This window comes from Pseudomonas sp. URIL14HWK12:I6 (assembly GCF_000514195.1).
Classification (GTDB): Bacteria; Pseudomonadota; Gammaproteobacteria; order Pseudomonadales; family Pseudomonadaceae; genus Aquipseudomonas; species Aquipseudomonas putida_A.
In genome coordinates this window covers 57,672-113,676 of sequence record NZ_AZVL01000004.1, presented here as the reverse complement: position 1 = coordinate 113,676, position 56,005 = coordinate 57,672, and the positions used below count along the sequence as shown (strand labels likewise).

Annotated in this window: 58 protein-coding genes and 2 pseudogenes (2 of these 60 only partly in view); 28 read left to right on the top strand and 32 right to left on the bottom strand. The window is 58.8% G+C overall.

Annotated elements, in window-relative coordinates:
• Nucleotides 1-92, top strand: the final stretch of a protein-coding gene (locus H043_RS0108640; RefSeq protein WP_027611518.1) for a BrnT family toxin. 193 nt of this gene lie to the left of the window's left edge; the window shows 92 of its 285 coding nt (coding positions 194-285); its start codon lies off the left edge, out of view; its stop codon occupies nucleotides 90-92.
• Nucleotides 93-95: 3 nt separating this feature from the next.
• Complete coding sequence (locus H043_RS0108635; RefSeq protein WP_027611517.1) at nucleotides 96-428, top strand: BrnA antitoxin family protein; 333 nt, start codon at nucleotides 96-98, stop codon at nucleotides 426-428.
• Between the two features lie 2 nt (nucleotides 429-430).
• Here the strand turns inward: H043_RS0108635 and H043_RS0108630 are convergent, their stop codons facing one another.
• Nucleotides 431-1,258, bottom strand: a complete 828-nt coding sequence (locus tag H043_RS0108630) for an arylamine N-acetyltransferase (RefSeq protein ID WP_027611516.1) — start codon at nucleotides 1,256-1,258, stop codon at nucleotides 431-433.
• Between the two features lie 100 nt (nucleotides 1,259-1,358).
• Nucleotides 1,359-2,153, bottom strand: a complete 795-nt coding sequence (locus H043_RS0108625; RefSeq protein ID WP_027611515.1) for an exodeoxyribonuclease III — start codon at nucleotides 2,151-2,153, stop codon at nucleotides 1,359-1,361.
• 127 nt (nucleotides 2,154-2,280) lie between these two features.
• On the opposite strand from H043_RS0108625, the gene H043_RS0108620 reads away from it, so the two are divergent.
• Nucleotides 2,281-2,865, top strand: a complete 585-nt coding sequence (locus H043_RS0108620; RefSeq protein WP_027611514.1) for a GNAT family N-acetyltransferase — start codon at nucleotides 2,281-2,283, stop codon at nucleotides 2,863-2,865.
• Nucleotides 2,866-2,955: 90 nt separating this feature from the next.
• Entirely contained in the window at nucleotides 2,956-3,255 is a 300-nt protein-coding gene (locus H043_RS0108615) for a hypothetical protein (RefSeq protein ID WP_027611513.1), read from the top strand.
• A gap of 92 nt (nucleotides 3,256-3,347) precedes the next feature.
• On the opposite strand, the gene H043_RS0108610 is transcribed toward H043_RS0108615, so the two are convergent.
• From H043_RS0108610 to H043_RS0108600, 4 genes and pseudogenes are all read right to left on the bottom strand, one after another.
• Nucleotides 3,348-4,916: a sensor domain-containing diguanylate cyclase gene (locus tag H043_RS0108610; RefSeq protein WP_027611512.1), complete on the bottom strand. Its 1,569-nt coding sequence runs from the start codon at nucleotides 4,914-4,916 to the stop codon at nucleotides 3,348-3,350.
• 236 nt (nucleotides 4,917-5,152) lie between these two features.
• On the bottom strand, nucleotides 5,153-5,677 hold the full coding sequence (locus H043_RS0108605) for a hypothetical protein (RefSeq protein ID WP_049827826.1): 525 nt from the start codon (nucleotides 5,675-5,677) through the stop codon (nucleotides 5,153-5,155).
• Between the two features lie 148 nt (nucleotides 5,678-5,825).
• Nucleotides 5,826-5,935 (bottom strand): annotated as a pseudogene (locus tag H043_RS30410) (PAAR domain-containing protein); the annotation flags it as partial.
• A gap of 134 nt (nucleotides 5,936-6,069) precedes the next feature.
• A complete protein-coding gene (locus H043_RS0108600) occupies nucleotides 6,070-6,735 on the bottom strand; it encodes a ribonuclease T2 (protein WP_027611510.1) in 666 nt (221 codons plus the stop codon).
• A gap of 165 nt (nucleotides 6,736-6,900) precedes the next feature.
• Here H043_RS0108600 and H043_RS0108595 point away from each other — a divergent pair, with 165 nt between their 5' ends.
• From H043_RS0108595 to H043_RS0108570, 6 genes are all read left to right on the top strand, one after another.
• Complete coding sequence (locus H043_RS0108595; protein WP_027611509.1) at nucleotides 6,901-7,371, top strand: hypothetical protein; 471 nt, start codon at nucleotides 6,901-6,903, stop codon at nucleotides 7,369-7,371.
• Nucleotides 7,372-7,473: 102 nt separating this feature from the next.
• A complete protein-coding gene (locus H043_RS0108590; protein ID WP_027611508.1) occupies nucleotides 7,474-9,180 on the top strand; it encodes a copper resistance system multicopper oxidase in 1,707 nt (568 codons plus the stop codon).
• A gap of 11 nt (nucleotides 9,181-9,191) precedes the next feature.
• Nucleotides 9,192-10,058, top strand: coding sequence for a copper resistance protein B (locus H043_RS0108585; protein ID WP_027611507.1), 867 nt, complete (start codon nucleotides 9,192-9,194; stop codon nucleotides 10,056-10,058).
• A gap of 32 nt (nucleotides 10,059-10,090) precedes the next feature.
• Nucleotides 10,091-10,465 (top strand): copper homeostasis periplasmic binding protein CopC, encoded by a 375-nt coding sequence (gene copC, locus H043_RS0108580; RefSeq protein ID WP_027611506.1) that lies wholly within the window; start codon nucleotides 10,091-10,093, stop codon nucleotides 10,463-10,465.
• A gap of 3 nt (nucleotides 10,466-10,468) precedes the next feature.
• A complete protein-coding gene (copD, locus tag H043_RS0108575; protein ID WP_027611505.1) occupies nucleotides 10,469-11,338 on the top strand; it encodes a copper homeostasis membrane protein CopD in 870 nt (289 codons plus the stop codon).
• Nucleotides 11,339-11,396: 58 nt separating this feature from the next.
• Nucleotides 11,397-12,182 (top strand): transporter substrate-binding domain-containing protein, encoded by a 786-nt coding sequence (locus tag H043_RS0108570; protein WP_027611504.1) that lies wholly within the window; start codon nucleotides 11,397-11,399, stop codon nucleotides 12,180-12,182.
• A 137-nt stretch (nucleotides 12,183-12,319) separates the two neighbouring features.
• Here the strand turns inward: H043_RS0108570 and H043_RS0108565 are convergent, their stop codons facing one another.
• Both H043_RS0108565 and H043_RS0108560 read right to left on the bottom strand, forming a co-directional pair.
• A complete protein-coding gene (locus tag H043_RS0108565; RefSeq protein ID WP_027611503.1) occupies nucleotides 12,320-12,535 on the bottom strand; it encodes a hypothetical protein in 216 nt (71 codons plus the stop codon).
• A gap of 180 nt (nucleotides 12,536-12,715) precedes the next feature.
• On the bottom strand, nucleotides 12,716-13,216 hold the full coding sequence (locus H043_RS0108560) for an Lrp/AsnC family transcriptional regulator (RefSeq protein ID WP_027611502.1): 501 nt from the start codon (nucleotides 13,214-13,216) through the stop codon (nucleotides 12,716-12,718).
• A gap of 119 nt (nucleotides 13,217-13,335) precedes the next feature.
• Here H043_RS0108560 and H043_RS0108555 point away from each other — a divergent pair, with 119 nt between their 5' ends.
• The 3 genes from H043_RS0108555 to H043_RS0108545 all read left to right on the top strand — a co-directional run bounded on the left by H043_RS0108555 (nucleotide 13,336) and on the right by H043_RS0108545 (nucleotide 17,033).
• Entirely contained in the window at nucleotides 13,336-14,370 is a 1,035-nt protein-coding gene (locus H043_RS0108555) for a histone deacetylase family protein (RefSeq protein WP_027611501.1), read from the top strand.
• A gap of 49 nt (nucleotides 14,371-14,419) precedes the next feature.
• Complete coding sequence (locus tag H043_RS0108550; RefSeq protein WP_027611500.1) at nucleotides 14,420-15,472, top strand: ornithine cyclodeaminase; 1,053 nt, start codon at nucleotides 14,420-14,422, stop codon at nucleotides 15,470-15,472.
• 145 nt (nucleotides 15,473-15,617) lie between these two features.
• On the top strand, nucleotides 15,618-17,033 hold the full coding sequence (locus tag H043_RS0108545) for an amino acid permease (RefSeq protein WP_027611499.1): 1,416 nt from the start codon (nucleotides 15,618-15,620) through the stop codon (nucleotides 17,031-17,033).
• A 59-nt stretch (nucleotides 17,034-17,092) separates the two neighbouring features.
• On the opposite strand, the gene H043_RS0108540 is transcribed toward H043_RS0108545, so the two are convergent.
• The 3 genes from H043_RS0108540 to H043_RS0108530 all read right to left on the bottom strand — a co-directional run bounded on the left by H043_RS0108540 (nucleotide 17,093) and on the right by H043_RS0108530 (nucleotide 20,753).
• Nucleotides 17,093-17,800 carry an EAL domain-containing protein gene (locus tag H043_RS0108540; RefSeq protein ID WP_256214148.1) on the bottom strand — a complete coding sequence of 236 codons (708 nt, stop codon included), beginning with the start codon at nucleotides 17,798-17,800 and terminating at the stop codon, nucleotides 17,093-17,095.
• Between the two features lie 208 nt (nucleotides 17,801-18,008).
• Nucleotides 18,009-19,943, bottom strand: a complete 1,935-nt coding sequence (locus tag H043_RS0108535; RefSeq protein WP_027611497.1) for a methyl-accepting chemotaxis protein — start codon at nucleotides 19,941-19,943, stop codon at nucleotides 18,009-18,011.
• 447 nt (nucleotides 19,944-20,390) lie between these two features.
• Nucleotides 20,391-20,753: a DUF6124 family protein gene (locus H043_RS0108530; RefSeq protein ID WP_027611496.1), complete on the bottom strand. Its 363-nt coding sequence runs from the start codon at nucleotides 20,751-20,753 to the stop codon at nucleotides 20,391-20,393.
• 451 nt (nucleotides 20,754-21,204) lie between these two features.
• On the opposite strand from H043_RS0108530, the gene H043_RS0108525 reads away from it, so the two are divergent.
• The 3 genes from H043_RS0108525 to H043_RS0108515 are packed head-to-tail and all read left to right on the top strand — an operon-like array spanning nucleotide 21,205 to nucleotide 22,884.
• On the top strand, nucleotides 21,205-21,750 hold the full coding sequence (locus H043_RS0108525) for a PAAR domain-containing protein (protein WP_027611495.1): 546 nt from the start codon (nucleotides 21,205-21,207) through the stop codon (nucleotides 21,748-21,750).
• Between the two features lie 10 nt (nucleotides 21,751-21,760).
• Complete coding sequence (locus H043_RS0108520; RefSeq protein ID WP_027611494.1) at nucleotides 21,761-22,543, top strand: hypothetical protein; 783 nt, start codon at nucleotides 21,761-21,763, stop codon at nucleotides 22,541-22,543.
• Nucleotides 22,528-22,884, top strand: coding sequence for a hypothetical protein (locus H043_RS0108515; protein WP_049827825.1), 357 nt, complete (start codon nucleotides 22,528-22,530; stop codon nucleotides 22,882-22,884). The genes H043_RS0108520 and H043_RS0108515 overlap by 16 nt, the downstream gene beginning before the upstream one ends.
• Before the next feature lie 150 nt (nucleotides 22,885-23,034).
• On the opposite strand, the gene H043_RS0108510 is transcribed toward H043_RS0108515, so the two are convergent.
• Nucleotides 23,035-23,493: a hypothetical protein gene (locus H043_RS0108510; protein WP_027611492.1), complete on the bottom strand. Its 459-nt coding sequence runs from the start codon at nucleotides 23,491-23,493 to the stop codon at nucleotides 23,035-23,037.
• A 187-nt stretch (nucleotides 23,494-23,680) separates the two neighbouring features.
• On the opposite strand from H043_RS0108510, the gene dusA reads away from it, so the two are divergent.
• Nucleotides 23,681-24,676 carry a tRNA dihydrouridine(20/20a) synthase DusA gene (dusA, locus tag H043_RS0108505; RefSeq protein WP_027611491.1) on the top strand — a complete coding sequence of 332 codons (996 nt, stop codon included), beginning with the start codon at nucleotides 23,681-23,683 and terminating at the stop codon, nucleotides 24,674-24,676.
• Nucleotides 24,677-24,728: 52 nt separating this feature from the next.
• Here dusA and H043_RS0108500 read toward each other — a convergent pair whose 3' ends face one another.
• Nucleotides 24,729-25,562: an undecaprenyl-diphosphate phosphatase gene (locus tag H043_RS0108500; protein WP_027611490.1), complete on the bottom strand. Its 834-nt coding sequence runs from the start codon at nucleotides 25,560-25,562 to the stop codon at nucleotides 24,729-24,731.
• Nucleotides 25,563-26,069: 507 nt separating this feature from the next.
• On the opposite strand from H043_RS0108500, the gene H043_RS0108495 reads away from it, so the two are divergent.
• The 3 genes from H043_RS0108495 (at nucleotide 26,070) to H043_RS0108485 (ending at nucleotide 29,518) form a co-directional block, all read left to right on the top strand.
• Nucleotides 26,070-26,810, top strand: coding sequence for a winged helix-turn-helix domain-containing protein (locus tag H043_RS0108495; protein WP_027611489.1), 741 nt, complete (start codon nucleotides 26,070-26,072; stop codon nucleotides 26,808-26,810).
• 278 nt (nucleotides 26,811-27,088) lie between these two features.
• Entirely contained in the window at nucleotides 27,089-27,733 is a 645-nt protein-coding gene (locus H043_RS0108490) for a helix-turn-helix domain-containing protein (RefSeq protein ID WP_027611488.1), read from the top strand.
• A 390-nt stretch (nucleotides 27,734-28,123) separates the two neighbouring features.
• Nucleotides 28,124-29,518: an undecaprenyl-phosphate glucose phosphotransferase gene (locus tag H043_RS0108485; RefSeq protein WP_027611487.1), complete on the top strand. Its 1,395-nt coding sequence runs from the start codon at nucleotides 28,124-28,126 to the stop codon at nucleotides 29,516-29,518.
• Nucleotides 29,519-30,213: 695 nt separating this feature from the next.
• On the opposite strand, the gene H043_RS0108480 is transcribed toward H043_RS0108485, so the two are convergent.
• The 6 genes from H043_RS0108480 to galE form a co-directional block, all read right to left on the bottom strand.
• Nucleotides 30,214-32,292, bottom strand: coding sequence for a YjbH domain-containing protein (locus H043_RS0108480; protein WP_027611486.1), 2,079 nt, complete (start codon nucleotides 32,290-32,292; stop codon nucleotides 30,214-30,216).
• On the bottom strand, nucleotides 32,289-33,050 hold the full coding sequence (locus H043_RS0108475; RefSeq protein ID WP_027611485.1) for a capsule biosynthesis GfcC family protein: 762 nt from the start codon (nucleotides 33,048-33,050) through the stop codon (nucleotides 32,289-32,291). The genes H043_RS0108480 and H043_RS0108475 overlap by 4 nt, the downstream gene beginning before the upstream one ends.
• The gene (locus tag H043_RS0108470) at nucleotides 33,047-33,712 is read right to left on the bottom strand and encodes a YjbF family lipoprotein (protein ID WP_027611484.1); all 666 of its coding nucleotides are present in this window, start codon (nucleotides 33,710-33,712) and stop codon (nucleotides 33,047-33,049) included. The genes H043_RS0108475 and H043_RS0108470 overlap by 4 nt, the downstream gene beginning before the upstream one ends.
• Before the next feature lie 8 nt (nucleotides 33,713-33,720).
• Entirely contained in the window at nucleotides 33,721-34,782 is a 1,062-nt protein-coding gene (locus H043_RS0108465) for a polysaccharide biosynthesis/export family protein (RefSeq protein WP_049827822.1), read from the bottom strand.
• A 144-nt stretch (nucleotides 34,783-34,926) separates the two neighbouring features.
• Complete coding sequence (locus H043_RS0108460; RefSeq protein WP_003226528.1) at nucleotides 34,927-35,163, bottom strand: hypothetical protein; 237 nt, start codon at nucleotides 35,161-35,163, stop codon at nucleotides 34,927-34,929.
• Nucleotides 35,164-35,394: 231 nt separating this feature from the next.
• Entirely contained in the window at nucleotides 35,395-36,411 is a 1,017-nt protein-coding gene (gene galE / locus H043_RS0108455; RefSeq protein WP_027611482.1) for a UDP-glucose 4-epimerase GalE, read from the bottom strand.
• 389 nt (nucleotides 36,412-36,800) lie between these two features.
• On the opposite strand from galE, the gene galU reads away from it, so the two are divergent.
• The gene (gene galU, locus H043_RS0108450) at nucleotides 36,801-37,634 is read left to right on the top strand and encodes a UTP--glucose-1-phosphate uridylyltransferase GalU (RefSeq protein WP_027611481.1); all 834 of its coding nucleotides are present in this window, start codon (nucleotides 36,801-36,803) and stop codon (nucleotides 37,632-37,634) included.
• Nucleotides 37,635-37,672: 38 nt separating this feature from the next.
• Nucleotides 37,673-38,077, top strand: a complete 405-nt coding sequence (locus tag H043_RS0108445) for a mannose-1-phosphate guanylyltransferase (protein ID WP_027611480.1) — start codon at nucleotides 37,673-37,675, stop codon at nucleotides 38,075-38,077.
• Nucleotides 38,078-38,167: 90 nt separating this feature from the next.
• On the opposite strand, the gene H043_RS0108440 is transcribed toward H043_RS0108445, so the two are convergent.
• The 8 genes from H043_RS0108440 to H043_RS0108405 all read right to left on the bottom strand — a co-directional run bounded on the left by H043_RS0108440 (nucleotide 38,168) and on the right by H043_RS0108405 (nucleotide 47,737).
• Nucleotides 38,168-39,295, bottom strand: a complete 1,128-nt coding sequence (locus tag H043_RS0108440; RefSeq protein ID WP_027611479.1) for a GDSL-type esterase/lipase family protein — start codon at nucleotides 39,293-39,295, stop codon at nucleotides 38,168-38,170.
• Between the two features lie 110 nt (nucleotides 39,296-39,405).
• A complete protein-coding gene (locus H043_RS0108435) occupies nucleotides 39,406-40,449 on the bottom strand; it encodes an acyltransferase family protein (protein ID WP_027611478.1) in 1,044 nt (347 codons plus the stop codon).
• Between the two features lie 11 nt (nucleotides 40,450-40,460).
• Nucleotides 40,461-41,564, bottom strand: coding sequence for a hypothetical protein (locus H043_RS0108430; RefSeq protein WP_027611477.1), 1,104 nt, complete (start codon nucleotides 41,562-41,564; stop codon nucleotides 40,461-40,463).
• Complete coding sequence (locus H043_RS0108425) at nucleotides 41,555-42,784, bottom strand: phosphoribosylaminoimidazole carboxylase (protein ID WP_027611476.1); 1,230 nt, start codon at nucleotides 42,782-42,784, stop codon at nucleotides 41,555-41,557. The genes H043_RS0108430 and H043_RS0108425 overlap by 10 nt, the downstream gene beginning before the upstream one ends.
• Nucleotides 42,781-43,893 carry a polysaccharide pyruvyl transferase family protein gene (locus H043_RS0108420; RefSeq protein WP_027611475.1) on the bottom strand — a complete coding sequence of 371 codons (1,113 nt, stop codon included), beginning with the start codon at nucleotides 43,891-43,893 and terminating at the stop codon, nucleotides 42,781-42,783. The genes H043_RS0108425 and H043_RS0108420 overlap by 4 nt, the downstream gene beginning before the upstream one ends.
• 14 nt (nucleotides 43,894-43,907) lie before the next feature.
• A complete protein-coding gene (locus H043_RS0108415; protein WP_027611474.1) occupies nucleotides 43,908-44,990 on the bottom strand; it encodes a glycosyltransferase in 1,083 nt (360 codons plus the stop codon).
• A 39-nt stretch (nucleotides 44,991-45,029) separates the two neighbouring features.
• Complete coding sequence (locus tag H043_RS0108410; protein WP_027611473.1) at nucleotides 45,030-47,258, bottom strand: polysaccharide biosynthesis tyrosine autokinase; 2,229 nt, start codon at nucleotides 47,256-47,258, stop codon at nucleotides 45,030-45,032.
• Nucleotides 47,259-47,296: 38 nt separating this feature from the next.
• Nucleotides 47,297-47,737: a low molecular weight protein-tyrosine-phosphatase gene (locus H043_RS0108405; RefSeq protein ID WP_027611472.1), complete on the bottom strand. Its 441-nt coding sequence runs from the start codon at nucleotides 47,735-47,737 to the stop codon at nucleotides 47,297-47,299.
• Between the two features lie 291 nt (nucleotides 47,738-48,028).
• On the opposite strand from H043_RS0108405, the gene H043_RS0108400 reads away from it, so the two are divergent.
• On the top strand, nucleotides 48,029-48,979 hold the full coding sequence (locus H043_RS0108400) for a hypothetical protein (protein ID WP_027611471.1): 951 nt from the start codon (nucleotides 48,029-48,031) through the stop codon (nucleotides 48,977-48,979).
• A gap of 207 nt (nucleotides 48,980-49,186) precedes the next feature.
• A complete protein-coding gene (gene tal / locus H043_RS0108395) occupies nucleotides 49,187-50,113 on the top strand; it encodes a transaldolase (RefSeq protein WP_027611470.1) in 927 nt (308 codons plus the stop codon).
• A gap of 215 nt (nucleotides 50,114-50,328) precedes the next feature.
• Here the strand turns inward: tal and rssC are convergent, their stop codons facing one another.
• The gene (gene rssC, locus H043_RS0108390) at nucleotides 50,329-50,811 is read right to left on the bottom strand and encodes an anti-sigma factor antagonist RssC (protein WP_003226553.1); all 483 of its coding nucleotides are present in this window, start codon (nucleotides 50,809-50,811) and stop codon (nucleotides 50,329-50,331) included.
• Nucleotides 50,808-51,992, bottom strand: coding sequence for a two-component system response regulator RssB (gene rssB, locus H043_RS0108385; RefSeq protein ID WP_027611469.1), 1,185 nt, complete (start codon nucleotides 51,990-51,992; stop codon nucleotides 50,808-50,810). Before rssB ends, rssC begins: the two co-directional genes overlap by 4 nt.
• A 274-nt stretch (nucleotides 51,993-52,266) precedes the next feature.
• Here rssB and H043_RS0108380 point away from each other — a divergent pair, with 274 nt between their 5' ends.
• Complete coding sequence (locus tag H043_RS0108380; RefSeq protein WP_027611468.1) at nucleotides 52,267-52,566, top strand: PilZ domain-containing protein; 300 nt, start codon at nucleotides 52,267-52,269, stop codon at nucleotides 52,564-52,566.
• A 52-nt stretch (nucleotides 52,567-52,618) separates the two neighbouring features.
• Here the strand turns inward: H043_RS0108380 and H043_RS0108375 are convergent, their stop codons facing one another.
• Complete coding sequence (locus H043_RS0108375) at nucleotides 52,619-53,308, bottom strand: VacJ family lipoprotein (protein ID WP_027611467.1); 690 nt, start codon at nucleotides 53,306-53,308, stop codon at nucleotides 52,619-52,621.
• A gap of 197 nt (nucleotides 53,309-53,505) precedes the next feature.
• Here H043_RS0108375 and H043_RS0108370 point away from each other — a divergent pair, with 197 nt between their 5' ends.
• The 3 genes and pseudogenes from H043_RS0108370 to H043_RS30950 all read left to right on the top strand — a co-directional run.
• Nucleotides 53,506-54,126: a hypothetical protein gene (locus H043_RS0108370; RefSeq protein ID WP_027611466.1), complete on the top strand. Its 621-nt coding sequence runs from the start codon at nucleotides 53,506-53,508 to the stop codon at nucleotides 54,124-54,126.
• Between the two features lie 109 nt (nucleotides 54,127-54,235).
• Nucleotides 54,236-54,499 (top strand): DUF4404 family protein, encoded by a 264-nt coding sequence (locus H043_RS0108365; RefSeq protein ID WP_027611465.1) that lies wholly within the window; start codon nucleotides 54,236-54,238, stop codon nucleotides 54,497-54,499.
• 80 nt (nucleotides 54,500-54,579) lie between these two features.
• Nucleotides 54,580-54,666, top strand: a pseudogene (locus H043_RS30950) (metal ABC transporter ATP-binding protein); the annotation flags it as partial.
• 26 nt (nucleotides 54,667-54,692) lie between these two features.
• On the opposite strand, the gene queF reads toward H043_RS30950, so the two are convergent.
• Entirely contained in the window at nucleotides 54,693-55,523 is an 831-nt protein-coding gene (gene queF, locus H043_RS0108360; RefSeq protein ID WP_027611464.1) for an NADPH-dependent 7-cyano-7-deazaguanine reductase QueF, read from the bottom strand.
• Nucleotides 55,524-55,584: 61 nt separating this feature from the next.
• A protein-coding gene (locus H043_RS0108355; protein ID WP_027611463.1) for a plastocyanin/azurin family copper-binding protein crosses the window boundary here: on the bottom strand, nucleotides 55,585-56,005 show its 3' portion. The gene runs 113 nt beyond the window's last position; 421 of the gene's 534 nt are visible here — the last part of the coding sequence; its start codon lies beyond the right edge, outside the window — the gene reads right to left on this strand; the stop codon is at nucleotides 55,585-55,587.

Below are 56,005 nucleotides of genomic sequence, written 5' to 3'. Positions count from 1 at the left end.
CGTACAGTTATCGCGAAGCCAACGTCGTACGAATCATTTCTGCACGTGTCGCCACACCGAGCGAACGTCGCGCATATTTTCTGGAGGCTTGATCAATGAAAGACGAATACGATTTCTCGCACGGCAAGCGCGGTGCCTTGGCGCCCGCCAAGGGCAAGACCCGCATCACCATCATGCTTGATGACGCGGTCATCGAAGCCGCCCGCAGCGTGGCGGAAAACGAAGGCTTCGGTTATCAGACGGTGATCAACAACACCCTGCGCCATGCCCTGCTGGAGGCTGGCAGCAAAAAGCAGGAAGCCGAGCCGCCCCACTCCGGGCAATTCAAGAAAGGCATCACCGCCGCCGACCTCAAGAGTCTGGAAAAAAAGCTGTCGGCGGCGGTCGGGGAAATCCGCCGGGTACTGGAACCGGAAGCCAAGCCCTGAGATCAGGCTGGTACAAGCATCCGCGCCAGCGACTGACGCACATGCGGCTGGTCAGGCAGACGCAAGCCGAACTCCTGCTCCAGCACCTCGATCAACTCATCGACATCCGCCACCTCGCGCCGCTCGCTGTCGGCGCCCATATGATGAATCGCGAAACTGCCGTTATTCAGGGTCCGGCGCCAGCCATCGCCGGTGCGCGCAACCATCAACCGCTGAGCAAACGGTGATTCGGGATGGGTCGAGACGTACCAGTTGCCGAGGGTGTAATCGATGTCTTCCTGGCGTTGCAGATCAAACAGGTACATCGCGCGCCACTCCCCCGCGACATTGGCGCGCAGCATGTAGCCATCGGCCTGTTTCTCGATGCGATAGGACTCGTGCGGCGTCGCCTGCTCAGCCTCGGTATCGAGCAGCAGCGGCGCGGTCGGCACCATACCGCCAAAGCCGACGTCGGTGATGTAGCGCTCGCCATCGATGATTACCAGGCTCAAGCGATGCGTGCGGGCCGTCCAGGTGCCCTCGGGTTGCGCCAGCACCACGCGCCCGGAGATGCCACGGGCCTCGAAGCCCAACTCCTGCAGCAACGCCAGAAACAGATTGTTCAATTCGTAGCAGTAACCACCCCGGCCACCGTGGAGAACCTTTTGTTCGACCGACGCCAGATCGATCAGCACCGGCGCGCCAGTGATCGTCGACAGGTTCTCGAAGGGAAAGACGCCGGTGTGGCGCAACTGCAACTGCCGCAGGGTTTCCAGGGTCGGTGCCGGTGGAGCGTCGAACCCCAGGTGCTGCAGGTACAACGTCGGATTCGCCAGACGTGACTCGCTCATTGCTCAGTCCTTTTGCATGTGGCCGCGGATCGTTGCGCCGCTGGCCGACATGTATACGGGATCGGGCCCCGACTCCGACAATTGATTTCGCCAATCAGCGCTACCGACGCTTGCGCGAACCGATGCGAATCCAGGTCGGCGCATGGTCGCTGGCGTGCGGTTCGTTGCGCACCCAGGCGTCGACGCCGGCCTCGTGCAGATACGGACTGAGTGCCGGGTTGAGCAGCAGATGATCGATGCGCAGACCGGAGTTGGTTTGCCAATGCTGGCGAAAGTAATCCCAGAATGTGTAGAGGCGATCGTCGGGATACAGATGGCGCAGCGAATCGGTCCAGCCCTGATCAAGCAAGCGTTGATAACACTCGCGGCTCTCGGGTTGCAGCAGCGCATCCTTGAGCCAGGAGCGGGTGTTGTAGATGTCCATGTCGGTGGGCACCACGTTGTAATCGCCGGCCAGCACCACCGGATGGTCGCTGCTTTGCAAATCCTTGGCGTAGCGGATCAAGCGCTCGAACCAGGCCAGTTTGTAGTCGAACTTCGGCCCCGGCTGCGGGTTGCCGTTGGGCAGGTACAGGCAGCCGACCAACACACCGTGCACCGCCGCCTCCAGATAACGGCTGTGCTTGTCCTCGGGATCGCCCGGCAGACCGCGGCGACTCTCCAGCGGCTGCGCATCGCGAGCGAGAATCGCCACGCCGTTCCATGACGCCTGCCCGTGCCAGATCGCGCCATAGCCGGCGGATTCCAGTTCGGCGGCCGGGAATGCACTGTCGACTGACTTGAGCTCTTGCAGGCAAGCGATGTCCGGTTGCTCGCGCTTGAGCCACTGCAGCAGGTTCGGCAAGCGTGCGCGCAGGCCGTTGACGTTGAACGTGGCGATCCGCAGGTTTTTCATCGTTCAGGCTCCGGCGAACAAGGTGTGAAATTTGTGACCCTGTGCTAACGGCGGTGGTTGCATCGGATCAACCGGCTGCGGCGTAATAGGCGCTCGTCACTGCCCCGAACTGCCGAGACTTGATTCCATGCTCACCACCCTGCAAGGCCCGCGCATCCTCCTGCGCCCGCTTCAGTACACCGACGCCGACGCCCTGCTCCAGGCCGCCGCTGACGGCGAACTGTGGAACCTCACCGTCACTGTGGTGCCGTCGGCGAGCACCATCGACAGCTATCTGAAAAAAGCCCTCGACGGCCGTGATGCCGGCACGGTCATGCCGTTTGTGATCGTGTTGAAGGATAGCGGCGAAGTGATCGGCTCGACCCGGTTCTGGAAGATCGACCCGCTCAATCGCAAACTGGAAATCGGCAGCAGCTGGATTTCGGCGCGCTGGCAGAAATCCTTCGTCAACACCGAAGCCAAATACCTGATGTTGCGCCACGCCTTCGAGGTGCTCGACTGCGTGCGGGTGCAGTTCACCACCGACGAGAACAACCAGAAGTCGCGCAACGCGATTCTGCGCCTCGGTGCGCAACAGGAAGGCATCGTGCGCCACGAGCGGATCATGCCCGACGGCCGCAAGCGTAACTCGGTGCGTTTCAGCATCATCGATGACGAGTGGCCGCAGGTGCGGCAGGTGCTGGAGCAGAAACTGGCTGAGGATCGAGGCTGAGGCTCGACAACCGCTCGTCAGCCAATCGGCACCAACAGCTGCGGCCGTCAGACCAAAGTCAGGTAACCGAACCTATTTGGGAGACGTACCATGACAACGCGCAAACTGACTTCCCTGTTGCTCGCCGGGCTGCTGGCCACCGCCTCGGTCGGCGCCTTCGCGGCCAATGACGGCGCCGATGCTTCAGGCACCAAATCCGGCGCCACCAGCGGCACTAACCTGCCACCCAACAGCACCCCCGGCGCTCCGAAAAACGGTGACAGTACCGATGGCGCCGGCAAGGGTACCGGCACCAACAGTGGCACCATGGGTTCTGGATCGGGAGCGGGGGGCGGCACTGGTTCGGCCGGCGGCGGAACTGGCGGTGCCGGTGGTGGCACAGGCAGCTGAACGAACAAGCGTGACCGCTGGTGATCCGGCATGAAGGCATGAATCTGTGGCGCTGGAATCTGATTCCGCGCCACAGATCAAGCGCGGAGGCTTTAGCGATCCGACCGCATCAACTCGGCAACACCCTCCTCCAGCGACAACACCGCCGCGCGATTGCGCCCGGCATTTTTTGCCTGATACAGCGCCGCATCAGCACGCTGGATAAACACTTCAAGGCTGTCATTGCCGCTCGGAATAAATGAGTAGCAACCCAGACTGACCGTCAGGTATCCGGTGGGCGAACCGCTGTGAGTAATGCGTTTATCCATCACGCTGCGGCGAATCTGCCCGGCAATCGCCAGCACGCCGTTGATGTCGGTATCCGGTAGCAACACCGCGAACTCTTCGCCACCGTAACGCACCGCCAGGTCAGACTTGCGTTGAGAGCAATTCTTCAACACCTGGGCCACCTGAGTCAGGCAGTGATCCCCTGCCACGTGCCCGTAGGCATCGTTGTAGCGCTTGAAGAAATCGATATCGAGCATGATCAAGCCGACTGGACTCGACTGCCGTGCACCGCGGGCAAATTCGATCTCCAGCGATTGCTCGAACAGGCGCCGATTCGCCAGCCCCGTCAGGCTGTCGTGGGTCGCGATCTGCTCCAGTGTGCGCTGTGCCTTGCGCAGGTTTTTCTCGATTCGCTCGCCGTCGCGCACCTGATGAATGAACACCCAGCCGAACAGGCCGACGCCAAGAATCACCAGCGCCACAATCACGCTGGACTGAAAGGCCCGCTCATACCAACCCTTGAGAATCGTGTCGCGCGAAGAGGCGGACGCTACCACCAGCGGGTAAGCCGCCAACTGGCGGTAGCCGTACAAGCGCACCACGCCGTCGACCACCGACTTGATCATCGCAGTGCCGGCCGGGGCCTCGGGCAGCAGCTTCTGGTAGATCCTGCCTTGCGCCAGCGACGAACCGATCAGGCCTTCGTCGAACGGTCGCCGCGCCAGCAGCGTGCCGTCCTTGAGTCCGAGAAACATGATGCCGTTGTCATCGAGGCTGAAGCTTTTGAAGAACCGGTCGAAGTACGCCATCTTGATCCCGGCCATCAGCACGCCCTGGAAGTTGCCGGCGCGGTCGTTGATGCGTTTCGAGATCGGGATGATCCACTGGCCATTCTCGCGGCTGCGAATCGCCGGGCCGATGTGCGCCACGGTAGAAGCGTTTTGCTGGTGAAACCTGAAGTACTCGCGGTCGGCCACACCCTTGCCACGGGGCAGGTCCGGGAACGAGGTGATCACCCACTGGCCCTCGCGATCGAAGAGGAACATGCCGTGCAACTGCTCCAGTTGTTGCACCCGACGCGCGAAGGTTTTTTGCAGACGTGGTCGCTGCGCGGCGCCATAACCATCGTCCTCGACCCAATCAGCGAGACTGGTGAGCACCAGGTCGGCGGCCAGAAACGTGTCTTCGGCCTGCTGCGCCATGGCTCGGGTCAGGTTGGTCGACGCGATCTGCGCGTTCGCCAGGTCCTGACGCCGTGTCTGCTCGAGTTGCAGATAGAGCAAGCCGGACAGGCACAGGCACACCGCAACGATGAACAGCGCTGCCGCCTTGCGCAGTGGCAGGCGTTTAAGCGTGCCGGGAGTTTGATGGGGGTCGTGAATGGGGATTGGCAAAAACGTGTCCTGGGCAGGTACGACAGGGGCCGCAGCCCGAAACCCTTACTTTTCATGAGCGTAGCCCAGCGGGGTGCGCACAGCAAACCCGCCCCGCCAACACACGCCTGCCCCGCTGTATCGGCGCGCAAGGGATTTGGATGATCTCCGCACGTCGATTTATTTTCAGTGGTGGTTTTGCGGGTGATCGCCCTCGCGTATCTGCTTAGGGCAATCGCGCAGTGCACCGATGACGGCTATCGGGGTTTGTTGATTTCCCGCAGCAAATCCGCGACCGGCAGGTTCATGGTGTTTGAGTAGTAGGGTTTGTAGCCGTACGCGGTGACGACGACTTTGCAGGGGATTTGTTGTTTGTTCGCGAGGAGTTGATTCAGTTCTGTTACTGAAAGATTTCTCTCAGAACTTCGGTTGCTGGAAGTTTCACTGAGGAATGCGCGAGTAAGGTAGGAAAACTTTCCCTTGTTGTTTTCATTTTTTTCCGATCGTATCAAACCGGATGCGGAGAACTGGATGGCTTTGCCTACTGAGAAATCATGATCATCCGCCAATGCGCAATGAAGCATGCCCGAAATCATCCCAACTCGCTCCCCGCGATCAAAAAGATCCAACACATCAACGTCCGACTGATACCGGATGATGTATAGCAGCGACTTTTCTCTTTCCACAGATTCGAAGTTCAGGTTTGCGGGAGGCTTTGTGTGGTCTTTCACACAACCTGAGCAAATAGCGAGCAAGCAACAAATGAGCACCCTGTACATCATGGAAAATCCTTCATGATTGAGTCAAAAAGCATATCGGCTGCCGATTTGCTCCCCGCGATACGGGCAGTAAACAACCCCAAAGCATTTGCATGATTTGTGTCTACATTGACGTTTAATGAAGGGCCAAAGGAGATAAGCCACTTTTCACCAATCCGTCGAAATTCACATTCGGCGAGCCACTGGCATCGGATTGGTGCCATGTCCCGGGTGTGGGCAGGCGGTTGGGTCGGTGACGCGGGCGGCGGGTTTTCCGCTCATGAACAGCTCCTTGCAGTGTTACGGGTCATCCTTTGGGGGGCGCAAGCATGCGTGAATTTTCCGGGTGCTTCAAACCTCCAGGCAAAAAAAGGCGCCCGATCGAGGCGCCTTTTTCATTCGTGCAACCACTCACATCAACGCGACGGCGGCACCCGAATATCCCCCGCCCGGCACTGGGTCTTCACGCCCTTGCCACACGCGCCGAACTGCAGATCCTTGCCCATGCACACGCGCACTTCCGAGAGTTCCGGGCCGCTGCAGATCACCGCGATGCCATTGGCCGGGATCCCCGGGTTGGCCTTGCGGAACAGGTCGGCGATTTCCTGGGCTTCGAAGTAATACGAGGAGCTGAACGGTTGCAGCTCCTGCGGGATTTTCACCGCGCCAACCGCTTTGTCCGCTTCGTCCAGATAACCCATTGCGCCCAGACCGCTGCAGGTGCCGTGCTTGGACCATTCGTGATCGAGCAGTTTCTTGGTCGGGAACAGTGTCAGGCCCTTGGTGGTTTCCGCCGCCGACAACGTGGTCAGCGGTGGGCAGGACTCCGGCCAGCCGCCGTTGGCGTATTGCGGCCACAAGCCGTGCAGCACGAAGCCGTAGCCCTTGCCGGAGCATTGCACGTCATCTTTGTGGGTGAGGCAGAACGTTGGCGACCAGGACAGCGTCAGCAGGTAGTAATCGAACTGCCCCGCCACCGCTTCCGTTTGTACCTTGCTGGCGTTCGACTGACGCGCCGAACTCAGGCCGATGCTACCGGCCGTCAGCGCGATCAGCGCCAGAATTGTAAACAGCTTTTTCATGTACCCGCTCCTTGGGACGCCTGCGTCCGTGGTTTTTGATGCTGACCAGACTTGGCCAGCGCTGATTTCGCCATGCTTGTGTTGCAAGCGCATGACGCAAGGCAAGGCCGTACGCCGTTGAACGGTCTACGATTAACAGGCAGACATCAAACCAAGGGATCCGAAATGAGTAAAGCAGACGAACTCGCCGCCAAACTCAAGCAAACCCGGCACACCCATGCGGATGCCGCGCTGGAGATCGATTGCTGGCCGGCGCAGGTCTACGATCTGTACCACCGCATCGAGGCCTGGCTGCAGCCAGTCACTGAAGTGGGCCTGAAAATCCGTCGCAACCCGACCCACGTTTGCGAAAGCTCACCCGATGGCGAAAGTCACGATTACGCGATCGACCAACTGGTGATCGAAGCCAACCAGCAAACCCTGACCTTTGATCCCATCGCCCGGTTTACCGAAGACGGCGCCGGCCGCGTGCAGATCACCCTGCCGGATCGCAACACCTATCTGCTGCGCACCGTCGATGAACATCATGAGAGCCATTGGTGGTTGCAAACGGTGGAAACCGGGCAGGAACTGGATGCCATTGCGCTGACCGAGAACAACCTGTTGCAGGTGGTGCAGGAGGGGCTCGGTCTGTAACGCGAGCGGCCAAACTGTCAAAACTGTAATCCCCCTCTCAGCCAACTGAAAGCCAGCGCTGGGTAGCCTCCCCGTCATGAATCAAACGGGGACTTCCAGCGCATGCCTTCCAACACCTCAAGACGCACCTTCGTCAAAGGCCTGGCCGCCAGCGGCCTGCTCGGCGGCCTCGGTCTGTGGCGCGCGCCGGTCTGGGCGTTGCCCCCGCCTGGGCAGATCAACGAACTGAGCGGCAGCGAATTCGAGCTGTTCATCGGCGAAACCCCGGTCAACTTCACCGGCAGCCCGCGCACTGCGCTGACCATCAATGGCAGTCTGCCCGGCCCGCTCTTGCGCTGGCGCGAGGGTGATACGGTGACGTTGCGGGTGCGCAACCGGCTCAAGGACAGCACTTCGATTCATTGGCACGGCATCCTGCTGCCAGCCAACATGGACGGCGTGCCGGGTCTGAGTTTTCACGGCATCGAACCCGGCGGCGTATACGTCTACCAGTTCAAGGTGCGGCAGCACGGCACTTACTGGTATCACAGCCATTCCGGCTTGCAGGAGCAGGCCGGGGTTTACGGGCCGCTGGTGATCGACGCGAAAGAGCCGGAGCCGTTCCAGTACGACCGCGACTACGTGGTGATGCTCAGCGACTGGACCGACGAAGACCCGGCCAGCCTGATGAAGACCCTGAAAAAGCAGTCCGACTACTACAACGACCACAAGCGCACCGTTGGCGATTTCATCGACGACGTCAGCGACAAAGGCTGGGGGGCCAGCGTCGCCGACCGCACGATGTGGGCCGAAATGAAGATGAACCCCACCGACATCGCCGACGTCAGTGGCGCCACCTACACCTTCCTGATCAACGGCCACACGCCCGACAGCAACTGGACCGGACTGTTTCGCCCCGGCGAAAAACTGCGCCTGCGGCTGATCAACGGCTCGGCCATGACTTACTTCGACGTGCGCATTCCGGGGCTGAAAATGACCGTGGTCGCGGCAGACGGTTTGCACGTCAAACCGGTCAGCGTCGACGAGCTGCGCATCGCCGTGGCGGAGACCTACGACGTGATCGTCGAGCCTGACAGCGAGGCCTGCACCCTGTTTGCCCAGGCCATGGATCGCAGCGGTTACGCCCGCGCCACCCTCGCCACCCGCGCCGGTCTGGCAGTACCGGTGCCTGCGCTGGACCCGCGCCCGTTGGTGACCATGGATGACATGGGCATGGCCGGGATGGATCACGGCTCGATGGACATGAGCGCCATGGCGGGCATGGATCACTCGGCGATGGGTCCGATGCAATCGCACCCCGCCAGCGAACAGGACAATCCGCTGGTGGACATGCAAGCCATGAGCACCGCGCCGAAACTCGACGACCCTGGCCTCGGCCTGCGCAACAACGGCCGTCGCGTGCTGACCTACGCCGACCTGCGCAGCACCTTCGAAGACCCGGACGGCCGCGATCCCGGGCGCACGATCGAGCTGCACCTGACCGGGCACATGGAGAAGTTCGCCTGGTCGTTCAACGGCATCAAGTTCTCCGACGCCGAGCCGCTGCGCCTCAAGTACGGCGAGCGCATCCGTCTGGTGCTGGTCAACGACACCATGATGACCCACCCCATCCACCTGCACGGCATGTGGAGCGATCTGGAAGACGAGAACGGCAACTTTCAGGTGCGCAAACACACCATCGACATGCCCCCCGGTACCCGTCGCAGCTATCGGGTGACGGCCGATGCATTGGGCCGCTGGGCCTATCACTGCCATCTGCTTTATCACATGGAAACCGGCATGTTCCGCGAAGTGCGGGTGGAAGAATGAAGGGGCCGATCATGACTCGAATCGCAGCGTTCTCCTTGTTAATCATCGGCAGCTCCGTCATGGCCGCCGACGACATGCAAGGCATGGATCACAGTCAGATGCCCGGCATGGATCACTCGATGCAGAGCATGGACGACGGCATGATGCAGCCCGCCGCGCCGACAGAAAGTCGCACGCCGATCCCGGTGCTGACCGACGCCGACCGCGCCGCCGTGTTTGTCAGCCCCGGCGGCCATCAGGTGCACGACAGCGCGATCAACAGCTACTTCCTCGCCGACAAACTCGAATGGCAAAACGCCGATGACGGCAGCGCTTTGGCCTGGGATTTGTCCGGCTGGATCGGCGGCGACATCGATCGCCTGTGGCTGCGCTCCGAAGGCGAACGCAGCAACGGCAAGGCCGAGGACGCCGAGCTCCAGGCTTTGTGGGGCCATGCGATTTCGCCGTGGTGGGACGTGGTCAGCGGCGTGCGTCAGGACTTCAAACCCGGCGCCCCACAAACCTGGGCCGCGTTCGGTGTGCAGGGCATGGCGCTGTACAACTTCGAAGCCGAGGCTACGGCGTTTCTCGGCGAAGGCGGACAAAGCGCACTGCGGTTGGAGGGCGATTACGACATTCTGCTGACCAATCGGCTGATCCTGCAGCCCACCGCCGAGCTCAACGTCTACGGCAAAAACGACCCGCAACGGGGCCTCGGCTCCGGCCTGTCGAACACTGAAACCGGCCTGCGCCTGCGCTACGAAATCCGCCGCGAATTTGCGCCGTACCTCGGCGTGACGTGGCACCGCACCTACGGCAACACCGCCGATTACGTCCGCGAAGAAGGCGAAAATCGCAGCGAAGCACGGCTCGTGCTTGGTGTGCGGCTGTGGTTCTGAATCCCATTGAAAAACAACCCCAGAGGTCTTGCATGCGCACGTTGAATATCACCCTTGTACTCGCCAGCGGATTGCTCCTGAGCAGCCTCGCTCAGGCTCACCCGAAACTGCTGTCATCAACCCCGGCCGAAGGTGCCGACGGCGCGGCTCCCGACAAGATCGAACTGCACTTTTCCGAGAGCCTGCTGACTCAGTTCTCCGGCGCCAAATTGGTGATGACCGAGATGCCGGGCATGGCTCATTCGCCGATGCCGATGAAGGCCAGAGTCAGCGCCGGCAGCGACCCGAAATCCATGCTCGTCACCCCGCTCACGCCGTTGCCCGCCGGCACCTACAAGGTCGAGTGGCGCGCGGTGTCGTCCGACACGCACCCGATCACCGGCAACGTCACGTTCAAAGTGCAGTGAGCGATGGCTGAACTGATCAACATCATTCTGCGCCTGGCGTTGTATGTGGATTTGCTGCTGTTGTTCGGGGTGGCGTTGTTTGCGCTGTACAGCGTGAACGCGCCGCTGCGGTTCAGGCCGCTGTTGCGTGGATTGGCGTTGATCGGGGCCCTGCTGTCAGTGGCTGGAGTGCTGCTGATGACGAGCGCCATGAGTGGCGAAACCGAACTCGCCGCACTCTGGCCGCACCTGCAGATGATGCTGCTGGAAACGGACGTCGGGTTGGCGTGGGCGCTGCGCATGATTGCACTGATCGTGGTGCTGGCTCAGCCGGGGAAGTGGCTCGCGTCGATGGCCGGCGCGGTCGCCCTCACCTCCCTTGCGTGGAGTGGGCACGGAGCAATGGACGAGGGCTCGCTGCGGGTCTGGCATTTCCTCAGCGACATCCTGCATCTGCTGGCGGCGGGGGCATGGTTGGGCGGTATGCTGGCGCTGGTGCTGCTGGCGCGGGGTGGTGTGGATGAAGCACGGATTCGCCTGCTGGCTGCGGCGGTGAAACGCTTCGAATGGATCGGCGCGGCGATTGTGCTGACGCTGTCAGTGAGCGGCGTGGTGAATTACCTGTTCATCGTCCGCCCGAGGCTGGATGAGGTGCTGCTCGGCACCTATGGGATGTTGCTGGCGATCAAGGTTTTGCTGTTTGCCGTGATGCTGGTTCTGGCGGCGCTGAACCGCTTTCACCTTGGGCCTGCGCTGGAGCGATCGCTACGCGATGGACAGCACGTCATCGCGGCGCATGCACTCAGGCGCAGCGTGCTGCTGGAACTGGGCATGGCCCTGCTGATCGTGGCGTTGGTGGCGTGGCTCGGCACGTTGAGTCCGGACGCGGGATGACACCCGAGAAGGCCTTTCACTACACTGGCTCACCGTCCTCTGCAGAAGCCCGATGTCCATGACCATTCTAAAAAGCACGATGATCCTTTGCGGCGCGCTGACCCTGGCCGCTGGCGTTCAGGCGCAGGAAAGCCCTTCGCACCTCGACAGCATCCAGCAACAAGGCCAACTGCGCGTCTGCACCACCGGCGACTACAAGCCCTACACCTTCAAGCGCACCGACGGCGACTTCGAGGGCATCGACATCGCCATGGCGCGCTCGCTGGCCGACAGCCTAGGAGTCAAGGTCGAGTGGGTGCAAACCACCTGGAAAACCCTGATGCCGGACATGCAGGCCGGCAAGTGCGACATCGGCATGGGCGGGATTTCGGTGACGCTGGAACGGCAGAAAAAAGCCTTCTTCAGCAACACTCTCGACAGCGACGGCAAGATTCCGCTGGTACGCTGCGCCGACCAGTCCAAATACCAGACCGTCGAGCAGATCAACCAGCCCAACGTGCGTCTGGTCGAACCCGCCGGCGGCACCAACGAAGCCTTCGTCCACGCCTTCCTGCCCAAGGCGCAACTGGCCCTGCACGACAACGTGACGATCTTCCAGCAACTGCTCGACAACAAGGCCGACGTGATGATCACCGACGCCTCGGAAGCGCTGTATCAGCAGAAACTCAAACCGGGGTTGTGCGCGGTGAATCCGCACCAGTACATGCAGTATGGCGAGAAGGCGTATTTGCTGCCGCGCGATGACATCAGCTGGAAACTGTACGTTGATCAGTGGCTGCATCTGAGCAAAGTCACTGGCAGTTATCAGAAGATCATTGGTGAGTGGCTGGCGCTGCCGCAGTAATCTTCTAGGCACAAACATTTGTGGCGAGGGAGCTTGCTCCCGCTGGGCTGCGCAGCAGGCCTTCTTTTGAGGGGCCGCCTCGCGCCCCCAGCAGGAGCAAGCTCCCTCGCCACATTGATTCTCAGCCAGGAAATCTATCAATCGTCATGCAACATCCCGGAGCTGTACTGGTTCAAGCTGCTGCCAATGCTGTTGCCGCCAAACTTCAGGGTCGTCGCATGACTGCGCCCCTCCGGCGATTGGCAATCCGAGGAGAAACAACTGGTGGTGGTCAAACCTCCGGCGCCTGAACAGGCACTCAATACCGAGACAGCTGCGGCGATCAACAGCACTTTGACGACATTGGTGCGCATGGTACAGCTCCCCTTGGGATGATCTTGTGCAAGCATCCTAGGCCTAAGCCGCACCCGGCAAGATGAAATTTTGCTGATCGACAGCGCGGGTTCAGAATCCAGGGCTGCGGCAATCGGCTGGTCTGCCGACAACGCCGCAAAAGACTCTGTCACCCCATTGGAAAAACGCCCCCGGCCCGCTCATTCCCTTCCCGGTCTGGGTATCGCAATACGGCTACTGGTCTTGACCTCACGCAACGCCAGGCTGGACTGGATGGACGCAATCCCTACTTGGCGCCTGAGCACCTGCTCGATGAAATCGCTGTAACTGTCCAGATCCTCGGCCAGCACCTGCAACACATAATCGGCATCGCCGGTGATCTTGTGACAGGACAGCACCTGGGGCAGTTGCGCAATCACCGACTCGAAGGCGTCGGGCGCGTGATCGGCGTGGGTGGAAAAACGGATGTGCACGAACGCCATGATGTCCAGCCCGAGCATTCGCCGATCAAGGTTGGCCTGATAGCCCTTGATCACCCCGGCCTCCTCCATTCTTTTGCGCCGCCGCCAGCAAGGCGTAAGGCTCAACGACAGCCGCTCACTGAGTTCAGCGTTGGAAATACTGGCGTCTTCCTGCAACAACTCAAGAATCGCCAGGTCGGTCTCGTCGAGACTGATGCGTTTGGATAATTTTTTCTGCATGACGCCAATCCTGAGTAAGAACGCCCGATTAATCTACCGAATCAAGAAAACAAAGCAAAGAAAGCGCAGGTCAGCCGGAACAGAATATTTGCACTGGCTCACATTAACGGATGCGCAGAATGTTTACAGTTTTCAGTGATTCCCACCGTTTGCACCATGGCACCGAATTGAAGGACGGCGTGCTCAAGCCGTCATTCGAACAACCGAGTCGGGCCGATACCGTGCACAACCGCGTCAAACAGGTCGGCCTGGGGCAAATCGTCGAACCGCGTGCGTTTGACCGCTCGTGCTACGTCAACGCGCACAGTGAGCGCTACGTCAGTTTTCTGGAAAGTGCCTGGACCGAATGGTGCGCAACCGGACGCACGCACGATGCCTTGCCCCTGATCTGGCCGGTACGCGATCTGGCCAACGAGCAAGTGCCGACGTTCATCGACGGCAAGCTCGGCTTCTATGCCATGGATGCCGGTTCGCCCATCACCGCCACGACCTGGCAAGCGGTGAAAACCAGCGCGGATATCGCCCTCACCGGACTCGCACTGATCGATGAAGGCCACGACAGCGCCTTTGCCCTGTGCCGCCCGCCCGGCCATCACGCTGCGCGCGAATACATGGGCGGTTATTGCTACCTCAATAACGCCGCGATTGCCGCGCAACAGGCCATCACCCAAGGCGCCAAGCGTGTCGCGGTGCTCGACGTCGACTTCCACCACGGCAACGGCACCCAGAACATTTTCTACCAGCGCAGCGACGTCATGTTCGTGTCGCTGCATGGTGAACCTGCGGTGTCCTACCCGTACTTTTCAGGTTACAGCCACGAAGTCGGCGCGGGTGTCGGCGAGGGTTACAACCTCAACTACCCGCTGCCGAAAAACACCACGTGGGAGAGCTACCGCAACGCCCTGCTCCACGCCTGCAAAAAACTCCAGCAGTTCTCACCTGAGGTGCTGGTGATTTCCCTCGGTGTCGACACGTTCAAGGACGACCCCATCAGCCACTTCCTGCTGGAAAGCGAGGACTTCATCGGCATCGGAACGCTGATCGCCAGTGTCGGTAGCCCCACCCTGTTCGTGATGGAGGGCGGCTACATGGTCGATGAAATCGGCATCAATGCGGTGAACGTGCTGCATGGTTTCGAGAGTAAACGCAGCTGAACCATCCCCGCTCTGCGGCCTTTGAATGACTGAATCGGAGAACAACAACATGACGCTTTTTATTGATGTCGATGATGCTGCACGCCTGTTCACCCAGGTCGGCATCCGCCGGGCCATCCGCGACATGGCGAGCTACATCGAAGCGGACTACGCACGCTGGGCACAATTTGATAAATCGCCGCGCACGGCCAACCACTCGGCAGACGGCGTGATCGAGCTGATGCCCACCGACGATGGCCAGCAGTACTCGTTCAAATACGTCAACGGCCATCCGGACAATGGTCAGCGCAACTTGCTGACCGTCATGGCTTTCGGGCTGCTGGCCGATGTGCAGAGTGGCTATCCGACCCTGCTCAGCGAACTGACATTGACCACCGCCGTGCGCACCGCTGCCACCTCGGCACTGGTTGCGCAGTCGCTGGCTCGCCCGGGTGCGACCTCGATGGCGATCATCGGCAACGGTGCGCAGAGTGAGTTTCAGGCGCTCGCCTTTCATGAAATGTTGGGCATCAGCGAAATCCGCATCTTCGATATTGATCGCGACGCTTCGCTCAAGTTGAAGCACAACCTGGCGGCGTTTCCGCAGATCGAAGTGATTCTGGCCGACTCGGTAAAGGACGCGGTCAAGGGTGCGCATATCGTCACCACAGTCACCGCCGACAAAGCCTACGCAACGATTCTCACGCCCGAAATGATCGAACCCGGCATGCATATCAATGCGGTCGGCGGCGACTGCCCGGGTAAAACCGAACTGCACGCCGACATCCTGCGCAACGCCCGGGTCATCGTCGAATTCGAGCCGCAAACACGCATCGAAGGCGACATTCAGCAATTGGAGGCCGACTCTCCAGTGGTCGAGTTTTTCCGGATTGTGCAGGGCGAAGTGCCCGGCCGCGAGAGCGATACGCAGGTGACGGTCTTTGATTCGGTGGGCTTTGCTCTGGAAGATTTTTCGTCACTGCGCTACCTCAACGACCTGGCTCAGCAACAGCAAATCGGCCAGCGCATCCACCTGGTGCCGACGCCGGCCAACATCAAAAATCTCTTCCAGTTGCTGGACCCACAACCGGCAACAGCCTCACGTCTGCGCACCGTCAGTTAATCAGCAAGGACCGCCCCCACGCGATTTTGCGAGGGGGCCATTCACTCTCCAGGCATCGCTGTGATTAGCCGCTGCCTCTCTAACAAGAACGCTCGACACCTACTTTCTGCCAAAACTCAAAAACATAAAATCAAGAGGTTTTGCAATGAAATCGAATCCTTCCGGGCTGCTTGAACAGCCCGCGCTGCAGCGCACGCTCAGCAATCGTCACATCCAATTAATGGCCATGGGCGGTGCCATCGGTACGGGCCTGTTCATGGGCTCCGGGAAGATCATCGCCCTCTCCGGGACGTCGATTATCCTCATCTACATGATCATCGGTCTGTTCGTTTTTTTCGTCATGCGCGCCATGGGCGAAATGCTCCTGTCCAACCTGAACTTCAAAACCTTTGCCGACTTTGCCGGCGCCTACCTCGGCCCGCGCGCGGCATTTTTTCTCGGCTGGTCGTATTGGTTGAGCTGGAGCGTGGCGGTGATCGGCGATGCCGTCGTGGTCGGTGGATTCTTCCAGTACTGGTTCCCCGAGGTACCGGCGTGGATACCCGCCGTCGGCATGTTGGCGACGTTGTTTGCGCTGAATGTGCTGACGGTCAGGCTGTTCGGTGAGGTGGAATTCTGGTTCGCGATCATCAAAATCATTGCCGTCGTGACCTTGATCGGCGTCAGCACCGTGCTGATTGCCACTTCCTTCGTGTCCCCGAGTGGCGTCACCGCATCCCTGAGTCACCTGGTGGATAAACAGGCGGCCTTCCCTAACGGCTTGTTCGGCTTCTTCGCCGGATTTCAGATGGCAATTTTCTCCTTCGCCGGCACCGAGTTGATCGGCACCGCCGCCGCTGAAACCCGATCTCCAGAGAGGACTTTACCCAAGGCCATCAACTCGATTCCGCTGCGGATCATCCTGTTCTACGTGCTGGCACTGACCTGCATTATTGCCGTGACCTCGTGGCAGCAGGTGTCTCCGGTCAAGAGCCCCTTTGTCGAACTGTTTCTCGTGGCTGGGTTTCCCGCGGCCGCCGGTATCGTCAACTTCGTGGTCCTGACATCGGCGGCATCATCGGCCAACAGTGGCGTGTTTTCATCGAGCCGCATGCTGTTCGGCCTGGCCAACCAGCAAAACGCTCCGGGCATCTTCCGGCGACTGTCAGGTAACAGCGTGCCGCTGCTGAGTCTGGCGTTCACCACACTGCTGATGCTGATTGGGGTGCTGGTGCTGTTCATCGTGCCGGAAGTGATGACCGCCTTCACCATCGTCTCCACCGTGTCGGCGATTCTGGTGATTTTCACCTGGTCGACCATCCTCGCGTCGTACATTGCCTATCGCAAAAAACGCCCGGACCTGCATGCGAAGTCGGCTTACAAGATGCCCGGCGGCGTACCGATGGCCTGGTTTTCCCTGGCATTTCTAGGCTTTGTGCTGTGTCTGCTGGCATTGCGACCTGACACGCGGATTGCCTTGATGGTCATGCCGGGTTGGTTCGTATGGTTGGCGATTGCTTACCAGTTGACTCGCTCAAGGCAGACGAAATCGGCAGTGGAGTCGGCGAGCCAGTTTGGCTGAATCTGCACGCCTGAGCCGTCACCTCAACGTGATGGCTCAGGCTCAAAGACCAGCCCCCGTCAGATCGGTTGCCACGCCTGCGCAGGAATCTGCGCCATCGCCTCAAACGCCGGTTTGGCGAACCAGAATCCCTGCATCAGATAAATCCCGCAATCAGCGAGAAAATCCCGCTCCTCGGGGTGCTCGATGCCCTCGGCAATCACCTCGACGCCCAACTCGGCACACATGCCCACCACGCCACGCACAATCGCCTGGCGTACGCGGTCGCGATGGATATCGCGAATCAGCGCCATGTCCAGTTTGATCAGATCCGGCTGAAAGTCCGCCAGCAGGTTCAGCCCGGAATACCCCGCACCGAAGTCATCAATGGCGGTCTTGAAGCCGAACTCGCGGTATTCGCGCAAGATGTTCATCAAGTGTTTGTTGCTTTCGACGTGCTCGCCTTCGACCGCTTCGAAGATCAGCCGATCGAGCGGGAACGCATGTGCGCGGGCCGCCTCCAGCGTGCTGCGAATGCACATGTCCGGGCGATACACCGCGTTGGGCAGGAAATTGATCGAGAGAAACCCGGTGAGCCCCAACTGCGCAGCCGTGGAGATCGCACGCACGCGGCACAGTTGATCGAAGCGATAGCGGTTCTGGTCATCGACCTGCTGCAGAACCGAAAGCGCCCCTTCGCCCTGCACGCCCCGGACCAATGCCTCGTGGGCGAAGGTCGATTGATCACGCACATCGACAATCGGCTGGAACGCGAAGGAGAACGCCATATCGGCCTCGCCTTTTTGCCGGCATCCTTGGCACCCCCCGCTGGGCTGGGGGAAAATTGGTGTATTGGTCATGACGCCCCCTGAGAGCGGGTTGCAACCATCCATGGCCCAGAAAAAAATCACTGCACGGACCGGGTGGCGCCGCTTGGCGGCCCCCGCTTATACAGGCTGACCGGTCAATTCCGGCCAAGTTCATTGCGAAATGCCATCAGGTGCGGAAATGCGCCGTCATGCGTTGCAGGTCCTGCCCCAGCGATGCCAGCTCAATGGTCGCGGCAGCACTTTCTTCGCTGGCGACGGCCGACTGATCGGCCACATCGCGCACACTGACGATGCTGCGGTTGATCTCATCGGCCACCGCACTTTGCTGCTCGGCGGCGGCGGAAATCTGCAGGCTCATTTGCTGGATCGTGCCGATCGAATGGTTGATCTCGGTAATCGCCTGCTCGGCCTTCTGCGCCAGCACCACGGTGTCCAGCGTGCGCTCGCGGCTGGATGTCATCAGTGTAGATGCCGCTTGCGTGCCCTGTTGCAGGGTGACAATCAGCGCTTCGATTTCCTTGGTCGAATCCTGCGTGCGCTGCGCCAGCGAGCGCACTTCATCGGCAACCACGGCAAAACCACGCCCCTGCTCCCCCGCCCGCGCCGCTTCAATCGCCGCGTTCAGCGCCAGCAAGTTGGTCTGCTCGGCGACAGCCTTGATCACATCGATGACCTTGCCGATCTGCTCACTGTCCTGGGACAGCACGTTCATCGCCGCGCCCAACTCCTCGATCGCCACCGACAGTTCGCTGATCTGCACAGTCGCCTGCTTGACCACCGCACTGCCGTGACGCGCCTGCTGATCGGCCAGTGTCGCGGCGGCGGATGCGTCGGTGGTGTTGCGCGCCACCTCCTGCACCGTCGAGGCCATTTCGTGCATCGCCGTGGCGACCTGATCCACCTCGACTTTCTGCTGACGCACACCGGCGCTGGTCTGTTCGCTCATCGCCGAGAGTTTCTCCGCCGACGTCGAAATATGTGTCACGCCGTTACCGATCCCCTGCACCAACGTGTTCAGACTTTGCGCCATGTCCTGCATCGCGTTTTGCAGATCGCCCAACTCATCCTTGCGGCTGGATTTGGCTTGCACCGTCAGATCGCCCTTGGCAATCCGTCGCGCCAGCTCCACCGTCAGCGCCAGCGGCCCGGTGATCTGCCGCGAGATCAGCACCGCAGCCAACAGACCGACCACCAGTGCCAGCACCGTCAGCACGGCAATCTGGATAAACGCACGCTGTTGATCGTCCCGCGCCAGACGCTGCTGGGTGTCCATCAGGCCGGTCATGATGCTGTCCATCGCCTGGCTCTGTTGATCCACCTGCTGACGCAGGCTCTGCTTCTGCTCGAACAGCGCGGCGACCTCGACCAGCACCTCGCGATAACGGCGCATGCCGGCCTGCGCCTCTTCAAGCTGACTCGACAAGGCCGCCGGCAAACCGCTGCGCGCCTTGCTCATGTCGGCCAGGAAGGCATCGGTGGTGTCCAGCAGCACTTTTTTGTTGGCCTCGCTCGGCACGGCGATATAACGCCGCAACATCAGCCGAAACATCGTCATGCCATTGCGCAGATCCGCCACGGTGCGCAAGTCCGCCACCCGCGCGCTGTCGGCAGACGCCAACGCGCTGGCCGTGGTGCTCTCGAACATGCTGTTGAAGGTCTCGGCGTACTTGTCCGACATCGCCCCCAACGGTTTCAGCGCATCGCTGGTCGCCTTGTCCGCCTCGACCAAACGCTTGACCTGCTGATCGTAAGCCAGCGTGGTGTCCTGCAAACGCTTCAAGGCCTGCTGGTTTTCCGCCCGCGTCAGGGTCTGCAACGCCTTGGCGATCAGCCCCTGCAACACCGTCAGCTGCGACTGATAGGCCTCGGCATAAGCGACATCCGCCGCCGCTTCGTACTGCTTCTCCGACAGCCGCATGTCCTGCGTCGCATCGTTGAGCGTACCGATCAAACGCGTGGTACCCAGGCGATCAACCAGCACATTGCTGCTGTTATAGCCAATGAAGGCCACCGCCCCCACCGCCAGCAAAAGAACGCCAAACCCGGCCCCCAACTTTCGGGAAACCTTGATGTTGCCCAGGAAATTCGATGCTTCTGCCATGTTCAGCCTCTAACGCCCTGACGCGATTCAGCGTCAGGCACAAAAAGTAGATCTCTGATAACCGGAGTTACCGCTCATATTCGGGGTCGTCGTCCTGGGCGAAATACGGGCAGCTTCCACTGACCCGGCTGCAACAACCTGACGCGAAAAGCCGTACCGACGGCCCACGCACCAGCGGACAAACCCAGGACTGACGCTGGATTTATCGTTTCAGCAAAGGTGTTGGAACGGATGCTATAAATTTTGGGAAAAGTTGTACAACTTTATATTTTTGTATAATTGTTGAACTTTTTTTATCGCGTGATGCCGCATTGCCATCATTTTTTGTGGCACATCGCTATTGCTGCGGAAACAGGCTGAAACCCGCCATTTTCGGCGGTTGTTTTGCGCATCGACAGAACGCCCTCCGCGACCACGACCTCGCCGCTCGCCACGGAGGGCCGCGAACTACGCCTTGAGCTCGACGTTATCCAACGCCTGATTCACCGCCAACTCCCCCAACATCACCACCTGCGCAATGCCCAGCAGCGTCTTGCGGTGCGAGACATCCAGCAACGCGGCGAAATCGTTGAGCATGGTCGTGGCGGAACCCAATGATTCACTGGCGTTGGCGAGCAGGGATTCAGTGTCGTAGGCCGGATTGGCGAGGAACATTGGTCTGGTTTGATCACCGCTGGCCATGATCTGGCTGGCCGGGGTGAGGTAGTGATCGAGGGCGCGTTCGGCGGCTTCGTGGAGTTTGCGGGAATCGAGGGATTCGTAGGGGGATGCGGGGTTGGATTCGGGTGGGTTGGGTGTTGGTTTGAACATGGATGGAGCCTCTAGTGCGAATACTAAAAGGAGCCATCACCCTCGCTACCAAACGATAGGTGGCGGCCATACGCGGGTTGGTAGACCGGTCGCACTAGAACCCGGCGCCCACGAATGAGCCCCACGCATGACCACCATGAAATGTGAGCCCCGAGAAAGGACTGCACACGGTGATGCCATGAGTCTAGAAACGAAGCGGGCTACCAAACCCGATCACTGGTTTTCAGTGACACAGGGACGATAGAACCCGCGAGCTAGACGCACAAGCCGGCGGATTCTGTCTTAGTTGTAGGGGGAGGCGCAAGGTGGTGTAGGGCCGGATCCGTGCTGACCACAACACTTTAAACAGGCTGAATCTCAACTGTTTAAATTGAAGGCGCTGTACCAAGACACGGGCCCAGCCGAGTCTGATAAAGTCGGCACCGGTTCATTCGTTGACAGGGAGTCAAACATGGCAAAGCCAGCCGCACGCATCAGCGATCCCACCAGTTGCCCAATGCCTGGGCACGGCCCCAAAGCCATCGCCTCCGGTTCCCCCGACGTATTCTTCGACGGACTTGCGGCTGCTCGAAAAGGCGACGCTTGCACTTGTGGCAGCGCATTAGCTTCAGCGGTTTCAGGGACAGTGTTCATCAATGGCAAAAATGCCGCGCTTGTCGGCACCACTGGTACGCATGGAGACGTTGTGATTGGTGGATCGGGAACAGTGATCATCGGTGACTCCCATACACCAGCTCCCTTTACAGCCCCTACCCCTATCATCGTTCACCCTGGTTGGATCAGCTTCAATATCCCAGGGGAGGAGTCATATCAGGGCATGAGTTGCACCGCACACTTTGACGACGGAACTACCCTATCAGGCGTTTTTGATAACGCCAACACTGTGAAATTTCTCAATATCCCCGGGAAAATTTGTCACAAGCTTGAATTCGGTACACAAGAGGAATCGGCCGCTGGTTCGATCTTCGATACATTATTCAACGCTTCTTTGAAATAAGGGTTTTTTCATGACTGAACCATTGCTCGTCACGGGAAGCTACGTTGTCCAGAAAGCACACGCGCTCGAAAATTCGCCCTTGGATATGGCTATTGCGGGAATGGAAGGTGCTGCTACAAGATTTTCTGTAGACGCTATATCGGATGCAAAAGTACGCACCAACTACATGAACAACATCAAACGTATGTCAGTGGAAACAAAAGCCGAAGTTGCTGCAGGAAGGCTTAGTGCTAAAGAAGGAGCAGCGTTCTGCCAAGAGATGCGAAACAGAATTTTGCTGGAGCATCGAAAATACACTTCGGCACAAGGCGTGGCCTTTGCCGAGAGAAAAAAGAGACTTCCTCCAACGCTTCAGGAAACGCTAGATAAATACGCACTAAAAACCGCAAAAGTGGAGTACAGCAAACTTACTCCGGAACAAAAAAGCAAAGTTTACTATGAGATTCTTGACTCAGCAGGTCGGGACAATGCACCGGTAAGTAGGGGAACCAAGAAATTAAGAATTATGGGGAAAGTCGGTTTATTGGTCACCGCCACCTTCGCCGTTTATGAAATTATGAATGCTGACAACAAAATGAAGGAAACAGCCAGACAAGGAATCATCATCGGCGGTGGGGCTGCGGGTGGTGGGTTGGCGGGCTTGGGCGTTTCCGCATTTTGCGGGCCTGGTGCCATTGCATGTGCTGTAGCAATCGTATTGGCAGGCAGTATTGCAGGAGGCATCGCTGGTAGCGTTGTTGCTGATACCTTTGATGAAGAGTTGGAGGAATTTTCTAAATGGGACGCGCTATGACAAAGCAACAAAGAGCGGATATTCGCTGGGCATTGTCAGACGCATTCGTTGATAACGAAGTCGACTACGCTGCGATTGCGCGGCAGACAGAAGAATTTGATAGAGACGAAATCAAGCGAATTTTGTTTGAAGAAGTGGCGCCTGTTTGTCATTCCAACCTTGAAAGCACACTTCCGACTATCTGGCTTTGTTTCAATAGAGAAGAACTGGAAAGCGACATTGAAGAAATGCTTAACGCAAAGAAACATAACTGGATGAAGAGCCAGCTAAACTCCCTATTGGTAAAATGGCTAAAACTCAGATACAAATATATTTGGCACAACATAGAAACTCATTATTAACAACCCGAAAGGAATGCAGTACCAAAAAGCACACCAACTTATCACCTGCAACAAACAATCAAATTTCGCTAGAGGCCCTTAGCGAAGATCCGTTCAAAAACGGCAAGGACGATCAGAAAGTCTAGACAGGAACGCTCAAAAAAGCGGACCTCACTTGGAGAATATATAAATCATCGTCCCACCACCGTCACGAACGAAAGCTTGGCACTCAATTGCAACTCCTCTCTGCTCAACCGTAGCGATCTCTCCGCTATCATTAAGCGCCCGCGCCCTACACTGCTTCGAATATTTCATAATATCGGCGGCCGATCGTGTCGAAACCAAACTACCTGCCCTTCCTACTAGATCATAGAATTGCTGATCCGGGGTCGGACCGTCCCATGAGATCGCAACATTCGGTAGGCCGGTTGCGCAGCTAAGAGACAAAGTCATGTATTGCCCATCACGAAAGTGCGTTGTCTGTTTGCCTTCGGTTTGCCTATCCAGTGTTAAGTGACGCTCCGCATAAAGTTTCGAAAGGATTGACTCGCAATTATCAGCAAGCGCGCTGTTAGAAAGCGTCAAAAGAGCAATGATGGTACCAACGCTGATCCGAAATTTACCGCTCATGAGCGTCCTTTTGTGATCGTTTTCGATCAGTTCTTCAATTAAAAGGGGGTAGATTTATTACTGCCAAGCATTCCCCCAATGCTTGGCTAATTTTTGAGCATAGACCTCCGCCAGCTATCAAACCCGTCCGCCCCCCATTCCTGATAAACTCCCCCACCTCCCAGCCCCACCCAATCCAGAACCGCCAATGTCCCCTATCTCCGCCATACCCGCCCCACTCTCCCGCCGCTTCTCCGTTGCCCCGATGATGGACTGGACTGATAGGCATTGCAGATACTTCCTACGCCTCCTGTCGAAGAACGCCCTGCTCTACACCGAAATGGTCACCACCGGCGCCCTCCTCAACGGCGATCACGAACGCTTCCTCCGTCACAACGAAGCCGAGCACCCGCTGGCGCTGCAGCTCGGCGGTAGTGTTCCGCTGGATCTGGCCGCTTGCGCGCGCATGGCGCAGGCGCATGGTTACGACGAGGTGAACCTTAATGTTGGCTGCCCGAGTGATCGGGTGCAGAACAACATGATCGGTGCGTGCCTGATGGGGCATCCGCAGTTGGTGGCGGATTGTGTGAAGGCGATGCGCGATGCGGTGTCGATTCCGGTGACGGTGAAGCATCGGATCGGGATCAATGGGCGGGACAGTTACGCCGAGTTGTGTGATTTCGTCGGTACGGTGCGGGACGCCGGGTGTACCAGTTTTACCGTGCATGCGCGGATTGCGATTCTGGAGGGGTTGTCGCCGAAGGAGAATCGCGACATTCCGCCGTTGCGGTATGACGTGGCGGCGCAGTTAAAGGCGGATTTTCCGGAGCTGGAGATTGTGCTGAACGGCGGGATCAAGACGATGGAGGCCTGCCATGAGCACTTGCAGACCTTTGACGGTGTGATGCTCGGGCGTGAGGCTTATCACAATCCGTATTTGCTGGCGGAGGTCGATCAGCAGCTGTTCGGCAGCAGCACGCCGGTGATCAGCCGTGCCGAGGCGCTGGCGCAGTTGCGGCCATATATTGCCGAGCATTTACATTCGGGCGGTGCGATGCATCACATCACCCGGCATGTGTTGGGGCTGGGTACCGGGTTCCCGGGGGCGCGTAAATTCCGCCAGTTGTTGTCGGTGGATATTCACAAGGCCAAGGATCCGTTGGCGTTGCTGGATCAGGCTGGCGAGTTACTGCAAGGGCGTTGATGCCCTCCCTCCGTAAAACGTGCCAGGCGGGTTGATCCGCCTGGCGTGCGCATCACCCCGCCGCAGCTTCCGTCCAGTTCACCCAGCCAAACACCCACGTCGCCAGAATCAACAAGCCAAACGCGATCCGATACCAGGCGAACGCCGCATAACTGTGGTTGGCGATGAATTTGAGCAGGCCGCGCACGGCGATCATGGCGAAGATGAAGGCGATGACGAAACCAAGGGCGAACACTGGCAGGTCGCTGGCCTGGAACAGGTCGCGGTATTTGTAGCCGGAGTACACCGCAGCGCCGACCATGGTCGGCATGGCGAGGAAAAACGAGAACTCTGTGGCGGCTTTCCGGGACAAGCCGAACAATAAACCGCCGATGATGGTCGAGCCGGAGCGCGACGTGCCGGGAATCATTGCCAGGCATTGCACGAAACCGATCTTCAACGCGTCTGACCAGCGCATGTCGTCAACGTGATCGACGCTCACCACATGGTTGCGCTGTTCGGCCCACAACATGACGATGCCGCCCACCACCAAGGCCATGGCCACAGTGATCGGGTTAAACAGGTATTGATGGATTTTGTCAGCGAACAGTACGCCGAGGACCACCGCCGGCAGGAAAGCTATCAGCAGGTTGAGGGTGAAACGCTGCGCATTGCGTTGGGTGGGCAGGCCTTTGACGATGTCGAAGATCTTCGGGCGAAACTCCCAGACCACGGCCAGGATCGCGCCCAGCTGAATAATGATGTTGAACGCCATCGCGCGTTCGCCGCCGAAGTCCAGCAGGTCGGCGACGATGATCTGGTGGCCGGTACTGGAGATCGGCAAGAACTCGGTCAGGCCTTCTACCGCGCCCAATATCAACACCTGGATAAAGGTCCAGAAATCCATTAATCCTCCGTCAGAGCGCTCTTGATGAGCGACCGGTCAACTGCATTCAGGAATTGAGTATCTGAAGTTAAACAATCGGTATAACGCGACACCCATTGCCCGATCAGGCGACGGAGAATATGTCTTATCAAAAGACACACTCAAGCCATGTTAATAAACGTCCGCCTACGAACTACACGAAAAATATTTAGGGCTATAGTAGAAAAAAGTTCGACTGGCCAATAAAGTGTGATCCAGCTCACATTGTCTCAGGATCGTCGACAGTGGCAATTGGACATGAATAAAGGCATCGCCATAGATTCAAAATAGTGGCACAATTCCACATCGCCATCATGTAACGACTAGTTCACAACCCCAAGAAAATCAACTAAAAGCTTGAAATGCTTAATTATTGTTAGAAAACTCGGGAGCCACGTCTAAAAATCGCGTGAATGTTACCAATTGTCAGTCACAGATGAGAACCGGTGCTTTAACATCCCGATGTCAGCACCTAATTCGAGTCAAAGCATGATGCTCTCAGGGAACTTGGCGACTAGAAGTCCGCGCCCGACAAACGACGTACCCGGTGTTCTCACACTGGGCCGTACCCGTGGCGTGGCCGAACATTTTAGTGCGCTGATCGCAAAGCACGTACGCACTGATATGGCACTTGAGGCCAGTTCGTACACTAGTTCCTATAACAATGAACTTTCTGGTTCGTATCGAGCCATTTTCATCGTTATCGACACTCCGCAAGCGCTGGAGGACAATCTTGCGCTGATCGAAAACCTGCGTTCCGACAACTTGAAGCCAATCATCTGCGCAGTCATTACCGGTCGCGGCGCCTTCAACAAGATCAAGTACTTCCTGGCCGGTGCCGACTTCTGTATCAAACTCAATACCCTTTCCGACGAGGGCGACGAGTTGCTCGGTGAGTTCTTCAACAGCGAAGAATGGCAGCGGGATATCAACCTCACGCTCGACCCAACGCGCATCTGCCTGCAGGGTGGCACCAGCCAGAAACTCGACATTTCGTTCGCCGAGATGAAGATCCTGGAAGCCTTTGCGCAGACCAGCAATCACATTCTCAGCCATGATGAAATCGCCAGCATCATGGGGCTCAATACCAATTTCTACGATCCGAGAGCGCTGGAAAAATCCATCAGCCGCTTGCGTGGAAAAATCAAGGACATGTATGGTACCAATGCGATTCAGAGCATCCGCGGCTACGGCTATCGCCTGATGCGGGGTCTGATATCGACTGCCTGACTCTCGGGCAGCCATTCTCTTTGCATAATCACGAAGGATCGTCATATGCAACCATACAGCTCAAGTTGTACTTCAAATCTACTAATAATCAAGCCATTGAATGAGCACGGCTACACCGAACCATAACAATAAACTTAACAACATAGCAGCAGAACGAGTGGAATTTATCGAGGCCATTTTGGGCCCAGACCCTGCCTATCGGTTACTTCCAAGGAAGTTATTGCTCGCCTGCCGATTTACCTTTTCGCCCATTTTGGTGCACATTTTAGGAGAGAGACATGGAAACTAGTACAACCCTCCCAAGAAAATATTTTGTCGTCGTGACCAACAGTACAACGTCGCAGCGTGAACTTGAGAGCATTCTGTCCAGCGAGCGCTTCAATTCGTTTGGCACGTCTCAGGCACAAATGTTTATTGAAGGTGCTACTTCGCCCTCTTCCGCTCCCATGCTGATGGAGTTCACTTACCCAAGGGGCACCCGGAAAAACGTTGCCCGCACGATTGAACACGACACCCAGCGCATATTGGCCACCCTCGAATCGGAATGGTTGTCCGCACAATCGGCGAAGCCGTTTCAAAGTGCAGAGAGCGACAACCGCACTGCTGCCATCGAAGACGCCGCCACTTGCAACGAAACCTGGCATCTGGACAACGATCAAGGGGCCCTGGTCAAGGAAGGCGTCGAGATCAGCCTTACCGGACTGGAAACCGCGCTGGTGCGCAAAATGCTCCATCACGAAGAACGTGTAGTCAGTCGAGATGACCTGATCCTCAGCATCGGCCGCGAGCCGGAGCAGTATCGGGGCCTGGAGATGTGCCTGAGTCGCCTGCAGGACAAGTTCAAAAACGCGAGTAATGGTGAGCGATTGTTCCGTGCCGTAAGAAACCGCGGTTATTGCCTCATTCAGGAAATCGTTGCGTAAATACCGCCGATATCCGCGAACAAAACAAACAGAAAACAGTGCGATTACAAAAACAACAAGAGCACTCTGTTTGGCTTCACCTCCCCTGGTAATAATAGCTCCCTGCCTCCACCCCTCCTACAGTAACAAACACAACATAATTTATTCACCCCCCGCTCTGCGACCTTTTCTAACACCCTTGTATTTGATTATTAAAAAGTTGGCACTGTGCCATCTTGTTAGAACTCGTCAGACACCCTCTCCGGCAATAACTTAGTCTATTGATTGACGACAGTTCGGCCTATCGACGTTGTTACCTCAGGACACTCGTCCAATAACAACAACAAGCCTATCTAGCAACTCGGACTTCAACTGTCGAAACCTGAATGGACGTATTTCTGGGGATATCTCATGGAACTTTCTCTACGGATCAATCGAAATAACGGCCTCAAGGGACTTACCTTCTGGGGCCAATGGGCATTGGCGCAGGCTTTCATTGTTGCGTTGTTATTCATACTGGCTGAACGGCAGACGGGCACCGTCGAGTTCTATTACCGCATGTGCGCGACACTGGCGGTACTGGCCTCGGTACCGGCGTATACGTTCAGCGGCGTGTACCGCAAGCAGGACAATTACCTGACCGGGCTTGGACGCTTGTTCATGGGCTGGTCGATGACCATGGTGGCGCTGGCCGGCATCGCGTTCGTGTGCAAGGCCGACGAAGTGTTCTCCCGCGAGGTGACGCTGAGCTGGGCGGTCTACGGCTTCCTCGGTCAGGCGTTGATGTACGCGCCGCTGCATGCCTTTTCCAAGTACTACCAGCGTTCACGCACCAGCGCGCAGAAGACCCTGATCGTCGGCACTGGCGAGCTGGCTCTGGGTCTGGCGAAGAAGATCAGTCAGGTGGAAAACCTGCCGCTGGTGGGTTTGGTCAGCAATGGCGCGACACCGAATCTGGATTCGGATGCACCGCGTGTGGTCGGTGATCAGGAAGATCTGCTCAAGCTGATCAAAGACCATGACATCCGCCGGTTGTACATCACCCTGCCGCTGGCTGAGGCCGCGAAAATCGAAGCGATGTACGTCGATTTGCTCGGCGCCAACGTCGATGTGGTCTGGGTGCCGGACTTGAACAGTCTGACCCTGCTCAACCACTCGGTGAAGGTCGTGGATGGTCTGGCGGCGATCTGCCTCAACGAAAGTCCGCTGACCAGCCGCCCTACCGCTGCGCTGAGCAAGAGTCTGGTGGAAAAAGGCGTGGCGCTGCTGGCGATTATCCTGCTGAGCCCGGTGCTGCTGTTCATCGCGCTGGCGGTGAAGATCAACTCGCCGGGGCCGGTGTTCTTCAAGCAGGATCGCCACGGCTGGAACGGCAAGGTGATTCAGGTGTGGAAATTCCGCTCGATGCGCGTGCACGATGACCGTGAGGTGATCCAGGCCAGCCGCAATGACTCGCGTATTACTGCGGTCGGGCGCTTCATACGCCGCACCTCGCTGGATGAGCTGCCGCAATTGTTCAACGTGCTGCAGGGGCAGATGGCTTTGGTCGGCCCGCGCCCGCACGCGGTGGCGCACAACCACTACTACTCGGGGAAAATCCTCGCGTACATGGCTCGCCATCGAATCAAACCGGGCATCACCGGGCTGGCGCAAATCAGCGGCTGCCGTGGCGAGACCGACACCATCGACAAGATGCAGCGTCGGGTGGAGATGGACCTGCATTACATCAACAACTGGTCGTTGTGGCTGGATCTGAAGATCCTGGTAAAGACGCCGTTTACGTTGTTGTCGAAAGATATTTATTGATGGGCTGGTGACAAGCCAGGCAATACCGCAAGGGGACGAAAGTCCCCTTTTTTGTGGGTGGGATTTGATGGTGGGTCAGGCGGTTGCGAGAGTGGCAGTGCCGACGCCTTCGCGAGCAAGCCCGCTCCCACACGGGATCTCGGTATGGATCGGGATATGTGCCTCACCGCAAAACACTGTGGGAGCGTGGCTTGCCCGCGAAAGCGGTGGGTCAGGCAGCACAGATGTTGAATGTGCCGGCGCCTTCGCGAGCAAGCCCGCTCCCACAGGGGATCTCGGCATGGATCGGGATATGTGCCTCACCACAAAACACTGTGGGAGCGTGGCTTGCCCGCGAAAGCGGTGGGTCAGGCAGCACAGATGTTGAATGTGCCGACGCCTTCGCGAGCAAGCCCGCTCCCACAGGGGATCTCGGCATGGATCGGGATATGTGCCTCACCACAAAACACTGTGGGAGCGTGGCTTGCCCGCGAAAGCGGTGGGTCAGGCAGCTCAGATGTTGAATGTGCCGACGCCATCGCGAGCAAGCCCGCTCCCACAGGGGATCTCGGTATGGATCGGGATATGTGCCTCACCACAAAACACTGTGGGAGCGTGGCTTGCCCGCGAAAGCGGTGGGTCAGGCAGCACAAATGTTGAATGTGCCGACGCCTTCGCGGGCAAGCCCGCTCCCACAGGTCGAGAAGGCCCGGGGTTTACTCGGTAATCTTCGAGAAGTTGCGATAGAACATGTCGCCCTCGCGGCTATCGGTCATTGAGTGCAGCTGGAAGCTGCGATTGAGCCTTGCGCCGCCGTCACGGGTCAGCGGAGCCCAGACCAGGTTGGCGCGGCGCATGGTTGACATGCTCATCATTTCGTCGAACGGGATCGACAGGTAGATGCCCTTGTCGAAACTACCCTCCCCGTACTCGGCGCTGCCAGCCGTGGTGATCGTGGCCCAGGCACCGAAGCGCACCCCATTGAAGAACTCGCGGGAGATGTCCAGCGTACCGCCCCAGTCGCCGGCCAGATAACGTCCGACGCTGACTGCTGCCAGCGTGTCGTACGGCAAGTCGGTGTAACCGGTGATGTGCCCTGTCCAGACCGAGTAGTCGCGCAGGCCGAAACCCTGGTCGAACTCGCGCTGGCGCACGTAGTTCAGATCCGCCCCCACCGACCAGCGCTCACCGGTCGGCCGGAACAGCACCTCACCGCCGACGCCGGCAAACATCGACTCCAGATAGCCGCCGTAGACCATGCCATACAGGTCCTTGTCCAACTGCTCGGCGTGGCTGACCTGGAACAACGGCATGGTCACTTCCGAGGTGGTCAGGTACTGACGCAAATCGGTACGCACCCGCGGCAGGCCGCTCGGCGCATCGTAGGTGAACTTGTCGAAGTTGTTCACCAGATTGGCACTGAGCAGACCGTTCCACCAGGTGTTGCGGTTGAAGCGGTACTCGGCGTCCGCGTCGGCACTGAATTGATAGAGCAAACCATCAGGCCCGCCAACGTTCTGCTTAAAGCCCAGCCCAACGCCATAATTGAAGTGCTGCGGCGCTTCGCTGTAGAGGGTTTTCTCGTTGTGCGGCATCGCCGGGTTGATCTCGGTGGTGCGGTGCAACGACTCCAGCGGTTCCTCGTTGTTGATGACTTCGCGGAAGGTCTGGCGTGGCACGCTGGTCTCTTCCAGCGGCAGGTCGTAGCGCTTGTTGACCACGGTGAACCAGTTGATGTCGTCGTTCACGCTGTTATCGAGAATCCGGCTCGCGCGGCCGACAGCCTTCGACGAATGGAAGTAGCGCTGCTGCTCGCCGTAGACGATCAGCTCGGAATCACGCTGACTGATGCGCTCGACCTTGTACCCGGCATTCTGCTGCAGGCGCTGCGATACGTCGGCCCAGTTGACTTGTTCCATCGGCGTGGTCGGCATCTTCGCCGGCAGCGGTTCCGGCGTCGGATCGTAAGTCTTGGCCGGCGCCTTGCGGCTGACGAAATTGGTGTGGAAGGTGATGCCGAACATCGCCGTGTTGCCCCGCTCCCACGCCGCGCTGACGTCCACCGAATCGGCCACCTTGAACACCGCGCCGAAGTTGATCGGCGAGTCTTGCTTGATCACGTTGTCCTTCGGCTCGTGCTTGTAGTCGTTGCCTTCGTATTCGAGCTTCAGGCTGAGTCGATCCCACGGCGTCTGATAGCTCACACCACCGAAGAACGACGGTCGGCCGCGAAAGTACGAGCCGGAGTTGACGTCACCGGTACCCTCAAGGGCCGGCCGGGTGTCGAAGCGATCACTGACGTAACCCAGCGGGTTGTCGAGATCACCGCGATTACCGAGATAACCCCAGGCAATGCCGGCGCTGAAATCGAAATTGTCGAAGCGTTTGTTGGCGACGAAGAACTCACTGGAGAACAAGCCCGTACCACCGATGTCTCGGAAGCCCAGCGCGACTTCCGGCGCCCAGTGGCTTTCCTGCCACAGCCGGACTTTGGCGTCGACCGCCTTGTCCTTGTAGCTCTGGCTGCCACTCAGCGCCTCGGAGCCGTACGGCCGGTTGGTGATCGCGGTGTAACGGAACGAACCTTCGAGCCAGTCCAGTGGCTGCAACGACACGCTGTAGCGGCTGTAAGGCTCGGTGCGGTTGGCGTTGACGCTCAGTTCGCCGGCCGGGGCCATGCGCGCGGTCGGGGTCTGCAACAGACCGGTGCCGCCGAAATCATTTTGGGTAATACGCGGCTCGGCATGCACCAGACCGCACGGCAATAACAACACAGCTGCAAAACGTAACTTCAACGAACCACCTCAGCCAGCTGCGTGGCAATCAATTCGGCCAACTGCTGATTCAGTTCAGGAACAGGCGGATCCAGATCATCGTTTTTCACCGGCACCAGAATCTTGCTGCCGGCCACGGGGAGCTGCCCGCTCTCGCGATTCCAGTGCGCGATACCCACCCGCCGCACCGCACCATTGGGCTGGATCAGCCACAGGTAATCGGCCTCGGCATCGTCCAGCGGCGTACAGCTTTCCAGATACTCACGCGCCTCCAGCAGCGGCTGATAAGGCAGGTGACAGGTTTCGGCGACCGCGCCCAGCACTTGCACCTCGTCGACCCGCTTCGGGTAGATCAGACGATCGCCATCATCGAGTCGAATGTTGCGCGCGAAACCGACTTCTACCGCGACCGGATCGAGGTCCGCCACCTGACGCCCGGTGACCGGCATCTGCCGCACCTGCTCGGCCAGGCGCAGCGCCAGCGCGGCGCGACTCGGTCGGTCAAACAACGAGGCCATGCGCTGCAACACATCGAGATCAAACAACACCCCGGCCTTGAGCCGCGCCTGCTGTTCCAGCAACGACTGGCGCAGCAACACGCCGGCCAGCCAGTAACCTTCGGCATTCGGTACGGCCACGCTGATTACGTCGAGCAAGCGCCCGCCCGGCGGCAACTCCACCGGCCCCGGATTGGCCACATCGCCGCTGACCGTGACCGCTGCCTGACTGACGCCGCTGAGCAACAGCAAACCCGCCGATAACATCCGTAGGCGCTTCACGGCAGGTGCCTGCGATCAGGGGTCAGTTGCACGATGCGCACGCGCAGTTGCGTGGTCAGTTGCTGCTCGCTCTGCAGGATGAATCCGTCCAGCGGATCGACCCAGTAATGGTTGGTCGCGCGCAGGCCGATCGCCGGGACGTCGATACGTTCGTCGACACGCAGCACGGTGTATTCCTTGTCGAGAATTTGCAGGGTTTGCGTGGATCGGCGAGAGAACCGGCTGTTGACGATCAAGCCGACTTCCTGGCCCTTGTACAGATCGATCCAGCGCTGACTGGTGAAGCCATCGGCGACTTGATGCAGGCCGCGCTTGAACGGCGCGTTGTCGGCCAGTCGCGTACCGTCCAGGTCGCCCTCGACGCCGAGGCCGATGGTGCGCACAACGAGGCCGTCACGCAGCAGCAACACCTGTTTGCCGGAAGCGACCCAGAACTGCAGGTCGCCGCGCTCGCGCACCAGCGCCAGCACCCCGGAGCCGGACGGCGTGGTCAGTTTGACTTGCGGATACTTGACCTCGGCCACCTGGGCCGCGCTCACGTCCAGCTCGTCCGGGCCGATCACCGCCGACTTGAGGTTGCGTACCGAAGCGGTCATCAGCGGGTTACAGCCACACAACATCAAGGCCGCCATCAGGCAGACGCCAACTTTCAAGGTTTTCACGGTCTGCCTTATTTGCTGTTGTTACTGAATTCGCTCCAGTTCTTCGCAGCGGAAGCCCCGGTCCCGACAATCGATGCCGACGGCACCAGTTGGCTGATGAAGCGGTTCCAGCGCGTGACGTTGGCCGGGCCGACGTACACCACATCCTGGGGGCGCACTTGAAAGTGCGAAGCAAGTGCCATGGCGGTCGGCGACTGGGCTTCCAGTTGATAGATTTTCGCCGGCTCGATATCGAGGTTTTCCACCCCGCGAATCACGTACACCGCATTGCCGTTGGAGGTGGTCTGGCTCAAGCCGCCGACCGAACCGAGTACGTCGGAGAGGTTCATCGTCGCGGTCTTGAAGCTCAGCGCGCGGGGCTGATTGACCTCACCCATGACGTAGATGCGCTTGTTGTCGTTGTACGGCAGATACAGCTGATCGCCGCCCTTGAGGAAGACGTGCTGCAACTCGGAATCCTGCTGGTTGAGCGAGTCGAGATTGAGCGGATACACCCGGCCATTGCGGGTCAGCAACAGGCCCGACAGGTCGGCGTTGTTGGTGTCGATGCCGGCAGTGCCGAGGGCCTCGACCACGCTCAGCGGGTTGGTGGAAATCGGCTGCGGACCGGCTTTGGCCACGGCACCGGAAACCACCACTTTCTGACTGGCGAAACGCAGCACCGCGACATCCACCTGCGGCTCGGCGATGAACGCCGACAGGCGTGTTTCGATGTCCGAGCGCAGCTGTTGAATAGTCTTGCCGGCCGCCTGCACTTCCTTGATGAACGGGTAGTACAGCGTGCCATCGGAGCGCACCAGTCGACCGTTGGCGTCGATCTGCTGTTGTGCCCCCGATGGCGCGGTCAGCTCCGGGTGATCCCAGACCGTGATGTACAGCACATCGTTGCTGCCGATGCGGTATTCCGCAGGCGTGGCCAACAACTCTGCCGGTACCGTCTCACGCTTTTGTGTGGCGCGGGTCATCGAGATCAGCTTGGGCGTGATCGGGATCAGCTCGACCCGACTGCTTTCGCTGGCGCCCTGGCGCGTGATGTCGCCGGTGCTCAGGTATTGGCCGGGGGAAAACATGCAACCTTGCAAAGCGATACTTGCCAACAGCAAAAGAGAAAAACTACGAGTCATAATGGCACTACGCTATTCAAGGGCGAATCTAAAAATAAAGTCACCCGACTTGCGTCGGGCGACCCTGTACTGCACTAACAAATATTCCTGTTAGTTGTGCGTGCCGGTGGTGCCGGTAGTACCGGTGGTGCCAGTGGTACCGCCGTTGGCACTTCCGCCGCTGTTGGACGCTGCGACTGCACTGGCAACCATTGCAGTACTGGCAGCAGGCGCTGTAGAAGCCGCCACACTGCCAGATACATTGGTCACCGCAGTAAGCGGCGCTTCAGCAGCGGACGCCCAGTTGCTCAACATCGTCAACAGGGCAATCGCCATCACTTTTTTCATATCAACTCCTTTCTAACATTCGACCTGTTAAAAACCGGTCTTTGTTAGCGGTGGTAGCGTTCAAGTCCGCGAAAAGCGCGAACAAGATCCGTCGTTCTTTCACAGTCTTACCCAACTGATAAAAGTCGAACGGCAGGTTTATATCTACGGACTTGCAAAAGGCATTTCCAGCGTATTTTCCCGACGATATCTAACAGCTGACCGAAACTAACATTCAGTATTAGAACGACATCATTCGAGATAACCGCGTGGATGATTCGATTGCCAGCGCCAGGTATCGGTGACCATGTCCTGCAGACTGCGCGTGGCTTTCCAGCCGAGTTCTTTTTGCGCTTTCGAGGCGTCGGCCCAGCTCTCGGCAATGTCCCCGCTGCGCCGTGGCATCACCCGGTACGGCACCGGACGTCCACTGGCTTGTTCGAAGGCATGCAGCACTTGCATCACGCTGTAGCCGTCGCCGGTGCCGAGGTTCCAGGTATGGATGCCCGGGCGGTCGGCAATCGATTGCAAGGCTTTGAGATGGCCATCGGCGAGGTCGACAACATGGATGTAATCGCGCACCCCGGTGCCGTCGATCGTCGGGTAATCGTCGCCGAAAATCGATAACTCCTGCAGGCTGCCAACCGCGACCTGGCTGATGTAAGGCAGCAGGTTGTTGGGGATGCCGCTGGGGTCTTCGCCCATATGCCCGCTGTGATGCGCGCCGATCGGGTTGAAGTAACGCAGCAAGGCGATGCTCCAGCGCGGCTCGGCCTGACTCAGGTCGCGCAGCACGTTCTCGACGATCAGCTTGGATTGACCGTAAGGATTGGTCGGAATGCCGGTGGGGAAATCCTCGCGGATCGGCATCTGCTCAGGCTCGCCGTACACCGTGGCCGACGAACTGAACACCAGCCGGAACACCCCCGCTGCGGCCATCGACTGACACAAGGTGATGCTGCCGCCGACGTTGTTTTCGTAGTAATCCAGCGGCTTGCGCACGCTCTCGCCGACGGCCTTGAGCCCGGCAAAATGCAGCACCGCGTCGATCGCATGCTCGCGAAAAATCCGGTCCAGCAACGCCCGGTCGCAGACATCGCCGCGAATCATCAACGCGCTTTTGCCGCAGATACCTTCTATCGCGTGCAATGCCGCATCGCTGCTGTTGCAAAGATTATCCAGTACAACAACTTCATAACCTGCTTCAAGCAGCGCAAGTGTGGTGTGCGAGCCGATATAGCCGGCGCCACCCGTTACCAGAATCTTCATAGCGCGGTCCGTCATTGGATAAGTGACAAGTAGCCTGTCAAGTCCCTTTCATTGAATCTGTGGCGCACCACACAAATAAGGACGACAACAGCCTTAAACAAAATTAGTTCAACCACTGGCAATAAATATTTTTGCAGGTCAAACTGTATTGCCCGGTACTTATTAGCACCCCAAGTACACTCATCACTATCAACAGATACCGACTAAAAATAACTAATAACGCCTTAACCGACATCTCATAACATTGTCATGTTTTACCCCCTGCGCTAATTGCCATTAACAACCTGACTCAGGTATTAAAGTACTCGTTCAATAATCATTGAAACTTGTGCGCTTTGATAAGTGCGCGCACCCGTTGCCTGTGTTCCATGACTGTCCAGGATACTTTTATGATTCGTAAATGTTTGTTCCCCGCTGCCGGTTACGGCACGCGTTTCTTGCCGGCGACCAAAGCCATGCCGAAAGAGATGCTGCCGATCGTCAACAAGCCGTTGATCGAATACGCCGTTGAAGAAGCACGGGACGCCGGCCTGCAACACATGGCCATCGTCACCGGTCGGGGCAAGCGTGCGCTGGAAGACCACTTCGACATCAGCTACGAACTCGAACACCAGATCCGCGGCACCGAGAAAGAGAAATTCCTCGCTGGCACCCGCGAGCTGATCGACACCTGCACTTTTTCCTATACCCGTCAGGTGGAAATGAAGGGCCTCGGTCACGCGATTCTCAGCGGCCGTCCGTTGATCGGCGATGAACCTTTCGCCGTGGTGCTGGCCGATGACCTGTGCCTGAACCTGGAAGGTGACGGCGTGCTGTCGCAGATGATCCAGCTGTACAAGAAATTCCGCTGCTCGATCGTCGCCATCCAGGAAGTCCCGGCCGACCAGACCCACAAATACGGGGTGATCGCCGGCGAGCTGATTTCCGAGGGCATCTACCGGGTCAATAACATGGTGGAAAAACCGGCGCCGCAGGACGCGCCGTCGAACCTGGCGATCATCGGCCGCTACATCCTGACGCCGGACATCTTCGACCTGATCGCCGACACCCAACCGGGCAAGGGCGGCGAGATCCAGATCACCGACGCGCTGATGAAACAGGCGCAGAACGGTTGCGTGCTGGCCTACAAGTTCAAGGGCCTGCGCTTCGACTGCGGCGACGCCGAGGGTTATTTGCAGGCGACCAACTTCTGCTACGACAACGTCTACCTCAAGGGCCGCTGAGACGGTCCCCGCCCACTTCTCTTTTCAGGAGGCAACCCATGAACATGGCACAGCATGCAGCAGAGATTGAACGGGAGGTGGGCAACCTCGGCACGGTGAGCTGGCTGGCACACCATCAGCCGTTGGCCAGCGCCAACGAGTCATGGCTGGGCAGTATTTTGCTGGTGGAACGCATCGGCATGTTTCCCTCGTCCGGCGACATTCGCCGGACGCTGGCGAATCCCTATCCCCTGCTCGCCCATCTGAAACAACTGTATGCCGAGCAGGCGCTGGAAATGGACGACCGTGATGGCCTGAAAGTGATCTTTAGCGACTGGCGCTTCCGCGTACGCCTGTGCTGCAACGAGCCGGCGATCATCATCAATGTCGAGACGCGGTGTGCCACGCAACTGATGCCGCAGAAAACGGCTGAGCTCCTCAGCCAGATAGATAACTTCAAATAAAAACACTTTCCTGTAGGAGCTGCGGCACGCTGCGATCTTTTGATTTTGTTTTCAAGAGCAAGATCAAAAGATCGCAGCGTGCCGCAGCTCCTACAAGTCGCAACTGTCCGCGTTGATGCCACTGACGATCCAGCGATAGAAGTAATCGGCAATCACTTTCCCGCCCGTGGCCGGCTGCGGATGAATCTTGTCCGGGCCGATCATCGCCGCCGCATAGCGTTTGACGTCAGGGCCGAACGCGCATTGCAGATTGGCAAAACCCAGCTGCTGCTCATGCGCCCACGGCTGCAGCACCTGCGCATACGCCGACATCGGATAGGCACTAGAACGTGTGGTGTCCTGACGCATGATCAGGTTGATGCTCGCCGCCGGTTGGATCTCGCGGATCATCGCCACCAGGCCCTGAACGTTGTGCAGGTACTGTTCGGGTTTGACCCCGAAGCCCTGATCGTTGCCGCCGAGCATGATCAGGTAAACGTCGGCGGGGATCTTCGACACGGCGATTTTCCACTGCACCTGCCATTGCGGGTCCTGGTGATAGAAATCCGCGGATGCCGCGCCCGAGGCCGCCAGTTTCGACACCCGCACGCCGTTCTGTTCGTTGCTCATCCACAAGCCAAACAAGGTCGGTGCGCCCTTCACCACTTCCAGCTTGAACGACCAGTCTGGCGCTGAAGAGAGACCTGCAAGCGGTACTTCCTGAACGCCCGACCCCTTTAGCGTCAATGGCTGCCAGTCTTCCGAGGGTGTCCAGCGGTAGCGCAGCTCACTGGCTTCGCCGTTGCCCAGATAGAGCAATTTCGCCTGGGTGACTTGGGTGTCGATGGCCGGTGTCGGGCTGGCATCGATTTGCAGCCAGGCGCCGGGCTTGCCGGTCACCGTGCGGCTGTCGGGGCTGGCCTGACCCAGACCGGACACTTGCCAGCCACCACCGAAGTATTTTTCGCTGCTGCGGGTGTATTTGAAATGCGTGCCCCCCAGCGCGGCGCCGTGGTTGAAACCGACGTAACCGGGACCGGCAAAACCGACCTCGCCGGCCACGCGCTGCACCAGTTTGTTCAGGTAGAAATCCTGCCCGGCGCTGTAGCTGTCGCCGATCACCGAGACCGACAAGACCTTCCCGGCCTTGCCTTCGCGCCACTGCGCAAAGCGCTCGCGGGCATCGCCCACTTCCACCACCGACGCCGCGACGGGCTGAGCGTCATTTACTACCAACATGCGTTATTTCCTTCAGTCTGGAATGGCCCCTTCGCGAGCAGGCTCGCTCCCACATTGGATCTCGGCAACTCACACAACCCCTGTGGGAGCGGGCTTGCTCGCGAAGCCTTTCAGCTATTGGCCGGCACCACCGGAGTAACGCTCGCCAGCGGTTTTTTCTTCGCCGCACGCTCCCCAAGAAACAGCACCGAAGTGACATTGAAGCGGCTGAAAATCATCGACAGCACCACCGGCCCCAACAGGCCGAACAGCAGCCCACTGAGCACCAGAATGCTTTCGTCTTTCACCCCCAGCCGCCCCATGACAAACCGCGAAGTCGCCGCGAACAGCACATGGAACAGAAAGATCGCGTAAGAATAGCCGCCCAGCCAGGTCAGCCACTTCGAGCGCATGTCACTCGACAGCAAAGCAATGCAGGACACACACCCCACGGTCAGACCGATCAGGCTGCGGCGGTCGACAATCAACTCACGATCAATCGCCGCCACGTACAGCAGCGTCAACGAAATCAACACAAACACCAGCGGCCCGACCACCTTGAACCGCTGCTTCAACGCCTCGACATTTTCCTGGCCGATCATCCCCGCCACAAAAAACGGCAGCAGGTAAATCGCGCCATTGATGCCGAACGCATCGAGCTTGAACGGTGGCAACAGAAACACCGCCGCAGCGAAGGCGAACAGCAGATACAAACGCGTCATCGAGCGCAGCATCCCGCGCCATTCCAGCAGACCGACGAACATGAAAATGATGAACACCGCCTGCAGGAACCAGAAGTGATTGACCGGCACCCAGAACGACAACAGCGCATCGATCACGCCGACGTCCTTGTTCACCCCCGGCCCTACCGCTTGCAACACCGAGAACGGCACACCGACGCAAAACAGCGGTACGATCAGCCGTCGCACCTTGCCACTGAAGAACGCGGAAAAGTCATTGCCGCGAATTTTGTAGATCGAATAGATGTAGCCGGAAATGAAGGTGAACAGTGGCATGCGCACGTACACCATCGAGTCGGCGATCACCCGGAACGGTGAGCCGAGATCGATCTTCAGGCCTCCGCCCAACGGGCCAATGACGTGATAGAGCACCAGCAGCAGGCACGCCAGACCCCGCAGGGTTTCGATCTCCAGCGATTTTTTCTTGCTCGACATAAACACCTGCCTCAATTCAGAACTCGTGATTCAACCCGCACCGGCTTGTTCGCGCGCAACATCAGGCCGAGGCCAACAAACAACACCGGCACCACCATGGAAAAGTGCCGGGCGAAGGAACCGAAATCCGGCTCGAACAAGCCTTGCACCAACAGAAACGCCAGCGGAATCGCGATCAGCTCCTTGGGTTTGGTTTCGATCGGCGCGCCTTTGTAGTCGGTGGAGGTGATGACTTTGAACAGCAGCAGCGCGGTCATGATCATCAGCGCCACAAAGATCACCTGCCCCGGCCCGGACAACAGAATCAGCTCCACCGGGAACGACAGCCGGAAGAAAATGATCATCGAGTCCAGCGCCTGCGAAACGAAGTCACTGCCGCTGAGCCACGAGACAATCAGCGATTTCGAGCCCTCCTCCCCCGCCGTGCGCAACTCGTTATTGCTGGCGCGAATCGACGACACCGGGAACCCCAGCGCCAGCTGAATCGCCATGGCCACCGCCAGGTAAAACAGGAACAGCATCAGGAAGAAAGTGAAGCGCGACACGTACTTCTTCATCACGCAGACGCCGACCCACGACAGCGAAAACAGAATCCAGTAAGGCCGGATCAGCACGCCGTAGATCACCGCCGACAGAAAAAATCCGCCGCGGTATTTGCGCGTCAGCGAGCTGAACAAGATGCTCAGCACCGCCACCGAAACGATGATTTCCTTGGTCAGGTTTTCCAGGAAAAACGAGCGCACCACGCCCCACAGGCACAGGGTGCCGAAGATCGCCAGCGGCATGCGCCGGAACACCACTACCGGAATCGCCGTGAGGAAGAAGTTGCAAAACATCCCGTAGGCCCAGGCGTTGGTCAGGTTGATCCCGGTGGGCCGCAGCAGGAACGCCGAACATTCGTAGGAGGAGCGATCCGGTGAGAACGGGTTCCAGAAATTGCAGTTGTCGGCGCGGGCGTAGGAAGACCACAAGGTCATCGCATCCGGCCCCGGATCACGCGGGATCAACAGCGGCATCGCCACCGACAGAAACAGCCCGGTGAACAGAATCAGGAACGACAGCGAAGAATCGAGTTTGCGGCCGCGAAACTCGATGCACGGCAACTTCAACCCCATGCCAGCGCCCCTTTGGCACGGGTCGCCCGAGTCAACACGGCGATCACCCCGAGCTGCACGATAATCGCGAAGACATTGCCCCACGCCGCGCCATAAATCGAATAGTGCTTGATCAGCAGGTAGCTGACCGGCACCGACGCCAGCAGACAGATCGCCGCGCTGGCGAATGACACCCGACTGTTTTTCGAGGCAATCAGACCGCCCCAGACGATGTCGCCAATGGCCCGCAGGGCAAAGGAAAAGATCAGCACGCCGAGGATCGCGTTATCCGGACGCGGCACACTGGTGGCGACGTAATCGAGCACCACGTTGAAGAACAGATAGATCAGCACCGCCACCGCCGCCGACACCACTAACGAGCGCATCACCCATTTGTTGACGAACAATTGCTTGACCGTAAATGACTGCTGATCCGCCTGAAACCGCTTGGCCAGCACCGGAATGCCGACCACCGCCACTACCGCGTAAGACAGCGCCTGCAAAGTGTTCGCCGCCGACCACGCATACACGTATTTACCGAGGCTGGCGTAGGGTTCGAGATCGGCAATCAGAAAGCGCTCGGCGTACTGACTCAGCGCGATCAAGCCCGTACCGAAGTAGAACGGCAACCCGGCCTTCCACACGGTCGCGGTAGTCAGTGCTTCGCTGACCCGACCCTTGTGCACATTCACCACGATCAGGTAACCGGCGACGATCACCAGCACGTTGGCCGCCACCCACAGCCACAGCACACTGGCGATGCCGGAGACCCAGTCGAGCATCATCCCGCCCACCGCTAGCAGCGCCCAGAGACCGGTCTTGATGAAGAACAGCAGCGCGCCTGCCGTGGCCTTCTGCGCAGAAAACACGAACGAGTTGATCTCGAAGGACAGGTGTTCGGTGAGCAACACCAGCGTCACGCAGAGGATCAACGCGGTGCTCGCCTCGACCTGCTGGAACAGCGAGTAAATCCCCACCGTCAGCAGCGACAGCAGCAGCCCCACTGCCACGTACAGCAACAGGACTTTGTCGACCACCCGCCGCGAGCTGCCGCCAACGCTGATCAACCGATTGATCTCGGAACTGAAACCGACGCTGTAGAACTTCGAAGCGATCAGGGACGCGGCGACCACCACGCCATAAAACCCCAGCGCTTCGTAGCCCAGGTAATGGGTGATGGCCAACACCAGCAGAAACTTCGCGCCCAAGGCTCCGCCGCGCAGCAGCAAGCGAAATATCATCGAACGACGCCTTTGATGATCTCGTCCATCATCACCGTCTTGGCTTCGATTTCGCGGCAGGTATCGGTCAGGCGCTTGCCGAAGTTCGACAGCGCGTTCGGCGCATAAACGGTGTCGATGATCTGCTCGACATTGATGTCGCCACCGTTGATCACCCAGTCTTCCACGCCCATGTCCTGATAGGCGCCAAAGCCTTTGCGCTCATAGCTGATGTGGTACGCCGGGACACCGGACAGCAGCGACTCGATGGCGCCGTGCAGACGCACCGAGATCACCAGGTCCGGCTGATATTTGGCAATCGTCGCCTTCAACGACAGCAGGTCCTCGGTGATGCCCAACTCGCGATAGAACGCACCGTCATCGTTGCCGCGAACGGCGCTCTGCACCGCGCAGACCACTTTGCTTTTGTTCTTCAGGCGCTGCAGCAGCAGCTTCAGGTTGGCGACGTAGGCGACCTTCTTGTCCTTGCTCCACTCCGGCGGCTTGCGCAGCACCACGCACACGGTGGCCGGCGATGCGGCACAGCGGGTGAACTTCGGCTGCTGAAGAATCTTGCTGGCCAACGACTGCACCGCCAGATCCGGCGCACGGTAGACGTTTTCACAGGCATCGAACATCGCCGAGGAGCGGTTATCGCGCACGAACACCGCATCGGCACTGGCGTAGTGCTCGACGATCTTGCGGCTCTCGCCATGGAACGGGCCGATGCTTTGCGGCAGGTACACCGACGGCACCTTGCTGAGGATCGCCGTTTCCAGTTGCTTGGCGTGGCCGAGTTTGAGCTTGATGTGTTCGAAGGCACTTTTCGAGCGCATGTAGCCGCCACCGACGCCGACGATCAGATCGGTCTTGCGCAACAGATCCGCCAGCCCGGCATACGACTGATTGAGAAACACTGCCTGCTTGACCCGCCCCAGGCCCTTGGCCGCCATCACCGGCGCATCGAAACGCGGGTGCGGCAGGTAGGCGAAAGACTGCGGATCGGACGCCACGACATTGATCGCGGTGTCTTCACCAAAGTTGCGCTGCACCAACGCGATGGCCAGATCGACGAGCAGGCCGTCACCGGAGTTGGACGCACTGTAGCCATGCAAAATCGTTACGTTCATAAGCTGAGTTCTACTTAATAAGTGGGAGCGCAATACACGTCGTAGGTCTGGCGGATCATCAGCGCGGCACTGAAGCGCTCGCGCACGATGTTCCGGCCTTCGCTGCCGAGGTCGAGCAACCGCGGCTTCTGGATTCGCGCCAGCACGTCGGCCAGCGCCTGATGATCACCGGTGGGAAAGACGTAGCCGGACACTTCATGGGTGACCAGTTCGGGCAGTGACGTGCAGTTGCTGGCGATCACCGGCAAGCCCATGGCCATGCCTTCCAGCGGCACCATGGCAAAACCTTCCCAGCGGCTCGGAACGATCAGCGCGTCGGCCTGTTGATACAGCGCCTGCACTTCGGCCGGCGTGACCCACGGCAGGTACTCGACCGCGTCCATCTCGGGGCACTCGACCGTGTCCTCGTTGACCGCACTGCCGACCACCGTCAGTTTCAGATCACTGCGCTGCACCTTGGCGAAGGCCTTGAGCAGCACGTCGAAACCTTTCTGGTAGTCGAGACGACCGACGAACAGCAGATGGATCGGCGCGGGGCTCTCGGCCTTCGGCGCTTCGTCTCGCTGGTGAATGCCGTTGTAGATCAGCTTCATGCGCGAGCGCTGAATGCCGAACCGCGCAGCCTTGTCCATCTCGTAGCGGCTGACGCAGATGATCACGTCGGTGACTCTCTGCAGGACCCGCTCGATCCATGCGTAGATCTTCTGCTTGGTCGGCGAGCTTTCCATCAGGAACGAAAAGGCGTGTGGGCAGTAGACAATTTTCGGCTTGCGCCACGGTCGCAGAAGCACACAGACCACGCGGCCGATCACTCCGGAAAAGGTGCTGTGCAGATGCACCACGTCGGGTTTTTCCTTGAGCATCACTCGGGTCAGTTGCCAGGCAAATCGCAGCAGCGAACGCACATCACGCCCGCTGCGTTCGAACGTGCGAATCTGCTGTGCATCGATGCCGTGCAGCTCTTGTTTCTGGTCGAGCGGCACCAGATAGACCAGCTCGTAATTCGAATCCTGGCCTTCGGGCGACGCCGAGATGGTGCGGATAACGGTGGCGACCCCACCTTTTATCGTTTCAGCCACGTGCAGTATTTTCTTCACAACCCACCCACTTTCATGCCTGTTGGAACGCCCCTGATTTCAGGATTTGTCCGACGCGTATTCGTAGTTGTAATAGCCATAGCTGCCATTGCCGTAGTAGCTGGCAGCGCGCTTCTCGACGCCGTTGAACACCGCGCCCTTGAGCTCGATGCCGTTCTGCGCGAAGCGGCGAATGGTCGCTTCAATTTCCTTGGCCGGGTTTACCGCAAACCGCGTGACGATCAGGCTGATCCCGGCTTCACGCCCGACAATCGCCGCGTCGGTAACCGCGAGCAGTGGCGGCGTATCGATGATCACCACGTCGTAGCGTTCACTGAGTTCGGCCAGCAGGTCGCGGAAGTTGGCGTGCATCAACAACTCGGAAGGATTCGGTGGAACCTGGCCACGGCTGATGAAGTGCAGGTTGTCGATTTCCACCGTGTTGACCGCCTGCTCGATGCTGCAGCGCTTGACCAGCAGATCCGACAGGCCATTGGCGATCGGCACATTCAGCGTCTTGTGCAGGTGGCCCTTGCGCATGTCGGCGTCGATCAGCAGCACGCGCTGACCGCTCTGCGCCATGACCGCCGCGAGGTTGGAGGAGACGAAGGTCTTGCCGACCTGCGGGCTAGGGCCGGAGATCATGATGCGGTTGTTGGTCGAATCCAGCGCGGCGAAATGCAGGCAAGTACGCAGGCTGCGGATCGACTCGATGGACAGGTCGGTCGGGTTGCGCAGCGCCAGCAGATAGGCCGGTGTTTCGGCGGTGATTTTGGCCCGGCCCTTTTTCGTGTCCTCGTCACGCTGCAAGGCGCTGTAGGGAATCGACGCGTACACCGGCAGCCCGAGCTGTTCGATGGCTTCCGGCCCTTCCAGACCTTTGCTCAACGATTTGCGCAACAGCACCAGGGCTACGCCGACAAAGGCGCCGAGGAACGTTGCGATCAGCACGATCAGGGCTTTTTTCGGTTTGACCGGACTGCTCAGGTCAACATCCGCCGGATCGATCAGGCGCACATTGCCCACCGCCCCGGCGCGGACGATGTCCAGTTCCTGGGATTTGTTCAGCAACTGCGTGTAGATCTGCGAAGCCACTTCCACATCCCGGGTCAGGTTGAGCAGCTCCTGCTGCGTGGCCGGCAGATCACCGACCTTGCCTTCCAGCGACTTCTGCTGCTGGGTCAACTCACCGATCTGCGACATCAAGGCGCGATACGCCGGATGCTGTTTGGTGAACTTGCGATCCATTTCCGCCTGCTGCATTTTCAGCTCGGAAATCCGCGTTTCCAGCGCCACGGACTGACCAAGCACCGATTGCGTTTCCAGAGAAATATTCACGGTCTTGCCGTGGGTCTGATACGCGTTGAGCGCATCGCTGGCCTTGGCCAGATCACGCTTGACCTGCGGCAACTGGCTTTGCAGGAACGCCAGGCTCTGCGCCGCTTCCGCCGAGGTGCGGCGCACGTTCTGGTCCACGTAGAGCGCGGCGATTTTGTTGAGGATCTTCACCGCCTCGGCCGCATCGGCGCTGGCCAGCGCCAGACGGATAATCCCCGACTCTTTACCTTGCTCGGAGATATCCAGCGCATCCTGGTAACCCTGAATGGTCACGATCCGTGGATTGCGCACCACTTCAAAGCGAGTACCCGGGTTGGCTTGCAGGCGCTCGATCAAACCCTCGACGCCGTCCTGGGCGAAGGCTTCGCCGGCGACGCCCTCGACCAACAGGTTGTCGTTGTCATCAAGCAACTGAAAGTGCTGTTGTTCGCCAGCCACCAGGGTGAGCTTCTTGCCCAACAACTCTTTGGGCAGATTGAGCCGAGTGAACTCCAGACGCTCGCCGCCCCAGGCGTAGCTGTTGAAGCCAAAACGCGGCGGCGCCACGCTGAACTCGGTTTCACCGCGATAACGCCGGGCGAGAAAACCGCCGACCACCGGGAAGGTGTTGGGGGTGACGTCGATATCCAGGCGCAGGTCATCGACGGTTTTGCCGATCACCGCACGGGATTTGATGATGCCGATTTCGGTCACCGACGGCGATTGCCCGCCGAGCATGCTACTGAGGTCGGAAAAACCGAGCATGTCGTTCTTTTTCGGTTCGACCTGCACCAGCGCGTTCGCCAGGTACACCGGCGTCGCCAATACCGCATAGGCAACGCCGGCGGCCATGAATGCACCGGTGAATGCACCGATCAACCATTTCTGGTCGATCAAACTGCCGAATATGCCGAGAAGATCAATACTGTCTTGATCGTTATCACGGTTGGCGATTACTGACGGTAATTGCATAAGTCTTTCTTACCATTCACTGATCTGAAGAATATTCATCAATGTCCGAGGCGCTGCGCCCACGAGCTAACAGCATCTTCAATCAATGCATGGGCATGAATAAAAGCGGCCTTACCTTGACGATACGGATCCTGTATTTCTCGTTCGCTCTGCCACTTGCCGAGAAGAAATACTTTGCCTCGGGCGTGCGAGGCAATCTTCAGCACCTGATTCACATGTTGTTTTTCCATGACCAGAATCAGGTCTGATTCATTGACGATATCGGCGGTCAATTGCCGGGCCTGGAAACCTTCGGCACTGTGCCCGTGGTCTTCCAGCACCTGGCGCGCCGAGGCTTCCATGCCTTCGCCGACCCGCGCAGAAAGACCTGCGGACGTCACCGAAATGGTTGAGGGGGTCAGCGCGTTGCGCAGCAGAAGTTCTGCTGTCGGACTTCGGCAAATATTGCCAACGCACACGACGAGGATCTTTTTGAACAAGGTTTACATTCCTGTGTAATATCATTCTGCCAACATCTAGAGCGGATTTTAATGAACCCACTAGATCATTCTGCACTCAGAAATAGATTCGCCCTGTTAGTACCAGCGTATTAAGTACCACAGGGTCAAAAGCCGCCAAAACACAATTAACGGACTAAAAATAACTGTGATTTTCAGGTCTGGTTTTCCTGACAAAAATTAACATTGGCGCACTTAGTGCCATTGTCAGTTTCGAAACAGTTATCTCGAGATATCTTTTCGCCGTTGTCACTTCTCACCCGGAGAACCGACATGAAATCAGCCCATCTCAAACCCCTGAGCGCCCTCACCCTGTTACTGCTGGCGGCAACCGGCCAGAGCCAGGCCAATGAACTGTTCCCGGCATTGCCCGCCAATAAAACCATCGGGGTTCAGGTCAAAGTCCAGACCTTCTCCGCTGCCGACGCCGAGCACGTCAAAGCCACCGGCTTCAGTTTCGTGCGTTTTGGCGTATGGACTGACAGCCTGCCCAGCGCGGCCTACCAGAAGCAGATCAGCAATGCCTTCGCCGTGGCCCGCGCGGCCGGTCTGCCGGTGCTGATGACCCTGCGCGCGACCAAGCCGTTACCGGCCAATGAACTGGCGAACGCGGGGGTCGCGTATGCCAACGCGCTGACCAGCCTGGCAGCGACCTATGGCTCACAACTGGTGGCGATCGAGCTATGGAATGAGCCGGACCTCGGCACCTACTGGCCGACCGGCAATTTCGACACGACCTTCGTGCCGTTCATGAGCGCAGCGTGCAAAACCCTGCAGGACAAACCCCAGACTGTCCCGGTGATCGGTTTTGGCTTCGCCCGGCCGCCGACTGCCGGCTCGGCGTCCACCGTGGCACTCAACCGAATCGTCAGCGAATACCCCAAATGCCTCAACGCGGTCTCCTACCATCCCTACGGCATGAGCGGCACGCAGATCAGCAACGCCCAGGCGTTTATCCAGCAGAACTTCCATCTGCCGGGGGTGATCAGCGAATGGGGCATCTCGGCGCTCGCCTCCAACGGCGGGATTGAGGGTCAGGCCAGCAAAATCAGCGCATTCGTCGCCGATATCAAAACCCGCAACATTGCTCTGACCTCGATTTACGAGTGGAAAAACAGCGACACCGGCAGCAATGACCGCGAGAAGAATTTCGGTCTGTTGACGTCCGATGGCCAGCCGAAACCGGCAGAAACTGCGGTCAAAACCCAGCTGAGCCAGCAATAACCTCCATCAATGTGCTCAAGGGGCGCTGGCCGTCAGTTGCTTTGAACCTGCGGCCGATTTTGGCATCGTATTCATCGATACCGCGCCCCACCATTCAAACAGCCGTTCTCAGGTTGTTGCCCCCGGGGAACCCGTTGCGCCTTGATGCCCTTGAGTGGCTGTCAACGCTCGGGTAATGTCGTCAAACCCACAGGACAGAGCACACCCATGACTTCCAAGCTGGAACAACTCAAACAGATGACCACCGTAGTTGCCGACACCGGCGACTTCGAAGCGATCGCCCGGGTCAAGCCGGTCGACGCCACCACCAACCCTTCCCTGCTGCTCAAGGCAGCCGCCATCCCCGCCTACGCCGAGCTGCTGAACGCCTGCGTCAGCGACTGCAAGGGCGACGTGGGTCTGGCCAGCGACCGTTTCGGCGTCGCCGTGGGCCAGGAAATCCTCAAAGTGATTCCGGGCCGCATTTCTACCGAAGTGGATGCGCGCCTGTCGTTCGACCAGGACGCCGTGCTCAAGCGTGCGCATCGCCTGATCGAGCTGTACGACAAGGCCGGCATCGGCCGTGACCGCGTGCTGATCAAGATCGCTTCGACCTGGGAAGGCATCCGCGCTGCGGAGATCCTCGAGAAGGAAGGCATCCAGACCAACCTGACCCTGCTGTTCTCCTTCGCTCAGGCTGCCGCTTGCGCTGACGCCGGGGTGTTCCTGATCTCGCCGTTCGTGGGCCGCATCTACGACTGGTACAAGAAGGCTAACGGCAACGACTACACCGGCGCCGATGATCCGGGCGTGCAGTCGGTCACCCGCATCTACAACTACTACAAGGCCAATGACTACAAGACCGTGGTCATGGGTGCCAGCTTCCGCAACCTGAGCCAGATCGAGCAACTGGCCGGCTGCGATCGCCTGACCATCAGCCCGGACCTGATCGACAAGCTCGCGGCAGACACCGGCAAACTGGAGCGCAAACTCGCCCCGGGCCACGCCGGCGAAGCGCGCCTGAGCCTCAACGAAGCGCAATTCCGCTGGCTGTCCAACGAAGACGCGATGGCTACCGAGAAACTGGCTGAGGGCATCCGTCAGTTTGCCCGTGACCAGGAGAAGCTCGAGGCGCTGCTGCAGGCCAAGCTGTGATCTGAGTCGCTGAAACATAAAAAAAGGGCGAACCCAAACGGGTTCGCCCTTTTTTTATGCGGTGCTGAAAGATGCATCGTCTGGACTGGCGCCTTCGCGAGCAAGCCCGCTCCCACAGGGTCAGGTGTGGAATGAAGATCTCGGGGTCACTCAATCACTGTGGGAGCGGGCTTGCCCGCGAAGAGGCCGGAACAGACAACCTCAACCCCAAAGAATCAGTGTCTTTCGAGGGCGTTAACCAGATCATGAAAGGCTTCACGATTGGAGTCGTTCAGGCCCATGAGGATCTTGTGCGCTTCGAGCACCTTGATCCGCACCACTTCTTCGGACTGGTCCTGATCCGGCAGGTCATCCAGGCACTCGGGGCACGGCACCGGGTGGTTGACGATGTTGAACACCTGCTCGAAGCCCATCGACTGCAGCAGACGAGTGATGTCTTCGTGGGTGGTGACGACGGTCGGCAGCAGGCCGACCTTTTGCCGCGACAGGATCGACAGTTTGGCCAGCAGGCCGAGGGTGGTGCTGTCGATGCTGCGGGTTTCGGTCAAATCGATCACGATCGCGTTGAAATTCAACGCGGTGAAGATTTTCTCAATAGTCGCATCCAACGCCGAACACAGGGTCAGGCGAACTTCACCGACGAACTTCAGGACGAAGGTGCCGTCCTGCTCGGCGAACTGGATTCTACCGGTACTCATTGAAGGTTCCTGCTCAACACCAACAGGGCGATATCATCCGGCATCTCCCCTAGCGTGGCCAATCCAAACACTTGCCGCAGACCATCCAGGCTGCCGCCCGCCGACTTCACCCGTTGGGGCAAAGCGGCTTCTTTTTCCTTGAGCGTCGGTTCTGGCAACAGATCCAGAATGCCGTCGGACATCAGCGTCAGGCTGAACGTCGGAGGCAGCTCAAGCACGTGATCTTCGTAGGTGGCCTCATTGAACAGGCCCACCGGCAAACCGCGGCCTTCGAGGTAACGAACACTGTCAGGCGTGTACAACACAGGCAACGGCAGATGGCCGCCGATGCTATAGGTCAACAAACCGGTCTCCTCGTCGATGACTCCACCGACCATTGTGACGTGTTTGCCCAGCTTACAACTGATCAGCCCCCGGTTGATATGACCAAGGACTTCCGAAGGCTTGAATTCCGGCAACGTGCCGTTGCGCTTGGACTCGAACAGCAGGCGCGTGGTCATGAACTTCAGCAGCACCGTGACGAACGCTGACGAGGCGCCATGGCCCGATACGTCGGCCAGATAGAACGCCACCCGACGCTCGTCGACACGGAAGTAGTCGACAAAATCACCCGACAGGTACAGCGACGGGATGATCTGGTGGGAAAACTGGAACTCGTCGATGCGCCACGGGCTTTCCGGCAGCATGTTCATCTGCACCTGACGACCGGCGTTCTGGTCTTCCTGGAGCAGGTTCAGGCTGGCTTCGAGCTCGCGGTTGGCCTTCTCCAGCTTCTCGCGGTAGCGCTGGTTCTCCAGCAGCAGGCGCGCACGATCCAGCGCGCGACGCACCGAATGCTCGAGCACGGCCAGGTCTTCGAGAGGCTTGATCAGGTAGTCCGCCGCACCCAGGCGCAGCGCCTCGACCGCGTCGTTCATCACGCCGGCACCCGAAACGACGATCATCGGCGTTTGCGGTGAGCGCTCGGTGACCTGACGGATGAGTTCGAGACCGCCCATCTGCGGCATGCGCAGATCGCAGATGACCAAGTCGGGCTTGTCTTGCTCGAATACCTGAAGACCCTGTTGGCCGTTGCTGGCCTGCAGGACGCTGAAACCACTGTCTTCCAAATAGGCCGCGAGGCTCGCGCGCACTACTTCGTCATCATCGATTATCAGCAGCGTGGCACTGGTTTTTGGCATGTGGGCAAACGGCGCCAGAATTAGGTTGGCGTAGCAGGCGGGGCATCGGCCCGGCTCAGACTACTGGATTCGCTTTCTAGCCTCTCTGCTGCACCGCTTTCGAGCATTGAGCCGGAACGCGATTGCACCAGAGGTGCCCTTCTAAGGCGCAGACGGTACTCCCATCCGCGGGGCGTTTCAAGCATGCGCCGATGGTCGCTTGACGACTTTACTTGTCAAATCACCGAGAGTTATAAGAACAGCTCAAACCGTAACCCAATGGAAGGTCGAAGCCATGAGTCAAACCGGTCGGGACTACAGCGAAAAGCGCGATTTCATACGCATGCGGGTCGATGCCGATGTGGTGTTGATTCATGAAGGTGATGAGATCGCCGGCGTGTGCATCGACCTCTCCAGCAGCGGCATGCAGGTCGAAGCACCGCGCCAGTTCGCGGTCGGTGACCGTTTGAGCGTGCGCATCGATTCCGATCATGCGGCGCTGAGCGGGCTGGAGGCGGAGACCGTAGTGGTCTGGGTCAAGGCACAGGATGGCGCCAGCCAGAAGCTCGGCCTGACCATTTTGAAGATGAAATAAGCGCACACAAAAAAGGCGGCCTCATGGGCCGCCTCCTTGTCATCGGTCGAGATTAAAAATCGTCTTCGACCTGGCCATCCTTCACTTTGAACTCGCGGTTCTGCAGGTAGGCGTTGCGGATGAAGGTGTATTTGTCGCCGCTGATCAGCTTCTCGCTCGACAGCAGGCTGGCGCGGGTGTCGACGATGTTCAGGCCGAACACCGAGTTACGGACAGGCACGTCGTTGATGTAGCGGTACGGACCGGTGAAGCTGTCGACGTACTTGGACGGTGCATCACGCAGGGTGCTCGGGCCGAGCAACGGCAGCATCACGTACGGGCCGCTGCTGACGCCCCAATAACCGAGGGTCTGGCCGAAGTCTTCGTCACTGCGATTCAGGCCCATTTTGGTACCGACATCGAAGAAGCCCAGCAGGCCGAAGGTGGTGTTGAAGATGATACGCGCGGTATCGACACCGGCTGCTGCCGGCTTGGCCTGCAGAATGTTGTTCGCCAGGTTGGTGACGTCACCGACGTTGCGGAACATGTTGTGGATGCCGTCTTCGAGGAACTGCGGCGTCACGAACTCATAACCCTGCGCCAGCGGCTTGAGCGCGTAAGTGTCGACGAAGTCGTTGAACTGGAAGATCGGGCGGTTGACGCTTTCCCAAGGGTCTTCTTCCGTTGCAGCGTTGGCGGCGAACGGAACCAGCAGGACGCTGGCACATACACATAGCTGAGCGAGAGGATTGCTCCAGCGCATAGAAAAACTCCTTGGATTTTTACTGGCGCGGGCACCCGGGCCCAGGCGTTAAGAGCGCTAGTATAAGCGCAAAAGCCGTTTTGGGCAGTCCACCCGTGAAGAGTAATGCAGGACGTTTCCAGGGAGCGCCTTCACACACCTGTCATCCAACTGTCACCGATGTCCCCTAGCCTCATGCCTATTTCAGGGACGTTGCCATGACCCACGCTGAAGTCTTGCCTGTCGCCGCGCCCGGCCTGACCGCCGTGCTGTTCGGACTCAGTGGCTGTCTGGTGGATTTCGGCGCCCGTGCCCATCAACACGCCAGCGTACTGCCCGAGCACGCCGACGCCACACCCGGCGCTCTCGACAGCCTGCTCAGCCTACAGCGCCAGCAGATTCCCTGTGCGTGGATCGACGAGCTGCCCCCTGCCCTCGCGCAACCCTTGGCGGCCTCTCTGCCGGCGTGGATCAAACCGACGCAATATTCAGCAACAATCAATCCATGGCCCGCACCGAACGCCTGCTGGCAGGCGCTGATGGGTTTGAACGTCAGCTGCCTGGATGGCTGCGTGCTGGTGAGCGGCGAGCCCCGGTTGCTGCAAGCGGGCCTCAACGCCGGGCTGTGGACCATCGGCCTGGCGTCCTGCGGCTCACTGTGCGGCCTGCCGCCGAGCGAGTGGCAAGCCTTGAGCCAACAGGAACGCGAACAGCGCCGCGGCAAGGCGACCCTGCAGTTGTTCAATCTGGGCGTGCATTCGGTGATCGATCATCTGGGCGAACTCGACACCTGCCTGGCCGACATCAACCTGCGCCGCCTCAAGGGCGAAAAGCCCTGACCGGGATCATGCAGGTTGCAGCAGAGTGGATTAATCTAAAGGTCAGCCATAGACCTTTGGCGCGCGGCTGCGGTCAATGCCAGTGCCTCTTGATAAAAGGAACCCCACCATGCCCGCCCAAGAACTGCAAAAACAACTCGACACCCTGCGCGAGCAACTGGAGCAGAATCCTCCGCTGTCCGAAGCCGAACGTGAAGATCTGCATACGCTGATGGCGCAGATCGAATCGGAAATCAAACTGGAGAGCGCCACTCAGGATGCCAGCATCGCCGATGGCGTGAACCTGGCGGTGGACCGCTTTGAACTTGAACACCCGGCCATTGCCAGCACCCTGCGCAATATCGTCAATGCGTTGGGTAGCATGGGGATCTGATTTTCCTCCCCTGAAATGCAAAAAGCCCTGCCAGCGCTGGCGGGGCTTTTTCATTTCCACAATTTGAAACACAGCCCCCTGTGGGAGCGAGCCTGCTCGCGAAGGCGTCGTGTCAGTCGACATCATCGTTGAATGACATACAGCCTTCGCGAGCAGGCTCGCTCCCACATTGGATATGCCACATCCTGATTCTTTATTGACGGACCAGACGATGGTTCGGCAGTTGTACCGCTTCAGTGCTGCGATACGGGTTGATATCCAGCCCGCCCCGGCGCACATACCGTGCAAACACCGTGAGCTTCTCCGGCTTCAGCAAACGCTGCAGGTCTAGGAAGATCCGCTCCACGCACTGCTCGTGGAAGTCCGAGTGCTGGCGGAAACTGACGATGTATTCCAGCAGACTCGCGTGATCCAGCGCCGCACCACGATATTCCACCACCACGCTGCCCCAGTCCGGCTGACTGGTCACCGGGCAGTTGGATTTGAGCAGATGGCTATGCACGCTCTCTTCGACAATCTTCGAATCATCGCAACGCAGCAGTTCCGGACGCGGATGCTCATAGTTGCTGACGCTGATGTCCAGATCGTCGATGCACACGCCCGGCAACGCCACGACGCCTTCGGCTTCGACGTCCTTCAGGCTGCGTACCCGTACGCCGACCGGTTTGCCGGCAGCGGCCGACAAGTCCTTGACCAGTGTTGCTTCCAGGCTGGCGATGTCGGTAAACGACGTCTGATTCAGCGAGTTCAGGTACAACTTGAACGACTTAGATTCGATGATGTTCGGCGAATCCGCCGGAATGCTGAATTCACCGATTGCCACCACCGGCTTGCCCGACGGCAACAGCCACGACAGTTCGAAGCAATTCCAGAAATCCACGCCTTTATACGGCAGGGTTTCGGCGGTCAGGCCCAGCTCGGCCCATTTCGCGGTGCGCGGAATCGGGAACAGCAGGGACGGCGTGTACGTGGCGATGTATTCGCTGGATTTGCCCAGCGGCGAATGTTCGGCTGCGGGATGCATGGCGGAAACCTGACTGAAGAATCAGCGGATTCTATCAGCCTTTGCGCCCGCCTTTGAGTGCTTACTGACTGACAGTCAGTTTGCCGACCATGCCCGCCTGGTAGTGACCGGGAATATTGCAGGCGAATTCCAGGCTGGTGGCCTTGCTGAAGGTCCAGGTCAGCTCGGCGGTCTTGCCCGGCTCGACCAGCACGCTATTGGGGTCGTCGTGCTTCATGCCGTGGTCCATGCTGCCGTGATCCATACCCGCCATGTCGTGGGACATTTCTTTCATGCCGGTAGGCGTGAGCATGCCGCTTTGCTGCATCTGCAACATTTCCTGCTGGTGCTGGGCATGCATCGCCGCGTCACCGAGGTTGAATTCGTGCAGCAACTGGCCTTTATTCACCAGCACAAAGCGAACCGTCTCACCGGCCTTGACCTGAATCGCCTTGGGATCGAACGACATGTCGTTCAGTACAACTTCAATGCTGCGAGTAGCC

Coding starts and splice junctions, on each gene's coding strand:
- H043_RS0108635 (WP_027611517.1), top strand. CDS start 96: ATGAAAGACGAATACGATTTCTCGCACGGCAAGCGCGGTGCCTTGGCG.
- H043_RS0108630 (WP_027611516.1), bottom strand. CDS start 1,258: ATGAGCGAGTCACGTCTGGCGAATCCGACGTTGTACCTGCAGCACCTG.
- H043_RS0108625 (WP_027611515.1), bottom strand. CDS start 2,153: ATGAAAAACCTGCGGATCGCCACGTTCAACGTCAACGGCCTGCGCGCA.
- H043_RS0108620 (WP_027611514.1), top strand. CDS start 2,281: ATGCTCACCACCCTGCAAGGCCCGCGCATCCTCCTGCGCCCGCTTCAG.
- H043_RS0108615 (WP_027611513.1), top strand. CDS start 2,956: ATGACAACGCGCAAACTGACTTCCCTGTTGCTCGCCGGGCTGCTGGCC.
- H043_RS0108605 (WP_049827826.1), bottom strand. CDS start 5,677: ATGATGTACAGGGTGCTCATTTGTTGCTTGCTCGCTATTTGCTCAGGT.
- H043_RS0108600 (WP_027611510.1), bottom strand. CDS start 6,735: ATGAAAAAGCTGTTTACAATTCTGGCGCTGATCGCGCTGACGGCCGGT.
- H043_RS0108595 (WP_027611509.1), top strand. CDS start 6,901: ATGAGTAAAGCAGACGAACTCGCCGCCAAACTCAAGCAAACCCGGCAC.
- H043_RS0108590 (WP_027611508.1), top strand. CDS start 7,474: ATGCCTTCCAACACCTCAAGACGCACCTTCGTCAAAGGCCTGGCCGCC.
- H043_RS0108585 (WP_027611507.1), top strand. CDS start 9,192: ATGACTCGAATCGCAGCGTTCTCCTTGTTAATCATCGGCAGCTCCGTC.
- copC (WP_027611506.1), top strand. CDS start 10,091: ATGCGCACGTTGAATATCACCCTTGTACTCGCCAGCGGATTGCTCCTG.
- copD (WP_027611505.1), top strand. CDS start 10,469: ATGGCTGAACTGATCAACATCATTCTGCGCCTGGCGTTGTATGTGGAT.
- H043_RS0108570 (WP_027611504.1), top strand. CDS start 11,397: ATGACCATTCTAAAAAGCACGATGATCCTTTGCGGCGCGCTGACCCTG.
- H043_RS0108565 (WP_027611503.1), bottom strand. CDS start 12,535: ATGCGCACCAATGTCGTCAAAGTGCTGTTGATCGCCGCAGCTGTCTCG.
- H043_RS0108560 (WP_027611502.1), bottom strand. CDS start 13,216: ATGCAGAAAAAATTATCCAAACGCATCAGTCTCGACGAGACCGACCTG.
- H043_RS0108555 (WP_027611501.1), top strand. CDS start 13,336: ATGTTTACAGTTTTCAGTGATTCCCACCGTTTGCACCATGGCACCGAA.
- H043_RS0108550 (WP_027611500.1), top strand. CDS start 14,420: ATGACGCTTTTTATTGATGTCGATGATGCTGCACGCCTGTTCACCCAG.
- H043_RS0108545 (WP_027611499.1), top strand. CDS start 15,618: ATGAAATCGAATCCTTCCGGGCTGCTTGAACAGCCCGCGCTGCAGCGC.
- H043_RS0108540 (WP_256214148.1), bottom strand. CDS start 17,800: ATGGCGTTCTCCTTCGCGTTCCAGCCGATTGTCGATGTGCGTGATCAA.
- H043_RS0108535 (WP_027611497.1), bottom strand. CDS start 19,943: ATGGCAGAAGCATCGAATTTCCTGGGCAACATCAAGGTTTCCCGAAAG.
- H043_RS0108530 (WP_027611496.1), bottom strand. CDS start 20,753: ATGTTCAAACCAACACCCAACCCACCCGAATCCAACCCCGCATCCCCC.
- H043_RS0108525 (WP_027611495.1), top strand. CDS start 21,205: ATGGCAAAGCCAGCCGCACGCATCAGCGATCCCACCAGTTGCCCAATG.
- H043_RS0108520 (WP_027611494.1), top strand. CDS start 21,761: ATGACTGAACCATTGCTCGTCACGGGAAGCTACGTTGTCCAGAAAGCA.
- H043_RS0108515 (WP_049827825.1), top strand. CDS start 22,528: ATGGGACGCGCTATGACAAAGCAACAAAGAGCGGATATTCGCTGGGCA.
- H043_RS0108510 (WP_027611492.1), bottom strand. CDS start 23,493: ATGAGCGGTAAATTTCGGATCAGCGTTGGTACCATCATTGCTCTTTTG.
- dusA (WP_027611491.1), top strand. CDS start 23,681: ATGTCCCCTATCTCCGCCATACCCGCCCCACTCTCCCGCCGCTTCTCC.
- H043_RS0108500 (WP_027611490.1), bottom strand. CDS start 25,562: ATGGATTTCTGGACCTTTATCCAGGTGTTGATATTGGGCGCGGTAGAA.
- H043_RS0108495 (WP_027611489.1), top strand. CDS start 26,070: ATGATGCTCTCAGGGAACTTGGCGACTAGAAGTCCGCGCCCGACAAAC.
- H043_RS0108490 (WP_027611488.1), top strand. CDS start 27,089: ATGGAAACTAGTACAACCCTCCCAAGAAAATATTTTGTCGTCGTGACC.
- H043_RS0108485 (WP_027611487.1), top strand. CDS start 28,124: ATGGAACTTTCTCTACGGATCAATCGAAATAACGGCCTCAAGGGACTT.
- H043_RS0108465 (WP_049827822.1), bottom strand. CDS start 34,782: ATGTTTTCCCCCGGCCAATACCTGAGCACCGGCGACATCACGCGCCAG.
- H043_RS0108460 (WP_003226528.1), bottom strand. CDS start 35,163: ATGAAAAAAGTGATGGCGATTGCCCTGTTGACGATGTTGAGCAACTGG.
- galE (WP_027611482.1), bottom strand. CDS start 36,411: ATGAAGATTCTGGTAACGGGTGGCGCCGGCTATATCGGCTCGCACACC.
- galU (WP_027611481.1), top strand. CDS start 36,801: ATGATTCGTAAATGTTTGTTCCCCGCTGCCGGTTACGGCACGCGTTTC.
- H043_RS0108445 (WP_027611480.1), top strand. CDS start 37,673: ATGAACATGGCACAGCATGCAGCAGAGATTGAACGGGAGGTGGGCAAC.
- H043_RS0108440 (WP_027611479.1), bottom strand. CDS start 39,295: ATGTTGGTAGTAAATGACGCTCAGCCCGTCGCGGCGTCGGTGGTGGAA.
- H043_RS0108435 (WP_027611478.1), bottom strand. CDS start 40,449: ATGTCGAGCAAGAAAAAATCGCTGGAGATCGAAACCCTGCGGGGTCTG.
- H043_RS0108430 (WP_027611477.1), bottom strand. CDS start 41,564: ATGGGGTTGAAGTTGCCGTGCATCGAGTTTCGCGGCCGCAAACTCGAT.
- H043_RS0108425 (WP_027611476.1), bottom strand. CDS start 42,784: ATGATATTTCGCTTGCTGCTGCGCGGCGGAGCCTTGGGCGCGAAGTTT.
- H043_RS0108420 (WP_027611475.1), bottom strand. CDS start 43,893: ATGAACGTAACGATTTTGCATGGCTACAGTGCGTCCAACTCCGGTGAC.
- H043_RS0108410 (WP_027611473.1), bottom strand. CDS start 47,258: ATGCAATTACCGTCAGTAATCGCCAACCGTGATAACGATCAAGACAGT.
- H043_RS0108400 (WP_027611471.1), top strand. CDS start 48,029: ATGAAATCAGCCCATCTCAAACCCCTGAGCGCCCTCACCCTGTTACTG.
- tal (WP_027611470.1), top strand. CDS start 49,187: ATGACTTCCAAGCTGGAACAACTCAAACAGATGACCACCGTAGTTGCC.
- rssC (WP_003226553.1), bottom strand. CDS start 50,811: ATGAGTACCGGTAGAATCCAGTTCGCCGAGCAGGACGGCACCTTCGTC.
- rssB (WP_027611469.1), bottom strand. CDS start 51,992: ATGCCAAAAACCAGTGCCACGCTGCTGATAATCGATGATGACGAAGTA.
- H043_RS0108380 (WP_027611468.1), top strand. CDS start 52,267: ATGAGTCAAACCGGTCGGGACTACAGCGAAAAGCGCGATTTCATACGC.
- H043_RS0108375 (WP_027611467.1), bottom strand. CDS start 53,308: ATGCGCTGGAGCAATCCTCTCGCTCAGCTATGTGTATGTGCCAGCGTC.
- H043_RS0108370 (WP_027611466.1), top strand. CDS start 53,506: ATGACCCACGCTGAAGTCTTGCCTGTCGCCGCGCCCGGCCTGACCGCC.
- H043_RS0108365 (WP_027611465.1), top strand. CDS start 54,236: ATGCCCGCCCAAGAACTGCAAAAACAACTCGACACCCTGCGCGAGCAA.
- queF (WP_027611464.1), bottom strand. CDS start 55,523: ATGCATCCCGCAGCCGAACATTCGCCGCTGGGCAAATCCAGCGAATAC.